The 56970-nt window shown below is 67.9% G+C and carries 50 protein-coding genes and 2 pseudogenes (1 of these 52 only partly in view); 39 read left to right on the top strand and 13 right to left on the bottom strand.

Features of this window, described 5'->3' with window-relative positions:
• The 5 genes from iolD to BKH20_RS05155 form a co-directional block, all read left to right on the top strand.
• Positions 1 to 1631: the 3' portion of a 3D-(3,5/4)-trihydroxycyclohexane-1,2-dione acylhydrolase (decyclizing) gene (iolD, locus tag BKH20_RS05175; protein WP_075390207.1), read on the top strand. Its footprint begins 277 nt before the window's first position; 1631 of the gene's 1908 nt are visible here — the last part of the coding sequence; its start codon lies beyond the left edge, outside the window; its stop codon occupies positions 1629 to 1631.
• A 357-nt stretch (positions 1632 to 1988) separates the two neighbouring features.
• Positions 1989 to 3482 (top strand): CoA-acylating methylmalonate-semialdehyde dehydrogenase, encoded by a 1494-nt coding sequence (locus BKH20_RS05170; RefSeq protein WP_075390206.1) that lies wholly within the window; start codon positions 1989 to 1991, stop codon positions 3480 to 3482.
• A gap of 205 nt (positions 3483 to 3687) precedes the next feature.
• Positions 3688 to 4965, top strand: coding sequence for an MFS transporter (locus BKH20_RS05165; RefSeq protein ID WP_075390205.1), 1278 nt, complete (start codon positions 3688 to 3690; stop codon positions 4963 to 4965).
• Between the two features lie 157 nt (positions 4966 to 5122).
• Positions 5123 to 6289 carry a zinc-binding dehydrogenase gene (locus BKH20_RS05160; RefSeq protein WP_075390204.1) on the top strand — a complete coding sequence of 389 codons (1167 nt, stop codon included), beginning with the start codon at positions 5123 to 5125 and terminating at the stop codon, positions 6287 to 6289.
• A gap of 338 nt (positions 6290 to 6627) precedes the next feature.
• A complete protein-coding gene (locus tag BKH20_RS05155; RefSeq protein ID WP_075390203.1) occupies positions 6628 to 7026 on the top strand; it encodes a nuclear transport factor 2 family protein in 399 nt (132 codons plus the stop codon).
• A 22-nt stretch (positions 7027 to 7048) separates the two neighbouring features.
• Here the strand turns inward: BKH20_RS05155 and BKH20_RS05150 are convergent, their stop codons facing one another.
• The 3 genes from BKH20_RS05150 to BKH20_RS05140 all read right to left on the bottom strand — a co-directional run bounded on the left by BKH20_RS05150 (position 7049) and on the right by BKH20_RS05140 (position 9336).
• On the bottom strand, positions 7049 to 7960 hold the full coding sequence (locus tag BKH20_RS05150; RefSeq protein ID WP_081381600.1) for a Sir2 silent information regulator family NAD-dependent deacetylase: 912 nt from the start codon (positions 7958 to 7960) through the stop codon (positions 7049 to 7051).
• Positions 7902 to 8723 (bottom strand): protein-ADP-ribose hydrolase, encoded by an 822-nt coding sequence (locus BKH20_RS05145; protein WP_075390239.1) that lies wholly within the window; start codon positions 8721 to 8723, stop codon positions 7902 to 7904. The genes BKH20_RS05150 and BKH20_RS05145 overlap by 59 nt, the downstream gene beginning before the upstream one ends.
• Positions 8724 to 9066: 343 nt before the next feature.
• Entirely contained in the window at positions 9067 to 9336 is a 270-nt protein-coding gene (locus BKH20_RS05140) for a hypothetical protein (protein WP_075390202.1), read from the bottom strand.
• A 446-nt stretch (positions 9337 to 9782) separates the two neighbouring features.
• Between BKH20_RS05140 and guaA the strand changes: the two genes are divergently transcribed.
• Together guaA and BKH20_RS05130 are read left to right on the top strand one after the other, a co-directional pair.
• Positions 9783 to 11369 (top strand): glutamine-hydrolyzing GMP synthase, encoded by a 1587-nt coding sequence (gene guaA / locus BKH20_RS05135; RefSeq protein WP_075390201.1) that lies wholly within the window; start codon positions 9783 to 9785, stop codon positions 11367 to 11369.
• Between the two features lie 739 nt (positions 11370 to 12108).
• Positions 12109 to 12975: a hypothetical protein gene (locus tag BKH20_RS05130; RefSeq protein ID WP_075390200.1), complete on the top strand. Its 867-nt coding sequence runs from the start codon at positions 12109 to 12111 to the stop codon at positions 12973 to 12975.
• 93 nt (positions 12976 to 13068) lie between these two features.
• Here the strand turns inward: BKH20_RS05130 and BKH20_RS05125 are convergent, their stop codons facing one another.
• The 3 genes from BKH20_RS05125 to BKH20_RS05115 are packed head-to-tail and all read right to left on the bottom strand — an operon-like array spanning position 13069 to position 16367.
• On the bottom strand, positions 13069 to 14253 hold the full coding sequence (locus BKH20_RS05125) for an ABC transporter permease (RefSeq protein WP_256693040.1): 1185 nt from the start codon (positions 14251 to 14253) through the stop codon (positions 13069 to 13071).
• Positions 14240 to 15382 (bottom strand): ABC transporter permease, encoded by a 1143-nt coding sequence (locus tag BKH20_RS05120; protein WP_075390199.1) that lies wholly within the window; start codon positions 15380 to 15382, stop codon positions 14240 to 14242. The genes BKH20_RS05125 and BKH20_RS05120 overlap by 14 nt, the downstream gene beginning before the upstream one ends.
• Position 15383: 1 nt before the next feature.
• A complete protein-coding gene (locus BKH20_RS05115; RefSeq protein ID WP_075390198.1) occupies positions 15384 to 16367 on the bottom strand; it encodes an ABC transporter ATP-binding protein in 984 nt (327 codons plus the stop codon).
• A gap of 202 nt (positions 16368 to 16569) precedes the next feature.
• On the opposite strand from BKH20_RS05115, the gene BKH20_RS05110 reads away from it, so the two are divergent.
• From BKH20_RS05110 to BKH20_RS05100, 3 genes are all read left to right on the top strand, one after another.
• Positions 16570 to 17706 carry a sensor histidine kinase gene (locus BKH20_RS05110; RefSeq protein ID WP_075390197.1) on the top strand — a complete coding sequence of 379 codons (1137 nt, stop codon included), beginning with the start codon at positions 16570 to 16572 and terminating at the stop codon, positions 17704 to 17706.
• On the top strand, positions 17703 to 18383 hold the full coding sequence (locus BKH20_RS05105; protein WP_075390196.1) for a response regulator transcription factor: 681 nt from the start codon (positions 17703 to 17705) through the stop codon (positions 18381 to 18383). Before BKH20_RS05110 ends, BKH20_RS05105 begins: the two co-directional genes overlap by 4 nt.
• A 300-nt stretch (positions 18384 to 18683) precedes the next feature.
• Positions 18684 to 19136 (top strand): zinc ribbon domain-containing protein, encoded by a 453-nt coding sequence (locus BKH20_RS05100; protein ID WP_075371667.1) that lies wholly within the window; start codon positions 18684 to 18686, stop codon positions 19134 to 19136.
• A 48-nt stretch (positions 19137 to 19184) separates the two neighbouring features.
• Here BKH20_RS05100 and BKH20_RS05095 read toward each other — a convergent pair whose 3' ends face one another.
• Positions 19185 to 20153, bottom strand: a complete 969-nt coding sequence (locus BKH20_RS05095) for a Fic family protein (RefSeq protein ID WP_075390195.1) — start codon at positions 20151 to 20153, stop codon at positions 19185 to 19187.
• Between the two features lie 114 nt (positions 20154 to 20267).
• Positions 20268 to 21272, bottom strand: a complete 1005-nt coding sequence (locus BKH20_RS05090; protein ID WP_075390194.1) for an alpha/beta hydrolase — start codon at positions 21270 to 21272, stop codon at positions 20268 to 20270.
• Between the two features lie 176 nt (positions 21273 to 21448).
• Here BKH20_RS05090 and BKH20_RS05085 point away from each other — a divergent pair, with 176 nt between their 5' ends.
• The 6 genes from BKH20_RS05085 to BKH20_RS05060 all read left to right on the top strand — a co-directional run bounded on the left by BKH20_RS05085 (position 21449) and on the right by BKH20_RS05060 (position 27306).
• Positions 21449 to 23962 carry a glycoside hydrolase family 3 protein gene (locus tag BKH20_RS05085; protein WP_178388550.1) on the top strand — a complete coding sequence of 838 codons (2514 nt, stop codon included), beginning with the start codon at positions 21449 to 21451 and terminating at the stop codon, positions 23960 to 23962.
• Positions 23963 to 24009: 47 nt separating this feature from the next.
• Positions 24010 to 24279: a type II toxin-antitoxin system prevent-host-death family antitoxin gene (locus BKH20_RS05080; protein ID WP_075390193.1), complete on the top strand. Its 270-nt coding sequence runs from the start codon at positions 24010 to 24012 to the stop codon at positions 24277 to 24279.
• Positions 24269 to 24586, top strand: a complete 318-nt coding sequence (locus tag BKH20_RS05075; protein WP_075390192.1) for a type II toxin-antitoxin system RelE/ParE family toxin — start codon at positions 24269 to 24271, stop codon at positions 24584 to 24586. Before BKH20_RS05080 ends, BKH20_RS05075 begins: the two co-directional genes overlap by 11 nt.
• A gap of 96 nt (positions 24587 to 24682) precedes the next feature.
• Positions 24683 to 25462, top strand: coding sequence for a carboxymuconolactone decarboxylase family protein (locus BKH20_RS05070; protein WP_075390191.1), 780 nt, complete (start codon positions 24683 to 24685; stop codon positions 25460 to 25462).
• A gap of 88 nt (positions 25463 to 25550) precedes the next feature.
• A complete protein-coding gene (locus BKH20_RS05065) occupies positions 25551 to 26333 on the top strand; it encodes an alpha/beta hydrolase family protein (RefSeq protein ID WP_075390190.1) in 783 nt (260 codons plus the stop codon).
• A gap of 97 nt (positions 26334 to 26430) precedes the next feature.
• Positions 26431 to 27306 (top strand): class I SAM-dependent methyltransferase, encoded by an 876-nt coding sequence (locus tag BKH20_RS05060; RefSeq protein ID WP_256693039.1) that lies wholly within the window; start codon positions 26431 to 26433, stop codon positions 27304 to 27306.
• On the opposite strand, the pseudogene BKH20_RS14945 reads toward BKH20_RS05060, so the two are convergent.
• Positions 27300 to 27590 (bottom strand): annotated as a pseudogene (locus BKH20_RS14945) (type II toxin-antitoxin system death-on-curing family toxin); the annotation flags it as partial. The gene BKH20_RS05060 and the pseudogene BKH20_RS14945 overlap by 7 nt on opposite strands.
• 10 nt (positions 27591 to 27600) lie before the next feature.
• On the bottom strand, positions 27601 to 27804 hold the full coding sequence (locus BKH20_RS05050) for a CopG family transcriptional regulator (protein WP_075390188.1): 204 nt from the start codon (positions 27802 to 27804) through the stop codon (positions 27601 to 27603).
• A gap of 165 nt (positions 27805 to 27969) precedes the next feature.
• Here BKH20_RS05050 and BKH20_RS05045 point away from each other — a divergent pair, with 165 nt between their 5' ends.
• From BKH20_RS05045 to BKH20_RS05025, 4 genes and pseudogenes are all read left to right on the top strand, one after another.
• Positions 27970 to 29418 carry an McrB family protein gene (locus tag BKH20_RS05045; RefSeq protein WP_075390187.1) on the top strand — a complete coding sequence of 483 codons (1449 nt, stop codon included), beginning with the start codon at positions 27970 to 27972 and terminating at the stop codon, positions 29416 to 29418.
• Complete coding sequence (locus BKH20_RS05040; protein WP_081381598.1) at positions 29415 to 30533, top strand: 5-methylcytosine restriction system specificity protein McrC; 1119 nt, start codon at positions 29415 to 29417, stop codon at positions 30531 to 30533. The genes BKH20_RS05045 and BKH20_RS05040 overlap by 4 nt, the downstream gene beginning before the upstream one ends.
• Before the next feature lie 1261 nt (positions 30534 to 31794).
• Positions 31795 to 33328 (top strand): annotated as a pseudogene (locus tag BKH20_RS05030) (alpha-amylase).
• Positions 33329 to 33438: 110 nt separating this feature from the next.
• Positions 33439 to 34032 (top strand): DJ-1 family glyoxalase III, encoded by a 594-nt coding sequence (locus BKH20_RS05025; protein WP_075390185.1) that lies wholly within the window; start codon positions 33439 to 33441, stop codon positions 34030 to 34032.
• A 166-nt stretch (positions 34033 to 34198) separates the two neighbouring features.
• Here BKH20_RS05025 and BKH20_RS05020 read toward each other — a convergent pair whose 3' ends face one another.
• Positions 34199 to 34699 (bottom strand): hypothetical protein, encoded by a 501-nt coding sequence (locus BKH20_RS05020; protein WP_075390184.1) that lies wholly within the window; start codon positions 34697 to 34699, stop codon positions 34199 to 34201.
• A 79-nt stretch (positions 34700 to 34778) separates the two neighbouring features.
• Entirely contained in the window at positions 34779 to 36833 is a 2055-nt protein-coding gene (locus tag BKH20_RS05015) for a PspC domain-containing protein (RefSeq protein ID WP_075390183.1), read from the bottom strand.
• Between the two features lie 125 nt (positions 36834 to 36958).
• Here BKH20_RS05015 and BKH20_RS05010 point away from each other — a divergent pair, with 125 nt between their 5' ends.
• The 17 genes from BKH20_RS05010 to BKH20_RS04930 all read left to right on the top strand — a co-directional run bounded on the left by BKH20_RS05010 (position 36959) and on the right by BKH20_RS04930 (position 53198).
• Positions 36959 to 38326 (top strand): PspC domain-containing protein, encoded by a 1368-nt coding sequence (locus tag BKH20_RS05010; protein WP_430793375.1) that lies wholly within the window; start codon positions 36959 to 36961, stop codon positions 38324 to 38326.
• A gap of 88 nt (positions 38327 to 38414) precedes the next feature.
• Complete coding sequence (locus tag BKH20_RS05005) at positions 38415 to 39125, top strand: response regulator (RefSeq protein ID WP_075390182.1); 711 nt, start codon at positions 38415 to 38417, stop codon at positions 39123 to 39125.
• Between the two features lie 141 nt (positions 39126 to 39266).
• A complete protein-coding gene (locus BKH20_RS05000; protein WP_075390181.1) occupies positions 39267 to 40031 on the top strand; it encodes an L-threonylcarbamoyladenylate synthase in 765 nt (254 codons plus the stop codon).
• Positions 40028 to 41278 carry an MraY family glycosyltransferase gene (locus BKH20_RS04995; protein WP_075390180.1) on the top strand — a complete coding sequence of 417 codons (1251 nt, stop codon included), beginning with the start codon at positions 40028 to 40030 and terminating at the stop codon, positions 41276 to 41278. The genes BKH20_RS05000 and BKH20_RS04995 overlap by 4 nt, the downstream gene beginning before the upstream one ends.
• Positions 41275 to 41736 carry a pseudouridine synthase gene (locus tag BKH20_RS04990; RefSeq protein ID WP_075390179.1) on the top strand — a complete coding sequence of 154 codons (462 nt, stop codon included), beginning with the start codon at positions 41275 to 41277 and terminating at the stop codon, positions 41734 to 41736. Before BKH20_RS04995 ends, BKH20_RS04990 begins: the two co-directional genes overlap by 4 nt.
• A gap of 209 nt (positions 41737 to 41945) precedes the next feature.
• A complete protein-coding gene (atpB, locus tag BKH20_RS04985) occupies positions 41946 to 42827 on the top strand; it encodes a F0F1 ATP synthase subunit A (RefSeq protein WP_178388548.1) in 882 nt (293 codons plus the stop codon).
• 79 nt (positions 42828 to 42906) lie between these two features.
• Positions 42907 to 43116 (top strand): ATP synthase F0 subunit C, encoded by a 210-nt coding sequence (atpE, locus tag BKH20_RS04980; RefSeq protein ID WP_009395854.1) that lies wholly within the window; start codon positions 42907 to 42909, stop codon positions 43114 to 43116.
• The gene (locus BKH20_RS04975) at positions 43116 to 43703 is read left to right on the top strand and encodes a F0F1 ATP synthase subunit B (protein ID WP_075390178.1); all 588 of its coding nucleotides are present in this window, start codon (positions 43116 to 43118) and stop codon (positions 43701 to 43703) included. The genes atpE and BKH20_RS04975 overlap by 1 nt, the downstream gene beginning before the upstream one ends.
• A complete protein-coding gene (atpH, locus tag BKH20_RS04970; protein WP_075390177.1) occupies positions 43700 to 44515 on the top strand; it encodes an ATP synthase F1 subunit delta in 816 nt (271 codons plus the stop codon). The genes BKH20_RS04975 and atpH overlap by 4 nt, the downstream gene beginning before the upstream one ends.
• Before the next feature lie 105 nt (positions 44516 to 44620).
• Entirely contained in the window at positions 44621 to 46252 is a 1632-nt protein-coding gene (gene atpA, locus BKH20_RS04965; RefSeq protein ID WP_075390176.1) for a F0F1 ATP synthase subunit alpha, read from the top strand.
• Position 46253: 1 nt separating this feature from the next.
• Positions 46254 to 47201 (top strand): F0F1 ATP synthase subunit gamma, encoded by a 948-nt coding sequence (locus tag BKH20_RS04960; protein ID WP_070661188.1) that lies wholly within the window; start codon positions 46254 to 46256, stop codon positions 47199 to 47201.
• Between the two features lie 92 nt (positions 47202 to 47293).
• Positions 47294 to 48730: a F0F1 ATP synthase subunit beta gene (atpD, locus tag BKH20_RS04955; protein ID WP_070661183.1), complete on the top strand. Its 1437-nt coding sequence runs from the start codon at positions 47294 to 47296 to the stop codon at positions 48728 to 48730.
• 52 nt (positions 48731 to 48782) lie between these two features.
• Complete coding sequence (locus BKH20_RS04950; RefSeq protein WP_075390175.1) at positions 48783 to 49049, top strand: F0F1 ATP synthase subunit epsilon; 267 nt, start codon at positions 48783 to 48785, stop codon at positions 49047 to 49049.
• 3 nt (positions 49050 to 49052) lie between these two features.
• A complete protein-coding gene (locus BKH20_RS04945; RefSeq protein ID WP_075390174.1) occupies positions 49053 to 49469 on the top strand; it encodes a DUF2550 family protein in 417 nt (138 codons plus the stop codon).
• Between the two features lie 421 nt (positions 49470 to 49890).
• Positions 49891 to 50586, top strand: coding sequence for an endonuclease NucS (gene nucS, locus BKH20_RS04940; RefSeq protein WP_009405946.1), 696 nt, complete (start codon positions 49891 to 49893; stop codon positions 50584 to 50586).
• A 10-nt stretch (positions 50587 to 50596) separates the two neighbouring features.
• Positions 50597 to 51853: a DNA glycosylase AlkZ-like family protein gene (locus BKH20_RS04935; protein ID WP_075390173.1), complete on the top strand. Its 1257-nt coding sequence runs from the start codon at positions 50597 to 50599 to the stop codon at positions 51851 to 51853.
• A gap of 109 nt (positions 51854 to 51962) precedes the next feature.
• Positions 51963 to 53198, top strand: a complete 1236-nt coding sequence (locus BKH20_RS04930; protein WP_178388554.1) for an N-acetylglucosamine-6-phosphate deacetylase — start codon at positions 51963 to 51965, stop codon at positions 53196 to 53198.
• A 121-nt stretch (positions 53199 to 53319) separates the two neighbouring features.
• Here BKH20_RS04930 and BKH20_RS04925 read toward each other — a convergent pair whose 3' ends face one another.
• Positions 53320 to 53844 carry a DUF664 domain-containing protein gene (locus tag BKH20_RS04925; protein WP_075390171.1) on the bottom strand — a complete coding sequence of 175 codons (525 nt, stop codon included), beginning with the start codon at positions 53842 to 53844 and terminating at the stop codon, positions 53320 to 53322.
• Positions 53845 to 54036: 192 nt separating this feature from the next.
• Between BKH20_RS04925 and BKH20_RS04920 the strand changes: the two genes are divergently transcribed.
• The gene (locus tag BKH20_RS04920) at positions 54037 to 54396 is read left to right on the top strand and encodes an SAV_915 family protein (RefSeq protein ID WP_081381597.1); all 360 of its coding nucleotides are present in this window, start codon (positions 54037 to 54039) and stop codon (positions 54394 to 54396) included.
• A 316-nt stretch (positions 54397 to 54712) separates the two neighbouring features.
• A complete protein-coding gene (locus tag BKH20_RS13960) occupies positions 54713 to 55969 on the top strand; it encodes a hypothetical protein (protein WP_143224942.1) in 1257 nt (418 codons plus the stop codon).
• Positions 55970 to 56970 lie beyond the last annotated feature (1001 nt).

Genomic DNA, 56970 nt, shown 5'->3' with positions numbered 1-56970 from the left:
ACCGCCTCCAGACCTACATGTGCACGGCCTCCATCGGCCCGGGCTCCCTCAACATGGTCACCGGGGCCGCCCTGGCCACCACCAACCGCCTGCCGGTGCTACTCTTCCCCTCTGACCAGTTCGCCACCCGCGTCCCCGACCCCGTGCTCCAGCAGCTGGAGGACCCCACCAGCCTGGATGTCTCGGTCAACGACGCCTTCCGCCCCGTCTCGCGCTTCTTCGACCGCATCAACCGGCCCGAGCAGCTCATCCCCTCGCTGCTGAACGCCATGCGCGTACTCACCGACCCCGCCGAGACCGGCGCGGTCACCATCGCCATGCCCCAGGACGTCCAGGCCGAGGTCTTCGACTGGCCCGTGGAGCTGTTCGGCAAGCGCGTTTGGCACGTGCGCCGCCCGGTGCCCGAGCCCGCCGCCCTTCAGCGCGCCGTCGCCCTCATCAAGGCCGCCAAGCGGCCCCTCATCATCGCCGGCGGCGGCACCATCTACGCCGGCGCCAGTGAGGAGCTGCGCGCCCTGGCCACCGCCACCGGCATCCCGGTGGGCGACACCCAGGCCGGCAAGGGCGCCATCAACTTCGACCACCCCAGCGCCGTGGGCGGCGTGGGCTCCACCGGCTGCGACTCCGGCAACCACATCGCCGACAAGGCCGATCTCATCATCGGCGTGGGCACCCGCTACTCCGACTTCACCACGGCCTCCAAGACCCAGTTCAAGAACCCCGACGTGAAGTTCGTGAACATCAACGTCACCCCCTTCGACGCCGCCAAGGAGAGCGCCGAGATGGTGGTGGCCGACGCCCGCGAGGCCCTGGCCGCCCTGGCTGAGGCGCTCGCGGACTACCACGTCGAGGCGGCCTACTCCGAGGAGATCACCGCGGAGAAGGAGGCCTGGCTCAAGGCCACCGAGCGCTGCTACCACCTGGACCACGGGCCCCTGCCCGCCCAGACCGAGGTCTTCGGCGCCCTCAACGAGCTCATGGGGGAGGAGGACGTGGTCATCAACGCCGCCGGCTCCATGCCCGGTGACCTCCAGGCCCTGTGGCAGGCCCGCAGCCCGCTGCAGTACCACGTGGAGTACGCCTTCTCCTGCATGGGCTACGAGGTGCCTGCCGCCATGGGCGTCAAGCTCGCCCGCCCCGAGGCCGAGGTGGTCGCCATCGTGGGCGACGGCACCTACCAGATGCTTCCCATGGAGCTGGCCACCGTGGTCCAGGAGAACATCAAGGTCATCTACGTCCTGCTGCAGAACTACGGCTTCTGCTCCATCGGTGCCCTCTCGGAGTCCCACGGCTCCCAGCGCTTCGGCACCAAGTACCGCAGGCGCGGCGAGGGCAGCCACCTGGCCGACGAGCAGGTCATTGACGGCGTCGACATCGCCGCCAACGCCCGGTCCTGGGGTCTGGACGTCCTCGAGGTCCACACCATCGCCGAGTTCAAGGAGGCCTACCGCCAGGCCGAGGCCTCCGACCGTCCCACGATGATCCACATCGAGACCGACCTCTACGGCCCCAACCCGCCCGGGTCGAGCTGGTGGGACGTGCCGGTCTCGGGTGTCTCTGAGCTGGAGTCCACGCAGCGCGCCTACGAGGAGTACCTGCGTGACCGCAAGCCTCAGCGTCACTACCTGTAAGGCCACTACCTGGAGGGATCGCAGGTAGGCCGCGGTCAACGGCGCGCTCCTGCGCCGACCGCGACGGCGGGGGTCCACGGCGAGCGGCGCCGTGGGCCCCCGCCGTGTGCGTGCTCCCCTCCGGGGCGGGCGCCCCTTGACCACGGCCCAGCGGGACGCCAGGATCACGATGTGGTCAACGTCCCCATTATGTTCTGACAAAATCGCACCGTTGGCCGTCTGGGACGTTAGGCTGGGGGCACATGCAAGGCGCTGGGCGCCCGGCCGGTCCGCCGCTGAGACCTTGGTCTGAGTCCGGCCCTACCCACCCCATAGGCGGGGCGGGTCCGCGAAACCGACAATCAGGAGTCGATAACGATGAGAACCATTGCGCACTGGGTTGACGGAAAGTACTACGAGGGAAACCCGATCGGGCGCTTCGCCGTCGAGAACCCGGGGACCGGTGAGGTCGAGGCCGAGCTGCTCCAGGCCTCCGACGCCGACCTCGACCACGCCGTCGAGGTGGCCCGCCGCGCCCAGAAGGAGTGGGCGAAGGTCTCGCTGGCCAAGCGCACCGCCATCATGTTCCGCATGCGCCAGCTGGTCCTGGACCACTCCGACGAGATGGCCAAGATGATCGTGGCCGAGCACGGCAAGAACTACTCCGACGCCATCGGTGAGATCCAGCGCGGGCGCGAGACCCTCGACTTCGCCACCGCCATCAACCTGGCCCTCAAGGGCGAGCACTCCTTCGACATCTCCACCGGCGTGGACATCCACACCCTGCGTCAGCCGGTCGGCGTCGTCGCCGGCATCTGCCCCTTCAACTTCCCGGCCATGGTGCCCATGTGGATGCACCCCATCGCCATCGCCACCGGCAACGCCTTCATCCTCAAGCCAGCCTCGGCCACGCCGTCGGCGGCACTGCTGACGGCCGAGCTCTACAAGGAGGCCGGCCTGCCTGACGGCGTCTTCAACGTCGTCTCCGGCAACCGCACCATGGTCTCCAAGGTCCTTGAGCACCCCGGCATCGACGCGATCTCCTTCGTGGGCTCCACCCCGGTGGCCCACATCGTCCAGAACACCGGCATCACCCACGGCAAGCGCGTCCAGGCCCTGGGCGGGGCGAACAACCACGCCATCGTCATGCCCGACTCCGACCTGGACTTCGCCGCCCAGCACATCTCCGCCGCCGCCTTCGGGGCCGCCGGCGAGCGCTGCATGGCCCTGCCCGTCGTCGTGGCCGTGGGCGGCTGCGGACCGGACCTCGCCCGCCGCGTCAAGGCCCACGCCGAGAAGATCAAGGTCGGCTACGGCATGGACGAGGGTGTCGAGATGGGCCCGGTCATCGACGCCAAGTCCAAGGAGTTCATCACCGGACTCATTGACGACGCCGAGGCCAAGGGCGCCGAGGTCGTCCTCGACGGCCGCACGCTGGTCATCCCCGGACACGAGAAGGGCCACTTCCTCGGCCCGACCATCGTCGACAATGTCCCCCTGGAGTCCTCGCTCTACACCGAGGAGGTCTTCGGGCCAGTGCTCGCCATCGTCCACGCCGACACCTATGAGGAGGCCATCAAGCAGGTCAATTCCTCGCCCTTCGGCAACGGCGCGGCCATCTTCACCAACGACGGCGGCGTGGCCCGTCGCTTCGAGCTCGACGTCGAGGCCGGCATGGTGGGCATCAATGTGCCGATCCCGACACCGGTGGCCTACTACTCCTTCGGCGGCTGGAAGGAGTCGCTCCTGGGCGACACCCACATCCACGGCCCCGAGGGCGTGCGGTTCTACACCCGCGCCAAGGCCGTGACCACCCGCTGGCCCTCGGAGAAGACCTACGCCGCCACCATGTCCTTCCAGCGCGAGGAGTGAGCCCGGCTGCTCCGCCACCCATCACTGCGGACGCACCATAGACCTCAAGGACGGATCCTGCAGGATGAGTCCGCGGGCCCTATGGTGCGTCCGCGCCTGGCTGGGACCTCGGGTGACGTGCCCTTCATCCGCACGTCTCACTCCGTCAGCACCACCAGCCAGGCAAGCCTCGCAGGAATTGCCGCCACACTAAGAGACTCACTCCATGAACCCGCATCCGCCGCGCAGCGCGCCACCCGCTCCGCTCCGCCTCAGCCTGTACGCCTGGGCGGCAGGTCTGTTCCTCGGCGCCCTGGAAGGGGCGCTGGCCATCGGGGTCGCCGGCGCGCGCGGCAGCGCTCTGCCCCTGGTCGGCGCTGTTGCTGCGGCGATGGTGCTGGGGACCGTCTCCGGCCGCCCTCTTACCCGGTACCTGGGGCGACAGCGAATGGGGCTGCTCATGGGCGCTCTGGCAGTGCTGGGTGCCGGGGTCGCAGCCGGGCTCGGCGGCGTCGGCCTGATCGGGGCGGGCCTGGTGGGCCTGGCGGTGGGCGGGGTGCTCGTCGTGGCGCCACTGGTCTGCCACGAGCTCTCCCTTAGGGGGCACAAGCGACTCATGCCGCAGGCCATGGCCCTCGGTCCGGCCGGGGCCGGCGTCGTGGTTCTAGCGGCCTGGTGGAGTCCTTCGCGGCTCCTCATCGCCTGGGTGGTGGTCGCCGTCGCCGCGCTGGCGTACCTGGTCTGCGCCCTGCTCCTGCCCGAGAGCCCGGTCTGGCTGGTGCGGCAGGGACGCGACGTTGAGGCCTTCGAGGCGCTGCGCCGTCTGCACGGGACCCTGGAGGCCTCCGTGGCCATCGACTGGACCCGCCTGGATGCGGAGATGATGGCCGAGCAGCAGGCCATGTCCACCGGCGAGCTGCGGGTGCCCGAGGTGCGTGCCGCCGTGCTCACTGGCGCCGTCCTCATCATCGCCCAGGAGGCGCCCCTGGGGGCGGCGGCCCTGGTCCTCGCCCCACTGCTCGCCACCGATCTCGGGCTCGCACCCGCTGCGATCGCCATAAGCGCCGTGACATGGATAGGGCTGGCACTCCTCGCCCTGGCGCTGGTGACCCGGGTCGAGCAGCTGCGATTCCTGCGGGTGGTGCTGGGAACGGTCGTCGCCGTCCTGGGGGCCACCTTCCTGGTGACCGGCATGACCCTGGGAGGCGTGGGCGGCGCCTGGACGATCATCGTCTCCCTGGCGATCCTGGTCGCCAGCCAGTCGGTGCTGGTGCTGCCGGCCTGTCAGGGGGCGATCGACCCGCGGATCCCGCCCTGGCTGGTGGAGGCGCAGCGGCGCGCCTCGGCGACCGGAGGGGTCCTGGCGCGTGCCGGAGTCCTCCTGGCCTCACTGCTCATCGTGAGCTACCTCGGGACCCGCGCCCTGTTCTGGGTGGTCTTCACGCTGTCGGTGCTCAGCGTCGCCGTCGTGCTCCTGCGCCTGCCGCGCGAGCTGAAAGTCTAGGGGAGTGCGAGCGCGGGGCGTCTCTGAGGGCAGCGTCAGCGCATCCGACTTCAGGCCTATGATTTGTCAGGACAAATATCGTATGGTGGGGGCGTGGCCTTGAGGAGGCCACTCGGCGGCCCGACGTCGTCGACACCTGACAGAGAGGCACCTGAGCATGACGAGCAATGAGGCGGTCCAGGCCTCACAGACAACCGTGTCCATCCCTGAGACCATGAAGGCCGCGGTCCTGCGGGACCACGAGGTCGGCCTGCAGATCGAGACCCTGCGCACCCCCCGGCCCAAGGCAGGCGAGGTCCTCATCAAGGTGGCCGCCTGCGGGCTGTGCCACTCCGACCTCCACGTCATCGGCGGCGCCATTGCCTTCCCTCTGCCGGCGGTGCTCGGCCACGAGGTCTCCGGCACTATCGTGGAGCTCGGCCCCGGTAACGAGCACACCGGCTTGACGGTCGGGCAGAAGGTGGCCGGCGGCTTCCTCATGCCCTGCGGCCAGTGCGACGCCTGTGCCTCGGGGCGCGACGAGCTGTGCGGCCCCTTCTTCGACCTCAACCGCCTCAAGGGTGTCCTCTACGACGGCACCACTCGCCTGGCGACCCTCGATGGCGAGCCGGTGGCCATGTACTCCATGGGTGGCCTGGCTGAGTACGCGGTGGTTCCCTCTACCGCGGTGGCCCCCGTGCCGGACACCATCGATATGGTGCCGGCGGCCATCCTGGGCTGCGCGGCCATGACCGGTTACGGGGCCGTGCGCCGCGGCGCCGACCTGCGCTACGGGGAGACCGTCGCCGTGGTCGCCACCGGCGGCGTGGGCACCAACATCGTCCAGATCGCCCGGGCTTTCGGTGCCAGCCAGGTCATTGCCATCGACGTTGATGACGACAAGCTCGCCCCCATGCTCGACTACGGGGCTACGGCTGTGGTCAACTCCGTCACCCAGGACGCCCGCGAGGAGGTCTTCCGGCTTACCGGCGGCAAGGGTGTCGACGTCTCCTTTGAGGCCCTGGGCATCCCCGCCACCTGGACCACCGCTCTGGATGTCCTGGCCGACGGTGGCCGCATGGTGCCGATCGGCCTGGGGGCCGGCGTGCAGACCGCTGGGGTGGAGATCAACCGCACCGTGCGCCGCTCGCAGTCGATCCTCGGCTCCTACGGGGCGCGCACCCGCCAGGACCTGCCGGCTGTCGTCGACCTGGCTGACAAGGGCGTCATCAACTACCGCGATATCGTCTCGCGCCGCCTGCCGCTGGAGGAGGCCGGTGCCGGCTACACCGCGCTGCGCAACCGCGAGATCCAGGGGCGCGCCGTCGTCGACATGTCGCTGTGATCCCAGCCGGTCAGTCCCGGTTGTCGGGGCTTGACCGCGCCCCCTCATCCTCGCGCCTCCTGCTCGGGCCCTGCCGGTCAGAGTGGGAGGCGCGATGCGTGATCCGAAACTGAGTCTGAGGGCGCGGCGTGTCCAAATCGGTGACAAAGGAGCCCGTGGCCCAAACGGACCGTCAACGGAACCGCGGAATCATGCGGTATCTTATTGGCGCTGTGAGCCTGGGGCCCTCCTTTGTATCCGATTTGGACATCTTGGGTGTCGCGGTGGCGCGCCGTCAACCGTAGGGGGCGTCTGACTGACTAGTGTGACCATCGCAAGGAGCGAAGGAGGAGCCCTGTATGTCCACTGAGCTGGAGCGCACTCTGGAGCGCAACAAGAAGAACGTCAAGGCCTTCTACGACCTGATGTTCAATCAGTGTCGGCCGAGGGAGGCGCTGGAGCGCTACGCCGGCGAGGAGTACCGGCAGCACAACACTCACGTGGCCGACGGCAAGGAGGCCTTCGTCGAGTACTTCGAACGGATGGCTCGCGACTACCCTGGCAAGAGCGTGGAGTTCGTGCGTGCCTTCGCCGAGGGGGACTACGTCATCCTGCACTGCCACCAGCGGTGGCCGGGGTCGGAGGACTACGCGGGCATCGACATCTTCCGCCTCGATGAGCGTGGCCGGATCGTGGAGCACTGGGACGTGCTCCAGGTGATCCCGGAGACCTCCGCCAACGACAACGGCATGTTCTGACTCCGGCGCGGGCGCCGGCGCGTCAGCTCTGCGCCAGCGCTTTCCAAGCCTCAATGCTGGCGGCGATGTCCCCCGGGACGGCGATGGAGCGCTGCTCGATCTGCTGAGGGACCTCCGGTTCCTGGTTGAGGGTGGCGAAGATGGCTGAGGTGTTGGCGTAGGTCCGCTGCCAGAAGGGGAACTTGATGAGTGAGGGCGTGTTCCACCCCACCCCGATCTCCAGGTAGAGGACCCGGTCCGACTCGTGCTCGGACAGGAACCGGCGGTATCGCTCAGCAGCGTCGTGCCAGTGCTCGTCCTCCACGAAGGTGCCGTCCACCCGCAGGTTCATCGCCGCAGGTTCCTTGCACCTGGGGCATACGGGCAACAACGATGATGGAATGCGCAGGTCCCGCTGCCGCTCCACCATCTCTCGCACGGCCGACTTGTTGGACCACGTCCCGGCGTGGCAGGGAACAGAGCACTGCCACAACCCGTAGTCGCCCTGAGTGGCGAAGACGAGCGACTCGTCGAAGCCATTGCGGGCGAAGGCGTGGTCGACGTTCGTGGTGATGACGAAGTAGTCCGTGTCCACCAAACCATTCAGGATGGCCCTCAGGTCCTGGTAGAGGGGAAGGACGGGGTTGTCGTAGCGGTTGGCCATGATGTGCCGGGACCAGTAGGCCCACCGGTGCTCCGGTGTTGGGAAGGGGTAGAACCCGGAGGAGTACATGTCTCTCAGGCCGAACTCCTCGATGAAGTCAGGGAAGAGGCGTGTGAATCGGGGGCCTGAGTAGGACAGGCCCGCTGCGGCCGACAGCCCCGATCCGGCACCGAGAACGACGGCGTCGGCCTGAGAGGCTGCGTCGGCTAGACGCCGGATCGTCGTCGGCCCCTCAGCGGTCAGGGTCGAGGAGGCCGCGGTAGATCGATTCGTCGATTGGATCGAAGACATTGAAGACCACCTTTGTCAGTGACTGGAAACGGGGGAGCAGCTCGCGGACGGTGCGGACCGCGATGGTGGCGGCCTCGGCCTTGGGATAGCCGAAGATACCGGTGGAGATGCAGCACAGCGCGATGCTGGAGGCCCCCAGGTTCTCGGCAGCGAGCAGGCAGGAACGGTAGGAGGAGGCCAGGAGCGCCTCGTGCTCCGGGGTCGGCTCCCCCTGCACGATCGGCCCGACAGTGTGGATGACGTAGGTGGCTGGCAGGTGGTAGCCGCCGGTCACGGTTGCCGTCCCGGTGGGCTCGGGACGGCCCCGAGCGGCCATGATGTCTGCGCATTCCTGGCGTAGTCCGGGGCCTGCGGCCGAGTGGATGGCGTTGTCGATGCAGGCGTGCAGCGGCTGGAAACATCCGAGGAGAGCGGAGTTCGCCGCGTTGACGATCGCGTCGGCCCGGATTGTCGTGATGTCGCCGCGCCACAGAGACAGGCGTGGATCAAGGGGTGCGCCTGGTAGATCGCCAGCGTCGAGGGTCTCCCGCTCAGCGGCCTCAGCGGACAGCAGTCGTGCCAGTGAGCAGCTCAGTTCAGGGGATAGTGGAATGGCGGGACGCATGGCGAGCAGGGCCCGCAGCGCCAGCCGGCGCCGACCAGGATCGCCGGCCGAGACGGTGTCCAGGAGCTGCTGGCCGTTGGGCTGCTCCTGAAGCAGGAGGGCCAGCGATGTATCAACGAGGGCGCTGCGCTGAGACTGCGTCAATGGACCTGGAGACATGTGATCCTCGCTGCCGGAGACGGGTGAGATACTTAGTTACTATTGGATAGTAGATATCAGACAGAAACTCAGGAAGGCGGATGTCGCGTGGTGTATGTCATGAGCGCTCGGCCGTCGCTGCGTCGACAGGCAGTGACGTGTGCCTGCGACGCTCTGGGCATGAGAAGAAGAGGGGCGCCGTCTGTGCGGTGCCCCTCGGTTTGCCATGGCTGCGCGGGCTTCCTTGGCCGCGCAGCCTCGTTATTTCTGCGCCCTTGCTGGGCTGGGTCCGGGTCCTGCGTTGCTTGTGGTGCGTGGTCCGGATCCGGTGGAGCTCCAGTGAGCTCGTTGGAATCGTCTACGCTCAGCGGGCCTCGAGGAGGTTGATGCCGGTGTAGATGCCCACGCCCATGGTGATCGCGGCCAGGACGGAGGAGGCGAACATGAGGGTCGGGATGCCGGTGACGGCGCCGACAACGGCCATGACCATGACGGCGACCATGACGGCGATCATGGCGATGGTGAAGGTGAGGCGGTTGGCGTCGGTCTGCGTGCCGGTGATCGCCTGGGTGTCGGTGGTGGAAGCGGCGGTCTCGACGGTCTGGGTGGGGCGCTCGGTGGTGGTGGCGGTCATGTGAGTGTTCCTCTCGGTGCGTGTCGAGCAGGTCCGCCTGACCGTGAGTCGTGCGTCCCTGCACGACGGTGTGCAGCCCGTGGGCTGGACGGAGGTTTCTCCGTCACGTAGAACTCTAGGAAGCCGCCACCTAATTGTCTAGACAAAGGATCGTGACGTGTGTTGCGCCGATGGATCGTGGAACACAGGGCGTCGCGGGGAGAGGGGGTGCTCTCGGAGGGGCGTGCCCGAACGCGGCGTCATTGAGGGGATTCCCCGTCCTGGTAGGGCGTTGAGAATACTAACGTCACGCTGGTTTTGATGCGGGAGCGCGACCTGTGCGGCAGGAGTGCGACATCAACCACTGGTCTAGTCATCCTGTGGTGGCGGGTAGCGCCGAGAGGTGGCGTCGTTGCCGGCCGGCAGGGCGGAAGGCGGCGGGATGCCGCCCCGGCTATTCTGTTCCGGTGAAGACCAGCCAGACTTCTTCCAGCGCCGTCGGCCCCGTCCTCGTGGTGGACTTCGGCGCCCAGTACGCCCAGCTCATCGCCCGCCGCGTGCGCGAGGCCGGTGTCTACTCCGAGATCGTGCCCCACTCCATGGATGCCGCCGCCATGCTGGACAAGCAGCCGTCGGCCATCATCCTCTCCGGTGGCCCCTCCTCGGTTTACGCCGACGGCGCCCCCTCCGTTGACCCTGCCCTGTTCGACGCCGGAGTGCCGGTCCTGGGGATCTGCTATGGATTCCAGGCCATGGCCCAGGCCCTGGGCGGAACGGTCGGACGCACTGGCACCCGCGAGTACGGGCACACTCCCGCCCGCGTGGAGGAGGGCTCCTGCCTGTTCGACGGCACCCCGGACGATCAGGTGGTGTGGATGAGTCACGGTGACGCGGTCCAGGCCGCTCCCGAGGGCTTTACCGTCACCGCCTCCACCTCCCAGACGCCGGTGGCCGCTTTCGAGAACCCGGGCCGCCGCCTCTACGGGTTGCAGTGGCACCCCGAGGTCCTCCACTCCGAGCACGGGCAGGCCGCCCTGGTCAACTTCCTGCACAAGGAGGCGGGGCTGCCGGCCACCTGGACGCCGGACAACATCATCGACGAGCAGGTGGCCCGCATCCGCGAGCAGGTGGGCGACGCCCACGTCATTTGCGGCCTGAGCGGGGGAGTGGACTCCTCCGTGGCCGCCGCCCTCGTCCACCGCGCCATCGGCGACCAGCTCACCTGCATCTTCGTCGACCACGGCCTGCTGCGCGCCGGCGAGCGCGAACAGGTCGAGCACGACTACGCCGAGGGCATGGGCATCCGCGTCATCACGGTCGACGAGACCGAGCGCTTCCTGAGCGCCCTGGCCGGCGTCACCGAGCCGGAGGCCAAGCGCAAGATCATCGGCCGGGAGTTCATCCGCTCCTTCGAGGCCGCCCAGCGCCGCGTCATCGAGGCCGTCGGGGCTGAGGGCGGCGAGATCCGCTTCCTGGTCCAGGGGACTCTCTATCCCGACGTCGTTGAGTCCGGTGGGGGAGAGGGCGCCGCCAACATCAAGAGCCACCACAACGTGGGTGGCCTGCCCGAGGACCTCGACTTCGAGCTCATCGAGCCGCTGCGCGAGCTGTTCAAGGACGAGGTGCGCGCCATCGGTCGCGAGCTGGGCGTGCCGGAGAAGATCGTCGCCCGTCAGCCCTTCCCCGGACCGGGGCTGGGCATCCGCGTCATCGGCGAGGTAACGGCCGAGAACCTGCGTGTGCTGCGGGCCGCCGACGCCATCGCCCGCGAGGAGCTCACCGCCGCCGGGCTCGACGAGGAGATCTGGCAGTGCCCGGTGGTGCTGCTGGCCGACGTGCGCTCCGTGGGGGTGCAGGGCGACGGGCGCACCTACGGTCACCCCATTGTTCTGCGGCCGGTCAGCAGCGAGGACGCCATGACGGCGGACTGGACCCGCCTGCCTTACGATGTCCTGGCGCGCATCTCCAACCGGATCACCAACTCCGTGCCGGAGGTCAACCGGGTGGTGCTCGACTGCACGAGCAAGCCCCCGGGCACCATTGAGTGGGAGTGACGGGAGAGCCAGGACGACTGGCCGTCGCCTGCTGGGCCCCGCCAGTGCAATGCGCCGGCGGGGCCCAGTTGTGCTCGTTGGTGGGCGCGAGCGGGGGTGTCTGCCGGTCCCGCTTGGCTGGCTGGGATCTGCAGATGTGCGGGGTGGCCGCGGGCAGACGGGGTACTGGGGTCGGCCCTGCTATCGAGGACTGCGATTCTCGTCGAGGACGTACGTATCCCCCAGATCGCTGGGATTCCCCCGCAGTGGTCTGGAGGAGAAGTCAGTCCTCGTAGAGAAAGTACGTCCTCGATCCGGTGAGACCTGGATGTGGGTCGGCGATTGCGTGACTACAGGAATGTTGGGTGCTTGTCTGAGTGTCGGCTGGAGCTTTGAAAAATTGTCGACAGATCGATAGTGGATTATAAGTCCTGTGTTTCGATGGAGGTTGAGTCTGGGGTGAATGATTGTTGGCGCCGACTTCTTTCGGGGTTCGCAATAGTTCTGTGATCGCGTCGTCAAGGCCGAGTGGCGATGTGCGTAAATGCCTGTCCTGGTGGGTGGTGCGATGCTGCTGATGGTCGCGACCTTATTAAGTTTCATTCGGCAGGTTAGTGGCCGTTTTGGAATGTAGTAATTCTGAATTCTGTGCTTCTGTGCATGCTGTCTGGGTGTTGCTCTGACTACGATGAGCAGTGCAGCGGGTGTCGCTGCATTCGTTTGTCTCGTTTCGACATACTGTCGAATATCAGGAGCCACAATGTCGTACCCTCCTCAGTCCACCCCTCCTCAGCAGTACCCGCCTCAAGATCAGGTTCCTGTGCCCATGCAGCAAGCACCTGCGCCGGTGAAGAAGGGGCGCAACACCGTGGGCATCGTTGCTCTGGTGATGGCGGTTGTCGGGTTCATCTTCGCCTGTATCCCTGGAGCCCTCATCGTCGGCTGGATCCTGCTGCCAATCTCCTTCATCGTCGGTTTGGTAGGCCTCTTCCGAAGGGGTGAGGCCGTTTGGCCTGCAATCACCGCGGTGATCGTCTCGGTTGTCGGAACCATCGTCGGTGTCTTCGTCTTCCTGGTGGTTGTCGGCAACGCCGTTGATGAGGCGATGTCCTCCACGAGCGCCGTCTCTGCGTCACCGGCTCCCGATGGGGCGTCGTCGAACTCAGGAGGATCGGGTGCTGCGGACTCCGCACAGGGAAAGACTCGGGAGAACCCCTACCCGCTCCGTACCGAGATCTCCAGCAAGGACTGGAAAGTGGTGATCAACTCGGTCACCTTCAACGCTAACGATGCGGTGGCCTCGGCCAACCAGTTCAACGAGCCTCCCGCTGAAGGGAAGGAATACGTTCTCATCAACTACACCGCCACCTACATCGGCAACGACCCAGCCGGAGAAACGCCCGCTTTTGTGCTGGTCGACTTCGTGACAGCGGAAGGTGTCACCATTGACGGTGCCGACTCCCTCGTCGCCGCCCCGGATGCCATCGACTCTACGACAGTGCTGTACAAGGGGGCCAGCGTCTCAGGCAACATCGTGCGCGCGGTACCGTCGGCCAACGCCCAGGACGGGGTCCTTGCGGTGACCCCCGGTCTTCTGGCCGGCAAGGTCTTCGTCGCCGTGAAGTGACGACGGCGGCGCGAACCCGCAGGGCCTGACAGTGGGGCCGGCCACCACCTGGTGACCGGCCCCAACGTCGTATGGGACGGGTGCGCCTGCGCCCTACAGGGCCGACCGGGCCCGGGCGCGCCCCACGGCCACGGCGACGGAGAAGACCGCGACGGCGAGCAGGGCGCAGATGCCGCAGTCCACCAGCAGGGGGCCAATGACGTCGGCGGACGTGGAGGTCGCGTCGTACGCCCCGGAGATCGCCTGGTCCGCCCAGTAGCCGGGCGTGAGCCTCGCGGCCCGGGCGAGCGAGTCGGGCAGCCACTCGATGGGTACCCACGCACCGCCCAGGAAGGACAGGGCCATGCCGCCGATGTTGGCCACGGCGTTGGCCGCGTGCCGGCCCAGACCGATCTGCCCCATGAGGAATCCGATGGAGACCGCCACGAGCGTGTAGCTGCCCACAGCCGCAGCGACCACCCCCAGCAGTGGAGTCGACGTCGCCACGCTGCCCAGGCCGAAGGCCGCCACTCCCAGCCCGAAGACCCACAGCCACCCGGCGAGGCCCACGACGAGGCACGCGCCCAGCAGCCCGAGGCTGCGGGAAGTGCCGCTGACCGGGGTGGCCTCGAGGCGTGCGCGCACCGCCCGGCGCCCCAGCGCCGCCATCAGTGTGGAGATCGTGACGACCGCGAAGGCCATGAGCGGGTAGAAGGAGAACTTGGCGTAGGTGACGAAGCTGTGGGACAGAGGCGTGGCGTCCGGGGTGACCCGTTTCGCGGGGGCGGAGTGGTTCATCGTCTCCTTGGCCAGGGAGACGGCCCGGGCCGGATCGTCCGTGACGGTCGAGAGGTAGTCGCTGACCTGCCCCACGTAGGAGTCGGTGCGCACGTTCATGAGCGCTCCGGACGCTGACTCGTACCCGATGACCGTGTCCATGCGGGGCGGTTCGGTGCCCTCGCGGGCCGCCTGCTGCAGCCTGTGCCCGTAACCGGCGGGAATGATGAGGATGTAGCTGATGCGGTTCTGTGCGGTGGCGTCCTGGAGCGCCCTCCTGGAGTCCTCAATCGGCTGCGCCTCGCCGACGGACTCGACGTAGTCCTTGAGCCCGCGGGAGATCGTGGAGCCGTCGCGGTCGATGACGGCCACACTTGCCGTGGCGGCCGCGACTTCATCGGAGTTGTCCTCGGACTTGGCCATCCCGGTGAACAGGCCGAACAGGCTCAGCACCACCAGGTAGATGAGGATGTACAGCCGGTGAGCGGCCACAACTCTCACACATGTCTTAAAGGTGCTCATGGGTCATCCTCCTGGCCCGGATCAGGGCGATAGTCAGGAACAGGCACGTCATGCCCAGCAGGACCGCGCAGCTGCGGGCGAAGGGCGCCAGGGAGTCGTAGTACAGGAGTCCGTAGAAGCAGCGGGCCGTCTGCCACAGGGGATTGGCCTGCGCCAGCAGCGGTGCGTGCTGCTCAATGGAGCTGGCCAGGGACTGGGCCGCGGGCCCGTACAGGCCGGTGAACAAGGACAGCAGGGTCGTGAAGCCGGAGATCATCCCGATCTCCAGGCGCGCCAGCGTCCCCAGGGCGGCGCCTACCGCACTCGCCATGAGGCTGCAGACCCCAATCGCCACGAAACACAGCAGCACATGGGGCCCGAAGTCCACGCCCACGACCGAGGCCATGAAGGCGAAAGCGACGAGCAGGCAGACGAACACGCACACCCAGGAGGCCGCGAGCGTGGCCGTCAGGACCTTCCAGCGGGGCAGACCCGCCAGGGTCTGCCGGGCGCCCACCGGTGAGACGGCCATGATTCCCTTCACGGCCACCAGGGCCACGGTCGTCCCCATGCCGCAGGCGAAGGCCAGCAGCGCGAAATAGTAGTGGGTCTGCGGCTTGACCGGGGAGGGCGTCACCGAGATCGAGCGGGTGAAGGCCTGATCGGTCTCAAGCGCGGCCAGCTTCTCAGAAGCCGCCCCCGCCTTGGCCAGGGCCACGTACTCGGCCCGCCTCTGGGTGTAGGAGTCCATGACCACTCGCAGCACCCGAGTCGTCTCGGCCTCGTTGCCCTGCTGAGTCACGTGCAGCACAGGATCGCTGCCCTCGACGGCGAGATACCCGTTGGTCTCTCCCCGCTTCGCGGCGGCCTCGGCCTGCGCGACCGTGGAGTGGGTGACCTTCGTGATGAGGTGATGATCGGCGTCGGCGGCGGAGATGCGCTCCACGACGGCGTCCAGCCCCGGAGCCGCCCGGTAGGGCTCGTCCTGGACGACGCCGAAGCTCATGGGGGTGGCCTCAAAGGCCTTGTCCAGGTTGGAGAACATGGCCATGAAGATGAGGGACAGGACGATGGGGATGCCGAGCGTCCACACGAGCAGGACCCGGTCTCGCAGGAGCCTGAGTACTTGATACAGGAAGACGGTCAACATCTCAGGCCGCCTCGTCTCGCAGGGCCCGCCCGGTGATCTCCAGGAAGACGTCGTTGAGGGTCGGGGGCTCGGAGGTCACCCGGCCGCAGGTCGCCCCCGCGGCATCCAGTGCCCTCATGACATCGGTGAGGTTGTGAGCCCCGGGGGAGCACTCGATGAGCACCTCACCGTCCTGGTAGGCGGCCGTGCGCACATGCTCCAGGCGGCGCAGGCCCTCCAGGGCATCCTCACCCAGCAGGGCGGGGTCAACGACCTCCACCCGGATGCGCTCACCGGTGCCGATCATGGCCTTGAGCTCGTCGGAGGTACCGGAGGCCACCTGCCGGCCACGGTCCACGATGATGATCTGGTCGCACAGCTGCTCCACCTCCTCCATGTAGTGGCTCGTGTAGATGATGGTGGCGCCGCGCTCGTTGAGGCGCTTGATGCCCTCGAGGATGGCGCCCCGGCTCTGCGGGTCGACGGCGACCGTGGGCTCATCGAGGAAGATGAGGTCGGGGCCGTGGGCGATGCCGCAGGCGATGTTGAGGCGGCGCAGCAGGCCGCCGGAGAGCTTCTTGGGCTTGAACTTCACGAACTTCTCCAGGCCGACGAAGGTGATCGCCTCGGCCACCAGGCGGCGCCTCTCGGCGCGGTCACGCACGTAGAGGGCGCAGAAGGCATTGACGTTCTCCGCCACCGTGAGCTCATCGAAGACGGCGACCTCCTGAGGCACCACGCCGATGCGGCGCTTGAGACCGTAGGAGGTGGGCGTCATCGGCTCACCGAAGACGTAGATCGAGCCCTTGTCGTAGGTGAGCAGCTGCAGGATGCAGCTGATCGTCGTCGTCTTGCCCGAGCCGTTGGGACCGAGCAGCCCCAGCACCTGACCACGCGGGATCGTCAGTGACAGGCCATCAACCGCGACCAGCTCCCCATAGCGTTTGACCAGGGAGTCGACCTCCACCGCCAGGCCCGCCTCGTGGTCCTCAATCTGGGTCTCCATCTCGGCTCCTTCCTTCGCTGCCTTTGCTGCGCCGGTGGTCCCCGGCTCGTGACATCCATGGTCCCGGGGCGCGGGGGCGGCCAGAAGTGCCTGGTGTCATGACTGTGGCCGGCCCCCATGACTTCTGTCATGAGAAGCCGCAACGAGTCTCTCGACGGCATTCCGAGTCCACGAGCGCCGGCCCTCGACCGATAATCAAGGGGTGAAGGTTCTGGTCGACAAAGGCGTGCTGCTGTGCTGCTGCCTCCTGCTGGCCCTGCTTGTGGGGCAGGCGAGGACAGCCGCCGTCATCTGGCTGATCGCGGCCGTGACCGTCGCCGGCCTGAGCATGAGCGCCGAGCAGCGACGGTGGGGGATCGCCGTGCCGGCCGCCTACCTCCTGGTGGGAGCTCTCTCGGCGGACTCGGTGACCGGGGCGCCGCTGGTCGTCTACGCCCTGGCCCGCCTCGGCGCGCTCGGGACACGGCGCGCGCGAATGGCGGCTGCGGCCGCCTGCATCCCCTTCGTGGTCGTCATGGCCTCCTGGGTCCAGGACACGCCCGTGCTGGCCCTGGCCCTGGTGTTCTGCGCGCTCGCGGTCCTCCTCGCGCTGCGCACCGTCCAGGAGGAGGCGGCGCGAAGGAGCCTGCACGTGGTGCGCGACGACCTGCGCGAGAAGGTCCTCACCCTGCAGGACACGAACGCCCAGCTGCTCCAGGCCCAGGACTACGAGCTGCGCGCCGCCGCCCTGGCCGAGCGCACCCGCATCGCCCGCGAGATCCACGACGGCGTCGGCCACCTTCTCACCCGCCTCCTGTTGCAGGTCAAGGCCCTCCAGGTCGTCCACCGCGACGAGCCGGGCGTCGTCGCCGACCTCACCACATTGGATGGTGGCCTCGACGAGGCCCTGGACTCCATGCGCCGCTCCGTCCACGCCCTGTCCGACGACGGCGAGGAGCTGGCCACCTCCCTCAACCTGCTGGGCTCGCGCTGCGGCATCGAGTCGGTGAGCGTGGACTGCCCCACCGACGTCGAGCCGCCAGCAGCGGTGGCGCGCTGCGTCGTCGCCGTGGTGCGCGAGGCCCTGACCAACGCCGCCCGCCACGGCGGGGCCCGTTCGGCCCGCGTGGCCGTCACCGACTACCCTGCGTTCTGGCAGGTGACGGTCGACAATGACGGCATCGTTCCCGCCGAGGGCGAGCCGGCCGTGGGCTGCCGCGTGGGCTCGGGCCTGGGGCTGCGCTCCATGACTGAGCGGGTCGAGGCCCTGGGCGGCCGGGTGCGGATCACCCCGCGGCCGCGGTTCACGGTCTTCGCCACGATCCCCAAGGACGGACAAGGCACACAAGGAGCATCATGAGGGTCCTCATTATCGACGACGACGCACTCGTCGCCCAGTCCCTGTCCACGATCCTGTCGGTTGAGGACGACGTCGAGGTCGTCGGCCTGGGCTGCTCGGGACCCGAGGCCACCGAGCGCTACCGGGAGCTGGCCCCCGACATCCTGCTCATGGACATCCAGATGCCCGGCGGGGACGGGCTCAGTGCGGCCGAGCGGATTCTGGCCGAGGACGCCGGGGCGCGCATCGTCTTCCTGACTACCTTCTCCGACGACGAGTACATCGTGCGGGCCCTCAAGATGGGGGCGCGCGGCTACCTCATCAAGCAGGACGTCGCCCAGGTCGCCCCGGCGCTGCGCTCCGTCATGGCCGGGGTATGCGTCCTGGAGGGGGAGGTGTTGGAGCGCAGCACCACCATGGGGCTGGGCGGGCGCGCCGGAGGACGGGAGCAGACCGAGGCGGGCCCGGGAACGTCCGCCAAGGACCTGCGGAGCACCACCTTCGCGGCCCTGACCGACCGCGAGTACGAGGTCGTCGAGGCCGTGGCCGAGGGACTGGACAACGCCGAGGCCGCGGCGCGGCTGTTCATGAGTGAGGGCACGGTGCGCAACCACATCAGCGCGATCCTGGCCAAGCTCGGCCTGCGCAACCGCACCCAGGTCGCGGTCATGTACTACCGCTGCGCACAGGCCGGGTGAGCCGGGTCAAGACGCGCGGTCTTGACCTGGATGAGTTCTTCGCCGTCGACGACGTGTCTCCGGCGAGTGTGCCAGTATATGTTCGCCGGTCAATAAACGCCACATGCCGGATCGAAACGGCGCCACATGCCGGACTGGATGGGCGCCACCTGGAGGATCAGAACGGTGCCGGCTACCGGTTAACGGTGTAGGAAAGCCGGTGTTCTCGGTGCAACAACCTGTTTCTCGACGTCGGAGCGGGGCTGTGGTTACCTGATGAGCGTAGCCATGCAGAGGGTCGCGGAAGAGAAAGGGACCAGCATGAGTATCGGAGAGGTCATTAGTGCAGCCCGGGAGGCTCAGGGGATGACTCAGAGTGACCTGGCGGGCAAGGTCCTTGTTACCCGCCAGGCCGTCTCGAGGTGGGAGACCGGGGTGACGACTCCGGGTGTCGATATGTGCAAGCTCCTCGCCGGCGCGCTTGACGTTCCAGTCACACGGCTTCTGGAGATGCCCCCGGAGCCGTGCTGCCAGAGCTGCGCTCTCCCCTTGGGCAAAGAGGCGGACTACGGTGCCGAGTCCGACGGTACGAAGTCGGAGGAGTACTGCACCTGGTGCTATCCGGACGGGGCCTTCACTGGAGAGGAATCGCTCGATGCCTTCATCGAGCACGCCGCCCCCTATATGGCCGAGGGGGTCGGTGTCTCTCGGGACGAGGCCATCTCTTACCTGGCTGTCGTCCTACCGACTCTCAAGCGGTGGGCTCCCCGGTGACGAGGCGGACGAGACTGCGGCGCTCCAGGTGACCCTGTCGACCGGAAGCTAAGCAGAGTCACCTTCTTCTATGACGCGCCATGTTCCTGCTCGAGCGCTCCCCTCTCTTCTCAGACGCCCCGCGCGGCGCAGGTCGGAGACAATACGTTCCGCTGTTCTGTGCGCGCACTCTAAATGGCCTGCCAGATCGGCAATGGTTGCACTCGGGTCAGCTTTGAAGAACGAGAGCGTCCGTTCCTCACGATCCTGGGCCGAAGAGTCTGATGCGTAGGGGATGAGCGTATCTCTGATAATCGTGAGCATGAAGGTGACAAAGGAATCGCTCGTCCCTGCCGTGTTGGAGCTCGCGATCGCTGCGTAGTAGTCGGCCTGGCGTCCGCGGATCACACTTTCAATCGGTAACCAGGCCAATGGGGATCGCCAGTGGGACAGCAGCAGCGTGTGCCATAGGCGCCCGGTGCGGCCGTTGCCGTCCGCGAAGGGGTGGATGAACTCGAACTCGTAGTGGAAGATGCAGGATACCAACAGAGGGTGAAGGTCGGTTGACGACATCCAGCCGAACAAGTCGCCCATGACCTCGGGGACGTACTGCGCTGGTGTCCCTGCGTGGACGAGTCTGCTCCCCTGAAAGACACCGGCGTTCCCTGAACGGTATCGTCCGGCGTCGTCGATGAGCCCGCGCATCATGACACCGTGAGCTCGCAACAGGTCATCGGCAGAATGAGGGTTGAGCTCATCCATGAGCTGATATGTGAGACGGGCGTTGTCCACCTCGAGAATCTGCTCGGCGGGACCAAGAACCCGTTTGCCGTCGAGGATTGCCGTGACCGTCTCACGTGAGAGCGTGTTCCCCTCGATCATGAGGGAGGAATGGATGGTGGTGATGCGCAGCTCGCGGTGAAGGACAGGGCTTGTGCTGAGAGGGGAGGTTGTTCCCAAAGCGCCGACGAGTTCGGCGATCTCCATGCAGAGCTCGTCGATCTCGGCGGTGCGGTTCAGCGGTGGCTCGTAGCCCATCTGTTCTCCTCTGAGATGCTCTCGGCTTGTCGAGAGACCGTGATGTTCTCGGTGTGACGACGATTACCGCCACACTTTACCGCCAGTGGCGGTAATGAGGGGGACGTGGATGGGTCAGGCGAGCTCGCCGGTGACGAGGCGGACGAGGTCTCGGCGCGCCCGGCGTCCCTCCGGGGTGGGGAACATCGGGTAGACGTGGTTGAGGTTCTCGCCGACGTGCAGCGTCGAGTCCACCCCGGCCTCCAGGAGCTTGGCGTGGAAGAGCGCATTGTCCGGCAGGAAGATCTCTCGAGTCCCCACGAAGGTCGTCACCTTCCTCAAACCCGACAGCTCGCCGTAGATGGGGGAGAGGTGCCAGTCGGTCACCGGGGTGCTGCCCGCCCAGGAACGGCCGATCTCGGCGAGGGGCTCGGGAGCCATGAGCGGGTCGGCGTCGACGTAGTCGGCGATATCCGGGTTGGTGTTGGTGATGTCGACCCACGGCGAGATGAGGGCGAGCTCGTCGGGCTGGGCGTCTCCGACCTCGGCCAGGGACAGGGCGATGACCACTGCCAGGCCCCCGCCCGCGCTGTCCCCCATGAGGACGATCCGCTTGCCCGGGTTCTCCGCCACCGTGCGCCGATAGAGCTCCAGCACCAACCGGTGCGCCTCGGACCAGGTGTGGTGGGGCGTCAGCGGGTAGAGCGGCATGACGACGTCGGCCCCCGCCCTGCGGGCGAGATGATCGACCAGGTGGGCGTGCGCCGAGTTGGCCGTTGAGATGTAGCCGCCACCGTGCAGGTAGACGATAACGGCCTTCGACGGCGTCCGCGGGCGGAGGTGGTAGACGGGCATGCCGGAGTCCTCGCGCCGCTCCAGGTCGTAGAAGAAGCGCCCCCAGGCCGGGAAGGTGATGGTGCGGGCAGGCTCGGGGCGGTCGGCTAGACGCGCGATCCGCTCGGTCATCGGAATGCGGGCCGCCAGTGTCTTGATCGGCCGGGTGCTGTACTCCGCCAGGCTCGCCGCGGCCGAGCGGCCATAGCGCCTGTGGGAGTACAGGCTGAAGGCCCCCACCGTCAGACCCACGCTGGCCGCGCCGACGGCGATCCTGCTCCCGCTGACTCTCCTGGGTGCCTTCATGATTTCCTCCACTCCACACAGCCCCGAGTGCTCTCCGACAACATCTCCGGAACCGGTGTCTGCTCCGTTATCGTAGGCGTCAGAACACCGCGATGATGGGGTGAATCCAGTTCGTTCACTCAGTGCGGAGGCCAGCACGTGGTGGAGCCGTCGGCATGACAAGAGGAGACTGCGATATGGAAACCTACGAGACCGACCATCTTGCCGCCGTCCGTGCTCTCGCCCCCGAGTGCATGGTGCTGCTGCGTTCCGACGGTGCCTTCCCCCTGGCAGAGCCGGGCGCGATCGCCCTGTTCGGCTCCGGTGCGCGACACACCATCAAGGGCGGGACCGGCAGCGGAGACGTCAACTCCCGTCACGTCACCACCATCGAGGAGGGCCTGGAGGAAGCCGGCTTCACCATCGTCACCCGGCCCTGGCTGGAGGCCTACGATCGTGTCCGAGCTCAGGCCCACGAGGACTTCGTCGCCGACATCAGGGCTGAGGCCGCCGAGCGCGGCGTCCCCGCCATCATGGTCGGCATGGGTTCGGTCATGCTCGAGCCGGAGTACACGATCCCCCTCGACGTCCCGGCCGGCACCGACCCGCACGCGGCCGTCTACGTCCTGTCCCGAACCTCCGGGGAGGGCAGTGACCGCGCCCCCGAGGCCGGTGACCTCAGGCTCACCGACACCGAGGTCCGTGACATCCTCACCCTGAACGGGCGCTTCGAGCGGTTCCTCCTCGTGCTCAACGTGGGCGGTGTCGTCGACCTCAGCCCGCTCAATGATGTTGCCAACATCCTCCTGCTCTCCCAGCTCGGCGCCTGCACCGGTGATGCCTTCACCGACGTCCTCCTGGGGCGGACCTACCCCTCCGGCAAGCTCGCCACCACCTGGGCCGCCTGGGACGAGGACGACCAGATCGGCGACTTCGGCGACCCGGACGACACCCACTACCGCGAGGGCGTCTACATCGGCTACCGCTTCTACGACTCGGTCGGCAAGGAACCGCTCCTCTCCTTCGGATTCGGCCTGGGCTACACGACCTTCGACGTCCAGACCCGCCAGGTGAGCCTCGACGGCGCCCGTGTGAGCATCGACGTCGACGTCACCAACACCGGTGAGCGCCCGGGCAAGGAGACCGTCCAGGTCTACGCCAGTGTGCCGGCCGGACGCCTCGACCAGCCCCTCCAGGCACTCGTCGGTTTCACCAAGACCGACGAGATCGCCCCCGGCGCCACGGCACGGATCACCGTCGACGTCGACCTGACCGACCTGGCCACCTACGACGAGGCCTCCCATGCCACGACCCTGGAGGCCGGGCGCTACCTGCTGCGGGCGGGAACCTCCAGCCGGCACCTCAGCCCCGTCGCCGTCGTCGAGCTCGCCCAGGACGCAACCGTGCGGCGCCTGACCGGCGACCTGGGGAAGCCCGGCTTCACCGACTGGAAGCCCGAGGCTCCGATCCTCCTCGACATCCCGGCAGGCCTGCCGGTGCTCGCCGTCGACCCGACCCACCTGCGCCTGCCGGACGTCGCCGAGCCCGCTGAGCAGTCCGCTCCGGAGGGCTTCAGTGAGGCCCTCGCCCTGGCCAGAGGGCTCTGCGACGACGAGCTCACCTACACCGTCCTGGGGGACTATCGCCGCGGCGAGGAGTCCGGCTCCGTCATCGGGGCGGCCTCCACCACCGTCATCGGTGCGGCGGGCCAGACCACCACCCGGATCCCCGGCCTGCCCAGCATCATCATGGCCGACGGGCCCGCCGGCCTGCGCCTGGCCCCCACCTACGGGGTCGACGCCGAGGGCCCCTTCTCCCTGGGCGACTCCAGCCTGCCCGCCGCCTTCCTCGAGCTCATGGACGACGCCGGACGCGAGGCCCTCGGTATCGCCGACGAGCCAGACCCCCGCGAACCCACCGAGATCCGCGAGCAGTACACCACCGCCATCCCCATTGGCACCGCGCTCGCCCAGTCCTGGAGCCCGGCACTGGTCGAGCGCCTCGGCGACGTCGTCGGGGCCGAGATGGAGCGCTTCGGCATCCACCTCTGGCTCGCCCCCGCTGTCAACCTGCACCGCAGTGTCCTGTGCGGACGCAACTTCGAGTACCTCTCCGAGGACCCGCTGCTGGCCGGACGCATCGCCGCCGCCATCACCCGCGGGGTCCAGTCCCACCCGGGGCGGGGCGTGACCATCAAGCACCTGGCCTGCAACAACCAGGAGACCAACCGCCTCAACTCCAACAGCTGGGTCAGCCCCCGAGCCCTGCGTGACCTCTACCTGCGCGCCTTCGAGATCTGCGTGCGCCAGGCCCGGCCCGCCGCCGTCATGACCTCCTACAACCTCATCAACGGCGTCCACACCTCCGAGTCGGCCCAGCTGCTCGAGATGATCCTGCGCCGGGAGTGGGGCTTCGACGGCCTGGTCATGACCGACTGGGTCGTTGACGGCATGACCCGCAGCGACATGAAGCACCCGCGTGCCACCGCGGCCGCCGCCATCAAGGCCGGCAACGAGCTCTTCATGCCCGGAGGCGAGACGGACCGGCAGGACCTCCTGGCGGCCCTGGATCGGGGGAGCGCAGGGCGCGGGGTGGGTGGCCGGACCGAGCCGGACGGCGGAGGCGCGGCTCTGACGCGGGGCGACCTCGAGAAGCAGGCCGCCCGCGTCATCCGCTCGGCCTGGAGGATAGCTACGATCTCGACATCCTGATGCTTGTGCTGTAGAATTAATCGAAGGATTCAGCAGCGGGAGGTGTGATGCCGACGATCAAGCCAGTATCAGATCTGAGGAGCTACACCGACGTTCTCAAGGATGTTGCGGAGGGCTCGCCTGTTTTCCTCACCAAGAATGGCCATGGGAGGTACGTCCTTCTCGATATGAAGGACTATGACCGCATTAAGGCGGGTCGTCGTCTCCTCCGAGAGGTCGAGGCGGGTCGGATTTCTGGTGAGGAGCAAGGGTGGGTTAGTGCTGCAGACGTGCGTGCGCACTTCGTCGCACGGCGGGATTCCGCCCATGAGCGCTGAGATCGTCTACTCCACTGATGCTCTCATTGATCTTGATGAGGCCTGGGATTTCACGGTTGAGACCTCCGGTGACCCGGACTTAGCGTTTCAGCAGGTGGATGCCCTGCTTGAGGCGGTCGAAGGGGCTCGTAGCTACCCGTTGGCCGGGAGTAGGTTAGATGTTGTTGTTGGCACGCCAACTGACAGTCGCTATGTTGTGGCTGGTCGTCTGCTGGCTGTTTACAGCATTGAAGAGCACTTCATTCGGGTGGATCGGATCTTCGATACTCGGCAGGACTGGGTCTCTGTGCTCGTCCGGCGTGGCTGAGATCCCGTGTTCTGGGAGGACTGCTGGGGCCTGTCGCTGGGGCATTGAACGTGACATGCTCAGCAGGAGCCGCCCACACATCGTAAGGAGCCCTCCATGGCGCTGACACCTCAAGCACGTGAGACCTTCACCAGGCTGTTCGGGGTGGAGCCCCAACCCCACCCCACGGACCCTGAGCTCTTCGACATCCTCCAGAACGAGATCTTCGACGAGGCCTTCTCCACAGGAGTCCTCACCGACGTCGAGCGAGAGCTGCTCACCGTCACCGTCCTGACCGCCATGCAGACCCTCCCGCAGCTCACGGCCCATGTGGGCGCGGCCCTCAACATCGGCGCCAGCCCGCTCCAGCTGCGCGAGACCATCTACCAGTGCGCCCCCTACATCGGCTTCCCCAAGACGCTCAACGCCATCGACATCGCCAATAAGGCCTTCGAGGCACGCGGCATCTCCCTGCCCCTGGAGAGTGCCGGCACCGTCGACGCCACCGACCCCAGTGCCCGCGAGCAGGCCGGCGCCGCCATCCAGGCCCCGCTGTACGGCAACGAGGTCAAGGAGGTCTTCTCCGCCCTGCCCGAGCCCTTCGACCAGTTCGTGCCCCACCTGCTGACCTCCTCGGCCTTCGGCGACTTCGCCACCCGTGGCGGCCTCGACGTCGCCCAGCGCGAGCTCATCAGCCTCGTGGCCATCGCCGCCATCGGCGCCACCACACAGTTGCGCCCGCACGTGGCCGGGGCGATCAGGGCCGGCTCCTCCCGCCAGAAGGTGGCCGCCGCCCTGGTGCAGGTCATGCCCTACATCGGCGGCCCCTACGCCCTGTCCGGCCTGGTCCTCGTGGCCCGCTACGACGAGAACGCCTCCACAGAGGCCTACCGCTGACGCTGCGCGTCCTCACCCGTTCGGCGACCCGTCTACGATGGCCGCCGGGCCGGTTCTCGTTGCCGGCCCCGCACAGCAAGGAGAACACGTGACGACGACGCAGCCCTACCTCTCACGGCAGGTCACCCTCACCGTCCAGGGGCAGAGGCTCGGGGGACTGGCCTACGTCCCGCGCACGGCGTCGTCGACCCCCGCACCCCTGGTCATCTGCTGTCACGGCATGGAGGGCTCCCACACCCGCGTCGCCCCTATGGCCCGGCGCTTCGCCGCGGCCGGGGCCGTGGCCATCTGCTTCGACTTCCGCGGGGGCGGCGGCAGCGCCAGCCAGGGCGAGACGACCGCGATGTCGGCCCTCACCGAGCTGGCCGACCTCGAGGCCGTCCTCACCGCCGCCTGCGCCTGGCCGGAGGTCGACGCCTCCCGGGTCGCCCTGTTCGGGCTGAGCCTGGGCGGAGCGGTCGCAGCGCTCGCGGCCGCCCGCCACCCGCAGCAGGTCACCGCCCTGGCCCTGTGGTACCCGGCTCTGCGGCTGGGGGAGAACCTGCGCGCCGCCTTCCGCACGCCGGTGGCCGTGCCCGAGGAGTTCGACTGGGCGGGCACCCGCCTGGGACGCGCCTACGCCATCGACGGCTGGAACCTGGAGGTCGGGGCCGAGCTGGCCACCTACCGCCGCCCCGTGCTCATCGTCCACGGGGACCAGGACCGCGCCGTGCCCATCGAGGTCTCCCGAACCGCCGTGAGCGCCCTGCCCGATGCCGAGCTCGTCACCATCCCCGGCGCCGCCCACGGCTTCGGCGACGCCAACTGGGAGGAGGCCATGCGCCGCACCATCGGCTTCCTGGCCTGGAACGGGGTCCTTGAAGAGGACTGAGAGGACTGAGCCGCGCGGCGGGCAGCGGCAGCGGGCGGCGCAGCCCGTTTTCTGACAGCGGTGGTTCCTGGGGCGCCCACATCGCAGAATTGCTGCCATGAGCGCACACGAGACGGCGGACCTGACCAGTGTCAGCAAGACGATGCTGCTGACCCTCCACGCCAAGGCGGAGCACACGCTCTGCGAGCGGCCGCGCTTCACGGATCCCACCGCCGTCGAGCTCGTCTCCCGGCTCGACTACGACTTCACGATGGCCAGGCAGGACCGGCTCATGGCCGACGGCGTCGTGCTGCGCACCCTCACGCTCGACCCGCTTGTGGCCGGGTACCTGGCCACCCACCCCGGTTGCACGGTGGTCAACATCGCCTGCGGGCTCGACACCCGCTTCCAGCGCCTCGACGACGGGCGCGTCACCTGGTACGACCTCGACCTGCCCGACGTCATCGCGCTGCGACGCCGGCTGCTCGAGGACGGTGAGCGTCACCGCACCATTGCCGCCTCCGCCCTCGACCCCGCCTGGCCCAACCAGCTGGGGGACGTGAGCCGCGACGTGCTCGTCATCATCGAGGGGCTGAGTATGTACCTCGAGCGGGAGGAGGTGCGCACGCTCCTGGACATCATTGCGGCGCGCCTGCCCGGGGCGACCGTCCTCATCGAGGTCATGCCTCGCCTGTTCCAGAAGTACGGTCGGGAGCGCTCAGTGGAGGATGCGGGGGCGCGTTACACCTACGGTTGCTCCAGCGCCGCAGAGTTCCGCCGGACGGTGGCCCCCGGCTATACGCTGCTCCACGACGTCCCCTTCACCCGCACCATTGCGCGCTACCACCCCCTGCTCGCGCCCCTGGTGCGGCTTCCGCTGGTGAGCAGACTCTCCGAGCGCATCGTGGTGCTGCGAGCGTGCCATCGAGACAATGCCTCAGTGATCTCCTTGAGTGAGAGCCTCCCAGCGGCGACGTCCATCACCAGCTGGTAGGCGTCGTCGTCGGGAGCCTCGACCCAGTGGCCGTTGATGTCCAGGAAGACCAGCGTGGTCAACCACCCCAGGGGCTTGTTGCCATCCACCAGCGGATGATTGCGGACCAGGGAATCGAGCAGCGCCGCCGCCTTCTCATCGATCGTGGCGTAAGCGTCACGTCCCCAGAGCATGGTCGCAGGTCGGTGCAGCGCCGAGTCGAGCAGGCCGAGATCCCGGACCGGTCCCACAGCGAGGTCCTCAATGAGTGACAGTGCGTCCTCGAGCGTCAGGTACTCGACCATCTCTGCCCGATCAGCGGCCGAGGTGTTCCAGGACCTCGGCGTACCGGTTGCGGATACGGGCGGAGGCGTCCGCGACTCGCTGTTCATGTCCACGGCGCGCGGCCACCTCGTGGATCGCCCGGATCGTCGCCTCCTGGCGGCTGACCCCGTCCTCCTGTGCAAGGAGCGCGAGCAGCCGCTCATCCTCTTTGCTCAAGCGCAATGTCATCGCCATGCCTCCACAGTATTAGGTGGTACCAGACTGGTATCAGGTCGGGTGTGTTCTCAGGATCGACCGGATTCCGCAGCTCACCCGGCTGGTACCGACGGGGTGAGCCGGCACTACTATTCTCCCTGGACGTGCCCGCAGCGCCGCGGGCACGGGCGATGAGGAGGAATCATGGGTGAGCCGATGACGACGTCGGATGAGGATGCTCAGACGGCCGAGGAGCAGGAACGCGGCTACTGGCTCTACGTCCCGGGTGAGGGCGCCGGGAAGTGGGAGGAGTTTCGAACGGCCGGGATCATGGCACTCAACTGGGACCGGATCGGTGACCCCACGAGCTACCCGAACGAGGAGGCCGTCATCGAGGCGCTGGAGGCCGGCTACGGGGACTGGGGAGGCAGGCCGACAGGTGCGGCGGGCATGATCCGGGACTTCACCCGCATGATGCGTCCCGGCGACGTCGTCTACGCCCGGCGCGGTCCCACCGAGATCATCGGGCGCGGCGTCGTCCGCTCGCAGTTCCGTTACGACGATGCCCGGCCCTCCTACCGCTGCGTGCGCGACGTCGAGTGGACGCATGTCGGCTCCTGGTCGCTTCAGCGAGGTGTCCGCCGAGTGACACTGCAGCGCCTCACGCAGGAGACCAGTTACAACCCGGCCCAGCTCGAGTCACTGTTCGAGGACCGGAACGACCCTGACCCGTCCACGGTCTCCGCCCCCGCCGCGAGTCCCCGGAACGCTGATGAGCCCGACGTCGCCGACGTCTACACGCGGGAGAGCTTCCTGGCGGAGGTGTTCGTCGATCCCGAGGACCTGGAGCAGATGCTCGGGCTGCTGCGACGCAAGAAGAACCTCATCCTCCAGGGTGCCCCGGGCACGGGGAAGACCTTCGCGGCCAAGCGCCTGGCCTACGCCCTCATGGGCCAGACGGATGACTCGCGGGTGGAGGTGGTGCAGTTTCACCAGTCGACCGTCTATGAGGATGTCGTCGTCGGGCTGCGCCCCACGGCCGAGGGCGGGTTCGCGGCCGCCGAGGGCGTCTTCGCCAGGTTCTGCCGGCGTGCCGCCGCCGACCCGGGACGGGACTACGTGTTCATCATCGACGAGATCAACCGGGCCAACATCTCCAAGGCCTTCGGTGAGCTGCTCATGCTTATTGAGGCCGAGCACCGTGGGGAGGCGCTGCGTCTGCCCGTGTCCGGGGAGCTGCTGTCCGTCCCCAAACGGCTCCACATCATCGGCATGATGAACACCGCCGACCGGGGCCTGGCCCTCATCGACTACGCGCTGCGGCGCCGCTTCGCCTTCTTCGAGATGAGGCCGGCCCTCGACCACCCCGGGTTCCTCAGGCGCGTCGAGGCCGTGGGCAGCGCGAGGCTGGAGGCGCTGGTCGACGTCGTGCGCCGCCTCAACCAGCGGATCGCTGAGGACGAGGCCCTCGGCCCTGGGTTCCAGATCGGTCACTCCTACCTGTGCCTGCCTCCAGGTAGCCCCGGGGGTGTGGATGCGGACGTGGCCTCGGTGGTGCGCTACGAGCTGGAGCCGCTGGTGCGCGAGTACTGGTTCGACAATCCCGCCGCGATGGACGAGAGCATTCACGAGCTGGAGAGCGTCCTGGTATGACGGAGGCCCTGCCCGGCCGGGCTTGGGACGGGGCTTCCGGCCGGCCGCATCAGCGTGGTCCCAGCACCGTCCTGCTCAAGAACGTCTACTACATGCTCGCCTACGCCTTCAAGGCGTTGGAGACCGGCGAGCATCGGCGCCTGGCGGCCGAGGACTTCGAGCACGTCCACGACATGCTCGCCGCGATCCTGGCCGGTGGGCTGGACAACCAGCGCCGACGCGGTTTCGAGCGGGACTATCAGCCCTTCAGCGAGGACCTGACGGTTGTGCGGGGGCGCATCGACCCGGCCGCCACGATGCGTCTGAGGGCGCGCCGCGGGAGCCTGGTGCACTGTGACTACGACGAGCGTACCGAGAACACCCTCATGAACCGGCTCCTCAAGACCGCCGCCCTGCGCCTGATCCTGCACAGCGACATCGCCCCAGCCCGCAGGACGCGTCTGAAGTCGACACTGCTCGTCATGGGCGACGTCGAGGTGATGAGCCCCGGGGATCTGCGGCGGCTGCACTGGGAGAAGAGCTTGCGCTTCCACCGCGGTAACCGCTCCTACCGGCTGCTCATGGGCGTGTGCCGGCTCATCCTGGACGAGCGGCTGCTCAGAGGCGCAGACGGTGCGGTCAGCCTCGCCGACTTCCTCGACCCTCAGGAGCTGAGCGCCCTGTACGAGCGATTCGTCCTGGCCTACTTCCGCCGTCACCATCCCCACCTGCGTGCTGGCGCTCCCTGGGTGAGCGGCGGTATCGAGGATGCCCCGGTCTTCCTCCCGGGGCTGCACACCGACATCGTCCTGACCGGGCCGGAGCGGACCCTCATCATCGACACCAAGTGCTACGGGCGCGTCCTCGGCTCCCGCTACGACAGGTCGATCCTGTCCCCGGCCAACCGCAACCAGATTTACAGCTACGTCATGCACGAGGCCAGCGACCCCCGGCAGGCCGGGCGCGAGGTTGCCGGGATGCTGCTCTACGCCCAGACCGCCGTCGACCCACCGATCTGCGAGACCTGGACCGAGACCGGGCACCGCTTCCACGTGCGCACCCTCGACCTGGATCGGGACTTCACCGAGATCGCCGCGCAGCTCGACGACGTCGCCGCCCTGCTCTCGCCACCCTGATCTACTCGCGAGTCGAGAGCGCGCCGTTCCGCACTGTCCACATCGTCCCTCCTTCTCCTGCCTGCGGGGACATTCTGCGCGCAGGGGTGCATTTTCTTCCGGCCGGGGACGTGCTGCGCGTAGGGGGACAGGATTCCGGTCCCCGACGGCGTCGAATGCCCCCGGCCGTCACTGCGTGTTGGAGACCAAGAGGCGCGGGACGAGCACCGACGACGCCGGTGTCCGCAAGGGCAAGGTAAAGGCCCGGAAGGTGAGCGAAGTCTTGACCGCTGTCGCTCGCCTGATCCGGGCCGTCGGTGTCCTTGCGGATGCCCTCAGTAAGTGGATCGGCTAGGCCGTTCCCTTGCGAGGGGAGTCAACCGGTAGCAGCCGGCTGGCTCCCCACCATTATGGGGCCGTCGATCCGCACTGTCCACATCGTCCTTCCTTCTTCCGTCTGCGGGGACATTCTGTGCGCGGGGATGCTGTGTTGTCTCCTCACTTCTGAGACATGTGAGTGTCATGACTTCTGAGACACTCGCTCGGACGGGAACCCGGGGGCAGGCTGCTGGTCCTGGAAGCGAGGGCGGGGCCGAAGGGATGGTGCGTGACGGGGTGTCGGTGTCCACAGCGCTGACATCAGCCCTGCATCGGCGCTGCACGCCGAAGAAGAACCGCAGTATTCCAACGATCCCCGCTGGGTGCTTCGACGGCTGGATCGTTGATGTCAGCGCTGTGGACACCGGGCAGCGCGGGAGTGAGTCCGCGGGGTTCTTGCGGCAGAGTCCGGCGCCTCCGCCACAGGTCCGCCCCCTGCCCGCTGCCTGCGCTGGGGCCCGGTGGTCAGGGTTCGACGCCGGCTCCACCCCGAGCCGGCCTACTCCACGAGGGTCGGGATCTACTGGCCACGGGTTGTACGTACTGCACGAAGGCCCCACCTACCCGCAGTACCCCCAACCCTCCTCCAGTAGCACCCCACCCTCGTGCAGTGCATCCAGACGACGCCGGGCAGCCACCACAGTCACCGGGGCAGCCCCTCTCCGACAGGCCCAAGCAACAGCCCTCCCCTCCAGCAGACCCACCCCACCGATGCCTTGAGATGCCAAGACATCCGAAACTCCCAGAAGACATGAGACAACACATGTACGCAGGGGTGCATTTTCTTCCGGCCGGGGACGTGCTGCGCGTAGGGGGGACAGCAATCCGGTCCCCGACGGCGTCGAATGCCCCGTCCGCACCGAAATGCCCCCGGCCGCGGGGGAGGACTGGCAGCATCGGAACCGTGACCGAGAACCACACCCAGCCCAGCCCCGCCAATCCGGACGACGTCGTCAACCCCCTCCTGCTCCAGGCCTTCGCCTGGGATCTGCCCGCCGATTCCACTCACTGGCGCCTCCTGGCGGACAACGCCGCCCTCCTGGCCGACTGCGGGGTGAGCTCGGTGTGGCTCCCACCCGCCTACAAGGGGCAGGCCGGCGTGGAGGATGTCGGCTACGGCGTCTACGACACCTACGACCTGGGTGAGTTCGACCAGAAGGGCACCGTCCCCACCAAGTACGGCACCAAGGAGGACTACCTCACTGCCATCGAGGCCCTGCACGCGGCCGGCATCAGCGTCGTGGCGGACATTGTCCTCAACCACCGCATGGGCGGGGACGGCACCGAGGTCGTGCGCGCCACTCCCGTCGACCCTCACGACCGCATGCGCCCCATCGGGCAGGCCGAGGAGATCACCGCCTGGACCCGCTACACCTTCCCGGGGCGCGCCGGCGCCTACTCGGACTTCACCTGGGACTGGACCTGCTTCCACGGCACCGACTGGGACGAGGCCCGCCACCAGCAGGGGGTCTGGCTCTTCGAGGGCAAGCAGTGGAACGAGAACGTCAATGACGAGCTCGGCAACTACGACTACCTCATGGGCTCCGACGTCCACGTCACCGACCCCGCCGTCAGCGCCGAGATGGACCGCTGGGGGCGTTGGTACGTGGAGACCACCGGCGTCGACGGCCTGCGCTTGGACGCGCTCAAGCACGTCGGCGCCGACTTCTTCGCCCGCTGGCTGCCCGAGCTGCGCCGCGTCACCGGCCGCGCTCTGCCGGCCGTGGGCGAGTACTGGTCCCGCGACGTCGCCGAGCTGGAGGGCTACCTGGAGACCGTTCCCTTCATGAGCCTGTTCGACGTCCCCCTCCACTTCCACCTGCACGCCGCCTCCACCTCCAACGGCGACGTCGACCTGACCCGCCTCTTCGAGGGCACCCTCGTGGCCGCCGACCCCGCGCGCGCCGTCACCTTCGTGGAGAACCACGACACCCAGCCGGGTCAGTCGCTGGCCTCCACCATCGAGTCCTGGTTCAAGCCCTCGGCCTACGCCCTCATCCTGCTGCGCGAGGCCGGAACCCCCTGCGTCTTCTGGGGCGACCTGTTCGGCACCCCCGAGACCGGCGACCTGCCGGCCGTCACCGAGCTGCCGCTGCTCATGACCATGCGTCGCGCCCTGGCCCACGGCCCCCCAGCACGACGCCCTTGACGACCCCGACGTCGTCGGCTTCGCGCGCGAGGGCGACGAGGCCCATCCCGGCTCCGGGCTCGCCGTCGTCCTGTCCGACCGCAGGGCCGCCGCCAAACGCCTCCACGTCGGGGCGGGGCACGCCGGAGAGCAGTGGATCTGCGTCCTGGGCGGGCACGATCCGGTCACCATCGGTGGCGACGGCAGCGTGGATCTGCCCGTCTCCGACGGCGGCCTGAGCATCTACGCGCCGGAGGCCGCCAAGCCGATCCTGGACAGCGCTGAGCAGCACCTCCTGCGCCAGCGCTGAGGACCGCAGGCAGAGGTGGGGAGCCGCGATTTCCTTCGCGCCCGACCTTCCGGGCGCGTAGGGTGATGGCGGCAGCCGCACTGACCTGAGCCGACCTTCCTGGAGGAGACATGCCTGCTTTCCATGCGCCCACCGACCAGAGGACCGATAAGGCCGTCGCCGTCTTCATCGCCCCCGGGCTGGAGGAGGTTGAGGCGCTGGCGACCGTGGACATCCTCTTCCGCGCCGGCATCCCCACGACGATGATCTCCGTGACCCCTGAGCGGGCCGTCGTCTCCTCCCACAACATCGTCGTCACCTGCGACCTCGCCCTGTCCGAGGCGAACCTGGACGATTACGACATGCTCGTCCTGCCCGGCGGCATCCCCGGCACCCCCAACCTCAAGGCCATCGATCCCCTCATGGCTGCGGTCACCGAGCGGGTGCGCGCCGGCCGGCCCGTGGCCGCGATCTGCGCCGCCCCCTCGATCCTGGCAGAGCTGGGTCTGCTCGAGGGACGCCAGGCGACGTCGAACCCCGGCTTCATGGGCGTGCTCGCCGAGCACGGTGCGCAAGTCAGCCAGGCCGCGGTCGTGGCCGACGGCGCCGTCATCACCTCGCGCGGAATGGGCACCGCCATCGACTTCGGCCTGGAGATCGTGCGCCACTACCTGAGCGAGGAGGCCGTCGACGACGTCAAGGCCAAGATCGTCTACCAGGGCTGATTTCCTCTCTTGCCGTTGTTTCGATCCCGGTGGGTCATCCAACGCGCTCAAGGCCCGCGAGGACGCACGTTGGGGTTCGCGAACTCACCGTGGAGGTGCAAGTCGGCGGGCCCTGAGGTGCGTCCTCGCGGCTCGATCGAGTGGGTACGGGGTGAATGTCAGCGGATCAGGGCTTCTTGCTGCTGCGGAGCCCCTTGGGGATGAGGGCGGCGATGACGAGCAGGCCACCCAGGCCCGCCAGACAGATGATGGCCGTCGTCGTGAAGTCGAAGCGCAGCCCCATTCCGGCAGCGATGAGCAGCCCGCCCACCAGGATCAGGAACGCCCCCCACAGGAGGGTGGATCCCTTGATGTTCTGGGGAGCCTGCGGCTGCTGCTCCTGGCCGGCCACCGTCCCGGCGCTCCACACCGGGCCGGGCGTCGACGACGCAGGCGCCGAGTCCGCGGACGCCGCCTCCGCACCGGCCTCCTCGGAGGCGGGCAGTGGCATGGTGACCGGCTGAGTCTCCGGTTCAACTGCTGGCTCAGCTAAGGGCTGAGTCACCGGTGGGGTCAGGGGCTGGGTGTCGCCGGCGGTCGGGAAGGGCTTCGTGGTGTCCTCGCCGGTCGTCTTGGTGCTGTTGCTGCCGGCGTCGTCGGGCGACGTCGTGGATGAGGTGCTGCTCATGGGGGTCTCCTTGGATGGGTCCGGGACGTGCCCGGGGAAGAGTTCTGATGGCTGAGGCGGTGCGCAGACGCGGGCGCGATCACCCGGCTGTCGGGCTGGCCGCGGAGGACTGCTTGGTGGGAGCCGGGGACGGTGTCGCAGCCGCCGCCCCGGAGGGGCTCGGGCTCGCACTGGGCTGCGCGGCGCCCTGCCCGGACAGGGCCTGCTGCACGCAGGCGTCATATGCGGAGCGCTCCTCGGAGGTGAGCTCGGACAGATCTTGCCAGGTGACATGCTGGCTGCGGTTGGCCTGATTCGTGCTCTCGCGGGCCGTGCGGATGCAGGCCTCGGCGTCGCCGGTGGTGATGGCTGGGTGGCTCATGCCCGGAACCGGCAGGGCGCCGTCGTGAGCATTGCTTTTCTCGTCGTACCAGACGTTGACGATCCACACGGACTCCTGGGCGTTGCCGTACCAGAAGACGGTGCCTCGCGATTCCTCCACGTCGATCCTCCCGGTGTCCACCGAGGCGTTGATCATGATCGCCGGCAGCCCGTCCTTGCCGCTGGGTGAGACCAGGGTGGACGCGATGTTCAGGCCGCCGTGGGAGCTCTTGTAGCGGGAGTCGGCATTGCCGGCCACGTCGTAGGCGCGCAGGTCCTCCTCATCGGGCTCCATCTGTTTTCCGTCAACGGTCCAGGCCCGGGAGGCCCGGGAGTCGACCGAGCCCATGTCGACGTCGGTCTTCACCGTCACTCGCTGGTTGGGGTCGGTCTTGATACGCAGGGTCCCGACGTCGAGGTGCGCGTTGATCGTGGAGAGCTTTCCGGCCTCCTCGGCCGGCATGCCGCGCAGGTCCAGGGTGAGGTCGCCGACGTCCTTACTGCGGGTGACGCTGCCGCCGCTGGCTGACGACGCCAGCTCCTTCCAGGTCACTGTGGTCGAGCCGAACGTTGCCGAATCCGTGATGACCCCGAAGGGCATGCGGGCCAGGCTCGGAGGGACGACCGAGGCGGTGGCCAGCGCGGGGATCGCAGCGACGAACAGGACCGGCCAGCCCAGCACCGTCATCCAGCCGCCGCGCCGACGACGCAGACCACTGGCGACGATGCCCGCTCCTAGGAGCGCGGCCAGGGTGCCGATGAGGAAGTACTGTCCCTGGAGCAGGCCGACGCGGTGGGTCGCCGTGGCATACCAGATACCCGCTCCGGTCAGGAACCCCAGGCCCAGGACCGCCAGCGACAGCGAGGAACCGGGGCCGGGACGGCGTGGGCGCGCCGGCTGGTACGGCGGGCGCTGTCGGTAGGAGCGGCTCTGCCAGCTCGGGGCGCCGGAGCCGGGCGCCGAGGAGTCCCAGGCCGATGCGGAGCCCGCCGCGGAGGCGAAGCCCCCGGCCTGACCCGCAGGACCGGCCTGGCTGCCCGGGTGGCTGCCCGGTGCCTGCGCGGCACCGGGCGCCGAGGCATGCCAGGGCTGGGGGCCCTGAGGCCCTCGAGTGGTTTTCCGACTCATACGCCGGTCCTGGGCGCTGCGGATGAGGAAGACGATGGCCAGGACGATCAGCCCCAGCCAGAACAGGGGCCACATGGCGGCGGCGATTCCCGTCTCATGGATGTACCAGTTGGGGATGAAACCGCTACCGAATGTCGACATACCGATGATCGTCATTCCGATGGCGCCCGCCAGGCCCGCGTTGAAACGGCCGGAGAGGGCCTCCTCCAGGTGGATGCGCCCATCGGACTCCTCGGGCAGGAGGGCCCAGGCCAGTCCGTAGAGGACCAGGCCGACACCGGCGAAGAGCGAGAGCACCACCCATGCGCAACGCACCAGGGTGGGGTCCAGGCCGAAGCGGTAGGCCACGCCACCGGCCACACCCGCGACCCAGCGCTCATTGGTGCGCATGAGGCCCGAGCCGCGCAGGGAGTCGAAGAAGCGGTGGGTGGATCCGCCCTGAGGCCCGGGCTGAGGGCCGCCGTACTGCTGGAAGGAGGGCTCGGGGCCCGGCTGCGGTCCATACTGCGGGCCGTACGGCGGACTCTGCTGGGAGTCGCGCTGGGCGCCGTCGGCGCCGTAGGAGTCAGCAGGGGCGGAGGAGCCAGAGGAATCGGTGCCGGTGGGAGAGTCACCGTCAGACGGGGAGACAGGCATGTCGTTCATGTCAACAATTCTTCGCGTCCCAGGCCTGCAGCACGATCAGGGGAACCCCTGAATGATCCCGGATTGTCCCCCGAATACCCCGGAGGACAATCAGATCGGTGACCCTGACGTGCCACGATGGTGCCATGACGACAGCTCAGCAGTGGGGCGCGCAGCCCGGGCCGACCGCCGGCGGGCCGGCATACTCCTGGAGCCCCCCGCGCCAGCTGCAGCGACGCCCCCCGCTGCGCCGCCTACCCCACCACCTGGGGCCGGCTCCGGCCGACGTGCCGGCACAGACCGCTCGCATGCGCCGCCCCGCCCGCATCGCCGGCGTCTGCGCAGGACTGAGCCTCCATCTGGGCGTCCCCGTGCGATACGTCCGTGCGGCCATGGTCGTCCTGGCCCTCGGCGGCGGCGCGGGCGCCCTGCTCTACGCCCTGCTGTGGGCGACTCTCCCCGGGGAGAACGGCCCGGCAGGTGCGGATCCCGCATCGGTGGCCTCCCGTGCCCGCCTGGCGGCCCGACTCAGCGGCGGGAAAGGCGCCGCAGAGCGCAGGGCCGACGGCGGCGCCCCCCTGGGGCTGTCGCAGACGGTCATCGACGGCGGCGCACTCCTCCTGGCGGCCCTGTTCCTGGCCTCCTGGCGCTTCGGGCTGCTGGAGCGGATCGGGGCGGTGGGAATCATCGTCGTCGTCATCGCCGGGGCGGCCCTGGCCTGGTCGCAGATGGACAACCTCGTCGGCCCGGACCGCAACCTGAGCGCTGTTGTGCGGGTCGCGGGCGGGGTGTGCCTGGCCGTCGTCGGCATCCTGGTGTGGGTGGCTGCGGACAGCACCCCCTACAAGCTCATCTCCGGACTCATCACCGGAGGGGCACTCGTGGCGGGCATCGGCGTGGTCCTGGCGCCCCTGTGGCTGCGGACCAACCGGGCCCTGGCCGACACCCGCGCCGCCGAGATCCGCGAGGCCGAGCGCGCCGACATCGCCGCCCACCTGCACGACTCCGTCCTCCAGACCCTCACCCTCATCCGTAAGCGCGCCGACGAGCCCGAGACGGTGGCCCGCCTGGCCCGCTCCCAGGAGCGCGAGCTGCGCGCCTGGCTCTACACCGACCGTCCCGCGCCGGGTACCTCCGTGGCCGACGCCTTCACCGACCTGGCCGGTGAGATCGAGGACCGCTACGGCGTGGCCGTTGACGCCGTGTGCGTCGGCGACCGGGCCCCCGACCGCGACACCGAGGTTATCGTCGCCGCCGCCCGCGAGGCCCTGTCCAACGCGGTGCGCCACGGCGCCCCACCGGTCTCCCTCTACGTGGAGGCTGGCGAGGAGGGCCTGGAGGTGTTCGTGCGCGATCACGGCCCCGGCTTCGACCTGGACACCATCGCCGAGGACCGCCACGGCGTACGCGAGTCCATCATCGCCCGCATGGAGCGCCACGGCGGCAGCGCCCGGGTGCGCCGCATGTCCACCGGCACCGAGGTGGCGCTGACCCTCCCCGTGCGAACCCCCTGAGCCGCCTATCGTTGCTCCCATCTCCTTCGGGCCCCGCTCAAGCCCCTTCATCCTTCATCACCCCCACGTCACCCCCCAGGAAGACCCCATGGCTGACACGCCCGCCGCCACCACAGACCACCAGCCGCCCGCTGAGGCGAGCACGTCCCTGAGGGTCCTGGTCGTCGACGACCACGCCCTGGTCCGCTCCGGGGTGCGCTCCGAGCTGACCTCCCACGCCCCCGACCTGGACGTCATCGCCGAGGCCGACGACGTCGAAGGCGCCATCGCCGCCGTCCACGCCCTGCGACCCGACGTCGTCCTGCTCGACGTCCACCTGCCCGGCGGCAACGGTGGGGGAGGGGCCGAGGTCGTCGCCTCCTGCCACGACGTCCCCGAGACGCGTTTCCTGGCCCTGAGCGTCTCGGACGCCAGCGACGACGTCGTCGGCGTCATCCGGGCCGGCGCCCGTGGCTACGTCACCAAGGCGATCTCCACCGAGGACCTGGCCCAGGCCGTGCGGCGCGTGGCCGCCGGGGATGCCGCCTTCTCCCCGCGCCTGGCCGGATTCGTCCTGGACGCCTTCGGTGCCGGAGCGGGCGAGGTGGCCGTGGCCGACACCGAGCTCGACCGCCTCTCGGCGCGTGAGCGGGAGGTCATGCGCCTCATCGCCCGCGGCTACACCTACAAGGAGTGCGCCTCCGAGCTGTTCATCTCGGTCAAGACCGTCGAGACCCACGTCTCGGCGGTCCTGCGCAAGCTCCAGCTGTCCAACCGCAACGAGCTCACCCGCTGGGCCGTGGCCCGTCGCATCGTGTAGAGGCGCGACATCGTCCTGGGCTCGTTCCGGGAACGAACCGGGGTCGTGCGGGTGAGCGGCGGCCCGGTCTGGTGACGGTCTGGCATCGCGTCCGGGCCCACATCGTCGCACTGTCCCGCCGCCGACCCGATCCGTGGCAGGATGCGGGACGTGAGCCACCCCCCGCAGCCCTCCGCGAGCACCGCTCATCCCCACCCCGACCCTCTCCGACCTGCCTGCGAGCACCTGCGTGCAGGCGGGCTCGTCATCCTGCCCACGGACACCGTCTACGGCATCGGGTGCAACGCCGCCGACGCCGGGGCGGTCGAGCGGCTGCTGGCCGCCAAGGGACGCGGACGCCAGATGCCCCCGCCGGTCCTCGTGGCCGACCCCGCCGACCTGACCGGGATCGTCGCCCAGGTGCCGGAGGCCGCCCGCGCCCTCATGGAGGCCTTCTGGCCGGGCGCACTGACCCTCATCCTGGAGGCCGACGAGACCCTGACCTGGGACCTGGGGGAGACCGGCGGTACCCTCGCCGTGCGTATGCCCGCCCACGAGCTCGCCCTGAACCTCCTGCGCCGCAGCGGCCCGCTGGCCGTCACCTCCGCCAACCCCACTGGCGCCCCGCCGGCCACCGACGCCGCCTCCGCCCGGGCCGCCTTCCCCGGCCGGGTTCGGGACCTCGAAGAGCTCGCGCCGGGTAGCGCTGGCTCCGCCCGGTGCGAGGACATCCTGCTGCTCGACGGCGGAGCCACCCCCGGACCGGTTCCCTCCACCATCGTCACCCTCGCCGGGGCGCACGCCCGCGCCCCCCGGATCCTGCGTCAGGGGGCTTTGGCGCAGGAGGACCTGGAACGAGTGGCCGGCCTCGCCCTGTCCGAGGGGACGGCAGGCGTAGTGCGCGACAGGACGGGGGCGGGCGCGTGAAGGTCTACCTCCTGGTCATGGCCATTGCCACCGCGACCACCTACGTGGCCGTGCCGATCATCCGGCACATCGCCCTGGTGGGTAACGCGCTGACCCCCGTGCGGGCCCGTGACGTCCACTCCACGCCCATCCCGCGCCTGGGCGGCGTGGCCATGTTCTTCGGCCTGTTCTCTGCGATCTCCGTGGCCTCTACCATCCCCTACCTCTCCGACGTCATCGACTCCAGCGCCTGGGCGGTGGTCCTGGGGGCGGGACTGGTGTGCCTGCTCGGCGTCGTCGACGACCTGTGGGAGCTGGACTGGATGACCAAGCTCGCCGGCCAGATCCTGGCCGCCGGCGTCATGGCCTGGCAGGGCGTCCAGCTCCTCACCTTCCCCGTGGCGGGGCTGACAATCGGCTCCTCGCGCCTGTCCCTCATCTCCACCGTCATCGTTGTGGTGGCCGCCATCAACGCCGTCAACTTCGTCGACGGGCTCGACGGGCTGGCGGCCGGCATCATCGGGATCGGCTCGACCGCCTTCTTCCTGTACACCTACGTCCTGACCCGCGCCACGAGCCCGGGCTCCTACAGCTCCCTGGCCGCCACCATCGTGGCCGCGCTCATCGGCGTGTGCATGGGCTTCCTGCCCCACAACTTCAACCCCGCCACCATCTTCATGGGCGACTCCGGGGCGATGCAGCTGGGGCTGGTATCGGCCGCGTCCACCATCATCGTCACCGGGCAGATCGACCCGGGCAGCTTCGACGGCTCGCGCGCCCTGCCGGCCTTCATGCCGATCCTCCTGCCGTTGGCGGTGCTCCTGCTGCCCCTGACCGACATGATCATGGCGATCGTGCGCCGCACCCGGAAGGGACTGAGCCCCACCCACCCCGACCGTATGCACATGCACCACCGGCTCCTGGCCGCTGGGCACTCCCATCGCCGCGCGGTGCTGGTGATGTACCTGTGGGCGGCGGTCGCCTCCTTCCCCGTGGCCGCCATGGCCTTCTTCCCCCTGCCCTGGGTGCTGGCGGGGCTCGCCATCTCGGTGCTGTTCGCCTTCGTCGTCACCGTCGACCTCATGCCCGGGGTGCGCCACGGCCTGCGCTCGGCGCTGCGCCGTCGCCGCGGCCGTCAGGAGCATCGGATCGTCGTCTCCCGCAACGTGTCGGGGACCGGTGAGGTGACGCGCCCGGCCGAGGGGCAGGCGCCGCACGGGACCGCCCTGCAGACGTCGCCCGGTCCCTCTGAAAGGACACACCAGTGAGCCAGACGCCCCCCGCGAACGCCCGGGCGCTGCGCGATGCCTCAGTGCGGCTGCGCCGAGTCCTCGCCGTGGCCGCCGCCGTCATGGTGGCCGGCGAGACCCTGTGGTGCCTGCTTGGCGGAGCCCGCGGCGCCGTGGCTCAGCCGCTGGGCACGCTGCTGGCCGCAGTGGGGACGACGATGCTGCTCCTGGCCGCGAGCTGGTGGTTCCTGGACCGCATGGTCCACTCCGACACGGGGGGCCTGGTGGCCTGGGTAGCAGTCGGGTACCTGGGGAAGATCGCTCTCCTGGCGGTGGGGCTCCTAGGAGGAAGAGCCCTAGGATGCGATACCAGAGTGATTGGAATCTCACTCATTGTGGCGATCCTGGTGGGCATGTTCGCCGAGGCGACCGTCCTGGCGCAGGCGCGAATCCTTGCGGTGGAGCCGAAGAAGGATGAGTCTGCGGACCGCCCCTGACTGGCGGGTGGGGCCGTGTGCAGGATGTCGTGACAGTGACGGACCGCGACAAGACGTCCGGTTTGCTTCGTCAGACCCCTGTGAGGCGTTAGCATGATTAGTGGTTAGCGGGCCTGTCAGAACGGGCCTCGAAGCGTGAGAGACATTGGGAGGATCTCCTGTCCACCAACACTGTCACCGAGAACGGCACGGTTGCAGACGATGTCGCCGTGCCGCGGACGGCTGACGTCAAGTCGTTCGTCAAACCGCTGTGGTACTGGGTGCTCCTGATCGTCCTGGTCGCTGTCATCGCACTGACCGCGGTGCCCGCCTTCACTGTCACGGGGGGCCACAAGCTTCAGCAGCCCGGTGCTGAGGACTTCTTCCCCGGGGCGATCTTCGGTGAGGGAACTCTCCTGGAGTTCAACCGGCTCACTCTCGTCCGCGTCGTTATGGGGGTTGCTCTGTGCCTGACGGTGGGCGTGGTCGCCAGCCGGATCAAGATCGTCCCCGGGCGCGGCCAGGCCCTGCTGGAGATCGTCGCCGACTTCGTGCGCAGCAATGTGGCCTTCACGCTTCTGGGCAACAAGAACGGCCGCCGTTTTGCCCCGCTGCTGGGCACCCTCTTCCTGGGCGTGCTCGCCATGAACCTCTCCGGCGTCATCCCGGGCCTCAACATCGCTGCCTCCTCGGTGGTTGCCGTGCCCATGGTGTTCGCGGCCCTGACCTACATCACCTTCATCGGTGCGGGCATCAGGGAACAGGGGGTCGGGCACTTCTTCGCCTCCCAGCTCATGCCGCCGGGCCTGCCCAAGGTGATGTACCTGCTCATCACCCCCATCGAGTTCCTCTCGAACTTCATTGTGCGGCCGGTGACGCTCACCCTGCGTCTGCTGTGCAACATGGTCTCCGGGCACATGCTGCTCGGCATGACCTTCTTCGGCACTACCAGCCTGCTTCTTCACCTCCAGGCCTCCTCGACGCTCAGCCTCCTGACCGGCGCGTCCATGATCGTGGTGACCCTGTTCGAGGTGTTCGTGGCGGTGCTGCAGGCCTACATCTTCACCATCCTCAGTGCCGTCTACATCAAGCTCTCCATCGAGGCTCACTAGACGTCACGGTGCGTCGCCTCAAGCCTCTTTCCACCGCCCCCACCTGCGCCATCCGGCGCCAGAAAGTAAGGAACCACATATGACCTCCGCTGCTCTCGCATACGTCGGCTACGGCCTGGCCACGCTCGGCCCGGGCATCGGCATCGGCATCATGGTTGGCAAGACCCAGGAGGGTACGGCCCGTCAGCCCGAGGTGGCCGGGCGCCTGTTCACCAACATGATCATCGGTGCGGGCATGGTCGAGGCCCTGGCCCTCATCGGCTTCGTTATCCCGTTCGTTGTCAAGTGATGCTTCCCCTGGCTGCCGAGGGCGGGCAGGGCGGAGGCACAGCCTTCATCCTGCCTCCGCTCTATGAGATCTTCTGGGCGGCGATCGTCCTCCTGCTCATCCTCCTGGTGGTGGGCCGCTACGCCCTGCCCCGGCTCTACGCCGTGCTGGACGAACGCGCCCAGCGCATCCAGGAGGGCCTCGACCTGGCCGACAAGGCCAAGCAGGACCAGACCGACGCCGAGAAGCGCGCCACCCGGCTCGTGGACGAGGCCCGTCGCGAGGCCGCCCGCATCCGCGACAACGCCCAGGGCGAGGCTAAGGAGATCATCGCCAAGGCCCGCACCGACGCCCAGGCGGAGGCCGCCGGCATCATCGAGGGCGCCCAGCGTCAGATCCTGGCCGAGAAGCAGGCCGCGCAGATCTCGCTGCGCACCGACGTCGGCATGCTCGCCTCCACCCTGGCCGAGCGGATCGTCGGTGAGCATCTGAGCGACACCGCCCTGTCCGAGCGGGTCATCGACCGCTTCCTCGACGAACTCGAGACCATGGAGCCGGTCGAGGGGCTCGACGCCGGCGCCTCCTCCTCTGCGGAGGCTACGCGGTGAGAACAGGAACTGCCGCCACTCGTGAGATCGTGAGCCAGGCCTGGAGCCCGGTGCTCACAGCCGCGGGCGTCGAGGGCCAGGAGCTGGGTCGCCAGATCCTCGCCCTGGCCCACCAGGTCGCCGTCCACTCGCTGTCCGGTCCACTGACCGACCCGGGCCGCGAGCCTGAGGACAAGGTGGCCCTGGCCCGCCGGCTCTTTACCGGCACCGTGGACGAGCGCGTCGTCGACCTGCTCAGCGCCATGGTCCGCGGCCGCTGGTCCAAGGCCGTCGACCTGGTCTCCGCCCTCCACGACCTGGGCATCGAGGCGATACTCGCCGGCGCCCACGCGGACGGCTCGGTGAAGCAGATCGAGCAGCAGCTCTTCGAGGTCCACGAGCAGATCGCCGACAACCGCGAGCTGCGCGAGGCCCTGACCCCATCGCGCCGTACCAGCACCGAGGCCCGGGTCCGCCTGGTCGAGGCCGTCTTCGCCCCCCACATCAGTGCTCCCGCTATGAGCCTGGTGGACTGGTGCATGCGCCACCACGCCGAGGGCGGTCCGCTGCGCAACCTGCGCCGCGTCGTCGAGTTGGCCGCCGAGATGCGCCAGCGCACCATCGTCGACGTCGTCACCGCCATTCCCATGACCTCGGCTCAGGAGGAGCGCCTGCGCACCATCCTGGAGCGCCGCCTGGGCACCAAGGTCGACCTCAACTGCGAGGTCGACTCCGCGGTCATCGGCGGAGTCCGCATCTCGACGAGGAACTACGTCATGGACCGCACCGTGAGCAGCGCCGTCGCCGAGCTGCGCACTCGCCTGGCGGGCTAGCCCGCTGATCGCACGCCGACCCACAACTTCACCACCCCACCCCGCGCCGTCGTCGCTTACGCCCAGCGCCGCCGGCCCCCAGAACGCAACCAGCAAGGAGACGAGATGGCAGAGCTGACCATCAGGCCCGAGGAGATTCGCTCGGCCCTGAACGAGTTCGCCGAGTCCTACAAGCCCGCCGAGGTCGCGGCCGAGGAGGTCGGGCACGTCGTCTTCGCCGCTGACGGCATCGCGCACGTCGAGGGCCTGCCCGGCGTCATGGCCAACGAGCTGCTCACCTTCGAGGACGGCACCGCCGGCCTGGCCATGAACCTCGAGGAGCGCAGCATCGGTGTCGTCGTCCTGGGCTCCTTCGACGGCATCGACGAGGGCCAGGTCGTGCGCCGCACCGGCGAGGTTCTCTCCGTGCCTGTGGGCGACGCCTACCTGGGCCGCGTCGTCGACCCGCTGGGCCGGCCCATCGACGGCCTGGGCGAGATCGAGGCTGAGGGACGCCGCGCCCTGGAGCTCCAGGCCCCCGGCGTCATGGCCCGAAAGTCCGTCCACGAGCCCCTCCAGACCGGGCTCAAGGCCATCGACTCGATGATCCCGATCGGCCGCGGTCAGCGCCAGCTCATCATCGGCGACCGCCAGACCGGAAAGACCGCCATCGCCCTGGACACGATCCTCAACCAGAAGAGCGCCTGGGAGTCCGGTGACCCGAACAAGCAGGTGCGTTGCATCTACGTGGCCACCGGCCAGAAGGGCTCCACCATCGCGGCCGTGCGCGCCACCCTGGAGGAGCGCGGCGCCCTGGAGTACACCACCATCGTGGCCTCCCCGGCCTCCGACCCGGCCGGCTTCAAGTACCTGTCGCCTTACACGGGCTCGGCCATCGGCCAGCACTGGATGTACCAGGGCAAGCACGTCCTCATCGTCTTCGACGACCTGTCCAAGCAGGCCGAGGCCTACCGAGCCGTCTCCCTGCTGCTTCGCCGCCCGCCGGGCCGCGAGGCCTACCCCGGTGACGTCTTCTACCTCCACTCGCGCCTGCTGGAGCGCTGCTCCAAGCTCTCCGACGACCTGGGGGCTGGCTCCATGACCGGGCTGCCGATCATCGAGACCAAGGCCAATGACGTCTCGGCCTACATCCCCACCAACGTCATCTCCATCACCGACGGGCAGATCTTCCTCCAGTCCGACCTGTTCAACGCCGACCAGCGCCCCGCCGTCGACGTCGGTATCTCCGTGTCCCGTGTGGGCGGCGCCGCTCAGGTCAAGGCCATGAAGAAGGTCGCCGGAACCCTCAAGATCACCCTGGCGCAGTACCGCTCCATGCAGGCCTTCGCCATGTTCGCCTCCGACCTGGACGCCGCCACCCGCGCCCAGCTCACCCGCGGTGAGCGTCTCATGGAGCTGCTCAAGCAGCCCCAGTACACGCCCTACCCGGTGGCCGAGCAGGTCGCCAGCGTCTGGGCCGGAACCAAGGGCTACCTCGACGACATTGACGTCTCCGACGTCCTGCCCTTCGAGGCCGCCTTCCTGGACCACCTGCGGCGCAACACCGACATCCTCGACACCATCGAGTCCACCGGGCAGCTCACCGATGAGACCGAGGAGGCCCTGGTCAAGGCCGTCGAGGCCTTCCGGCGCACCTTCCTCTCCGGCGGCCAGATGCTGGGCGCCCAGGTGGCCGAGGCCGAGGAGGAGCCCACCGCGGAGAGGACCACCGAGCAGCTCGTGGTCAAGAGGGGCTGACGTGGCAGGAAACCAGCGCGTCTACAAGCAGCGCATTCGATCGACCCAGACCCTCCAGAAGGTGTTCCGGGCGATGGAGCTCATCGCCTCGTCCCGGATCGGGCAGGCGCGCCGCAACGCGCAGGAGGCCTCGCCCTACGATCACGCCCTGAGCCAGGCGGTGGCCGCACTGGGGACCTACTCCCGCTTTGATGAGCACCCCATCACCCAGAAGCGCACCGACACCAAGCGCGTGGCGATCCTCGTGGTCACCTCCGACCGCGGCATGGCCGGCGCCTACTCGGCCACCATCCTGCGCGAGACCGGCCGCCTCATCGAGGAGTTGGTCAAGGACGGCAAGGAGCCGGTGATCTTCACCTTCGGCCGACGCGCCCATAACTACTTCAGCTTCCGGGACAGGCCGATCGAGTTCTCCTGGACCGGACAGTCGGACCGTCCCAGCGACGAGTCCATCGAGGAGGTCGCCACCGTCCTCCTGGACTACTTCCTCCAGCCGCCCGAGGCCGGTGGCGTGGCCGAGGTCCACATCGTCTTCACCCGCTACGTCTCGATGATCTCCCAGGTCCCCGAGGTGCGTCGTATGCTGCCGCTCAAGGTGGTCGACGTCGAAGGCGCCGGTGAGCTCGACGAGGCCGGCAACGAGGCCCTGGAGAAGGAGCTGGAGGCCGAGCGCGGCAGCTCCATGCCGTTGTATGAGTTCGAGCCCGGGCCCTCCGAGGTGCTTGACGCCCTCCTGACCCGCTACATGGGCTCGCGCATCCGCAACGCCCTGCTGCAGTCGGCCGCCTCCGAGCTGGCCAGCCGCCAGCAGGCCATGCACACGGCCACGGACAACGCCGAGGACCTCATCACCACCTACACCCGCCTGGCCAACGCGGCCCGCCAGGGCGACATCACCCAGGAGATCACTGAGATCGTCTCGGGTGCCGATGCCCTGGGAGCCGAATAGACCGGGCAGCCCCGACGTCGTCGAGAACCCCACACAGACTCACCTCACCGAGCAGGACCCCTCTCAGCTCTGGAAGATACGGAAGAACGCACATGGCTGACACCACCACTCCCGGGACGGGACGTATCACCCGCATCATCGGCGCCGTCGTCGACGTCGAGTTCCCGCCTGATGCGATCCCGGCGATGTACAACGCCCTCAAGGTGACCGTCCAGGCCACCAGCGCCGGCGAGGAGCCCCACGAGATCACCCTGGAGGTCGCCCAGCACCTGGGTGACAACATCGTGCGCACGATCTCCCTCAAGCCCACCGACGGCCTCGTGCGCGGCTCGCAGGTGCGCGACACCGGAGCGCCGATCTCTGTGCCCGTGGGCGACGTGACCAAGGGCCACGTCTTCAACGTCACCGGCGACGTTCTCAACCTCGCCCCTGGCGAGCAGCTGGAGATCACCGAGCGCTGGCCCATCCACCGCCAGCCCCCGGCCTTCGACCAGCTCGAGTCCAAGGAGCAGATGTTCGAGACCGGCATCAAGGTCATCGACCTGCTCACCCCCTACGTGCAGGGCGGTAAGATCGGCCTGTTCGGGGGCGCCGGCGTGGGCAAGACCGTCCTCATCCAGGAGATGATCCAGCGCGTGGCCCAGAACCACGGTGGTGTCTCCGTGTTCGCCGGCGTGGGGGAGCGCACCCGTGAGGGCAACGACCTCATCGTCGAGATGGGCGAGGCCGGCGTGTTCGACAAGACCGCCCTGGTCTTCGGCCAGATGGACGAGCCGCCGGGCACGCGTCTGCGCGTGGCCCTGTCCGCCCTGACGATGGCCGAGTACTTCCGCGACGTCCAGCACCAGGACGTGCTGCTGTTCATCGACAACATCTTCCGCTTCACCCAGGCCGGCTCCGAGGTCTCCACGCTGCTGGGCCGCATGCCCTCGGCCGTGGGCTACCAGCCCAACCTGGCCGACGAGATGGGCCAGCTCCAGGAGCGCATCACCTCCGCCGGCGGCCACTCCATCACCTCCCTGCAGGCGATCTACGTGCCCGCCGACGACTACACCGACCCGGCGCCGGCGACGACCTTCGCCCACCTGGACGCCACCACCGAGCTCAGCCGTGAGATCGCCTCGCGGGGCATCTACCCGGCCGTGGACCCGCTGACCTCCACCTCGCGCCTGCTGGCCCCCGGTTACGTGGGCCAGGAGCACTACGACGTCGCCACCCGCGTGAAGTCCATCCTCCAGAAGAACAAGGAGCTTCAGGACATCATCGCGATCCTCGGTGTCGACGAGCTCGGCGAGGAGGACAAGGTGACGGTGGCCCGCGCCCGCCGTATCGAGCAGTTCCTGTCCCAGAACACCTACATGGCGGAGAAGTTCACCGGCGTGGCCGGCTCCACCGTGCCGCTGTCGGAGACCATCGAGGCGTTCCGCCGCATCTGCGACGGTGACTACGACCACCTGCCCGAGCAGGCCTTCTTCAACATCGGTGGCATTGAGGACCTGGAGCGTCGCGCCGCCGAGCTCAAGGCCTGAGTCGTTAGGATCCGGGAAGAGCCGGGCGCAGGAAGCAGAAAAGGAGGGGGACATGGCCTTACACGTTGAGGTGGTCTCGCCGGCGGGCGAGGCCTGGACCGGTGAGGCGACGCAGGTCTCCGTGCCCCTGATCAACGGGGAGCTGGGGGTCCTACCCGGCCGCCAACCCCTCGTGGCGGTCCTGGGGTCCGGTCCGGTGCGACTGAGTCCCGTCGACGGCGAGATGCGCAGGATCGAGGTGTCCGGCGGCTTCTGCTCCGTGGACCACGACGTCATCACGATCGCCGCCGACCACGTGAAGCAGGGCGCGGAGGCCTGAGCCATGGGGCAGCACGTGTGGATGGTCGTGGCGATTGCCGTCACCGCCCTCGTGCTGCTGGCAGGCGGGTTCCTGGTGCGTCTGCGCTACCTGGCCGGGCAGGTCGGCTCCTTCGAGTGCGCCATGCGCCCCACCGGGGGGCAGCACTGGATGAGCGGGGTGGCCTCCTTCCAGCTCGACTCCCTGGAGTGGTACCGGCTCGTGTCCCTGTCCATGCGGCCCACACGGGTGTGGAGGCGCCTGGACCTGGAGCTCTCCACCGCCCGGCGCCGCCGGGAGCAGGGACGCGTCGTCGAGGTGCACTGCGTGGATGCCACCCGCAGCCCCGAGGGCTTCGACCTGGCCATGATGGAGGAGTCCCACTCGGCGCTGGTCGCCTGGGTGGAGTCCGCCGCCCCCGAGCAGCCCCGGCTCTTTTGAGACCCGACGTCGGGGCCCGGCGATAACCCGATGACCCGGCGGATGAGGCCGGCCGATGAGCCCGGCGGCCGGATCCGCTGGGGCGGGGCCTTCGGGGCGGAGATGCAGCCCCCTGGCCGGATAGGCGACGTACCTTTCGCCCGAGGACTGCGTTCTCCCCCAGGCTACTGGGGTCCCCTCCCAGTCATCTGTAGGACATCGCAGTCCTCGGTCGAGAAGTACGTTCTCGACGACGGTGCACGGTGCCGCCATCGCCTGACTCTGCGTCCCCGGGCCCCGGGTCACGCCTGAGAAACAGGTCCTGATCTGGTGCGGGCACCGTGCTTGAGTAGGGGAGGGGCGACGGGCGGGTGACACGATGCTCAGGCCTGCCGGCCCCGGCGTCGCGCCGCCCTGGGCCCAGCCCCGCTAGGGTGGACGGGTGCGCCTCGTTATTGCCTCCTGCTCCGTCGACTACTCCGGCCGCCTGGACGCCCACCTGCCCCGGGCCACCCGCGTGCTCATGCTCAAGGCTGACGGCTCGGTCCTCATCCACTCCGACGGCGGCTCCTACAAGCCCCTGAACTGGATGAGCGCCCCGGCCCGCCTGGCCGTCACCGAGCCGGACGAGGAGGCCGCCGCCGACGGCGTGCGCGAGGTCTGGGAGGTCAGCGCCACCAAGACCGACGACCGCCTCGTCATCCGCCTCTTCGAGACCATCTCCGACGTCAGCCACGAGCTGGGCGTGGACCCCGGGCTCACCAAGGACGGCGTCGAAGCCCACCTCCAGGAGCTCCTGGCTGAGCAGATCGAGGTCCTGGGCGCCGGCTACCGCCTGGTGCGCCGCGAGTTCCCCACCGCCATCGGCCCGGTCGACATCATGGCCAAGGACGCCGAGGGCCGCTCCGTGGCCGTGGAGATCAAGCGCGTCGGTGGGATCGACGGCGTCGAACAGCTCACCCGCTACCTCGAGCTCCTCGACCGCGACCCGCTGCTGACCCCCGTCCAGGGCGTCTTCGCCGCCCAGACCATCAAGCCGCAGGCCCGCGTCCTGGCCGAGGACCGCGGCATCCGCTGCGTCACCCTCGACTACGACGCCATGCGCGGCATGGACGACCCGAGCTCCCGTCTGTTCTGAGGAGACAGTCGTGCCCGCCGCCCGCGCCTCCTCCGCGCCGCTGCCGACCGAGGTGAGCCTGGCTCGCATCATCTCCCAGGGCCTCGTCCCGGCCACCGCCGCGCCCGACGTCGTCGCGGCAGTGTCCCGCCAGCTCGCCATCCAGGGCCAGCAGGTCTCCGCCGTCCCGCACGCCCTGCTCGTGCGCGCCCCGGCCGCCACTCCGGCCGACGTTGAGGCCGCCTTCGCGCGAGGCGACCTGGTTCGCTCCTGGCCCATGCGCGGCACCGTCCACATCACCACCGCCGCCGACCACCACTGGCTGCGGGCCGCCCTCATGCACCGCACCGACACCTGGGTGCGGAACATCGAGAAGGCTTACGGCGTCGATACCGCCCTGTGCGAGCGCGCCGCCGAGGTGGCCCTCGGTCTCATCGAGGATCAGGGCCCGCTGACGCGCTCGGTGCTGCTGGCGGCCTGGCAGGAGGCCGGTCTCATGGAGGCCTTCCGCGGCGAGGACGTCTCGGCCTACCGGCGCCGTCACCTCCTGGTGCGCCTCCAGCGCGAGGGGATCCTCGTCCAGGGGCCGCGTTCCGGCAACGAGCACCTCGTCATGGACGCGCGTTCCCTGCCCGACGCCGACTCCGGGCCCGCCGGAGCAGGCGTCGCCCACGGCGGGACCGGCCACCGCGCCGCCTGCGCGCACATCGCCTACCGCTACGCGACCGGCCACGGCCCGGTCTGCGCCGAGGACCTGGCCCGCTGGACCACACTGCCCAAGACGCAGGCCGCCCGCGCCCTGGAGGACGCCGTCGAGCTGGGGCAGGAGCCGGCCCCGGCCGCGCCTGAGGGCACTGGTGAGCCGGTCGGGAGCCGTGTCCCGCTCGTGCGCGCGGTCGCCGAGGGCGGGGTGCGCGGAGGCCTGCGCCCGCTCGGCCCCGGCGAGTCGGCCCCGAAGACCGGCCTGCTCTACATGCGCGCCGACCTGCCCGACCTGCTGTCCGCCCACCGCGGCGCCGCGCAGGCCACACACTTCCTGGGCTCCTTCGACGAGCTGCACGTGGGCTACAAGGACCGATCCTGCCTCACCGACGACGACGGCGAACGCCTCATCTGCCCGGCGAGCAACGGCATGTTCCGTCCGATCCTGGTCGACCGCGGCCGACTCGTCGCCGTGAGGCCGGTCGGCGAGGGCCTGCTGTGGAAGGGCGGGGCGGCGCCGTCGGCCCGCGTGGAGCGCGACGTCAACCGGGCCGTGTCCCGCATGGAGCGGCGCCTGGCCGGGTGAATGGAGCGGAGCCGGAACCCGCCCGTGCAGTGTGGGGGAGGAGACGCCTCGAAGGAGGTTGTCTGATGTCTGGAGTGGTGACAGAATCCGACTCATGAGCAACGAAGCCATGCACGTCCGCGCACTGCGGGGGCGCGTCGTCACCCCCGACCACATCATCGATGACGGGGCGGTCGTCCTGTCGGGATCCCACATCGCGTGGGTCGGGCCCGCTGACCAGGCCACCCAGGCCGGCTTCGGGGGCGCCGTCGAACAGGCTCAGGCCGCACCGGAGGGCGGCTACCTCCTGCCGGGACTGGTGGACGTCCACTGCCACGGCGGGGGCGGTGAGTCCTTCCCCAACGCCGAGACCGCCGAGCAGGCGATGGTCTCCGTGCTCGAGCACCGCCGCTTCGGCACCACCTCGCTCGTGGCCTCCTGTGTGACGGCCGCCCCCGAGGTCCTGCGCGCACGCACCCGGGTGCTGGCGGGGCTGTGCGAGGACGGAGAGCTCGCCGGCATCCACTTCGAGGGGCCCTTCGTCTCGGTGGAGCGCTGCGGCGCCCAGGACCCCACCTACATCATCGACCCCGACGCCGCCCTGACCCGCGAGCTCATCGAGCTCGGCGGTGGACACGTCGTCACCATGACGATCGCCCCGGAGAAGCCCGGCATCACCGGCGACGACGGCGTCAACGCGGCCCTCATCGAGGGCGGGGCGCTGCCCTCCTTCGGGCACACCGACTCCGAGGCGGCCCCCGTGCGTGCCGCCCTGGCTGACGCCGCCGCCCGCATCGCCGAGCGCCTCGAGGCCGGCAAGCCGGTCCGCTCCCCGCGCTCGACCGCCACCCACCTGTTCAACGGCATGCGCCCCATGCACCACCGCACGCCCGGGCCCGTGCCCGAGTTCCTGGCGGCCGCCCAGCGCGGCGAGTGCGTCCTGGAGATGATCGGCGACGGCGTGCACCTCAGCCCCGCCATCGTCCTGGACATGTTTGAGACCCTGGGGCGTGACAACGTCGTCCTGGTCACCGACGCCATGGCGGCGGCCGGCATGGCCGACGGCGACTACGTGCTCGGCTCCCAGCCGGTCACCGTGGCCGACGGCGTCGCCCGCCTCACCGAGGGTGGCGCGATCGCCGGGGGGACCGCCCACCTCATCGACGTCGTGCGCACCACCTGGCAGGGGGGAGTCGACCTGGTCGACGCCGTCTACGCCGCCAGCGTCCAGGGCGCCCAGATCCTCGGCGACTCGTCCGTGGGGGCGCTGCGGGCGGGCCTGTGGGCCGACGTCGTCGTCACCGACGCGGAGCTGCGGCCCGTCACCGTGCTGCGCCGCGGCGAGGCGGTGGAGCACGCCGCCTGATCCTCCCGCACCGCCGGCCCACGCGGGCTCCAGCAGACTCTTGTCATGTGGGAGCCGTTCGCCCCGACCTGAACCGCCAGGTCGGGGCGAACGCGTGGTGCGGGGCCGGTGGGCTGCGGACCTAGCCGGGCAGGCCCAGGAGGCGGCGGGTGTAGACGGCCTGGCCGGAGTGCTGGGCGGCGTCGTCAATGACCGAGGCCAGGCGCACGGCCCGCGTGACTGGCGGGTCCCAGGAGTCGTCGACGATGTCATCGAGCGACTCCGGGGTGAGGGTGCGCAGGTAGGTGGTGGCTAGGGCGTAGGCGTCGTCGAGGTAGGAGAAGAGAAGGCCGAGGTCGCCGACGACGACCTGGGCGGCCTGCTCAGGCGTGTGGTGCCAGTCCTCGGTGTCGTCGGGCAGGGGCAGGGCGAAGCGCTCGCGGTGGCCACCGGTGACCCAGACGGGCTCGACGCCCACAAGAGGCGCGACCTGAATGTCGAGCTCGCGAGCCGTGTGCCAGGCCAGCCAAGTCAGAGAGTCGATGCGGGGCGCGAGCTCTGGGGTGGGCCGGGTGTTGGCCTGCTCGAGCGTGACACCGTCGAAGGCGCGGTCGAAGCGCTCGCGGGACCGGGACAGGACGTCGATGAGCATCTCAAGAGTCGCCATAAGGTCAGGTTACGTGGCGGGTCTGAACGCATCGGGAAAACCGCGCACCGGGCACTGTCTCGCCTGCACCAGTTCCAGTAAGAGGTGAGCCGCAACGACACCGCGCCGGCGCGCGGTATGAGAGTGACTCGGTTCACCGACCACCTGTTGAGAATTGCAGTTTCGCGTCAGTGATCTCGATAGCATCGTTGCATGAGATCTGAACGCGATTTCATGTTGCTGACTCCTCCGGAGCCGGCGGAGGGGGCTCCGCCCCTGGATGATGATGACTCTCTTGGGCCGGATCCGGAACATCCCTTCGTTCCGCCTGCTCTGTACCTGCCTTCAACAGGTGTGCCCAACGCGCGAGGTCCGGAGATTGAGCTGAGACGCTTGAAGGATGGACGTATGGCCTTGTTGGCCTATACGGCTGTCGACCGTCTGGTGAAGTGTATGGGACCGAATCAACCGTGGATGCTGTTCCTCACAGACAACCTTGGTGATCTTGCTGAGGGCCAGCCCTTCGACGTCTTGATGTTAGACCAGCGCGTGCCACAAGAACTCTGGCGTTGAGATAGGAGTAGCCCGATGGGACAAAGGAGACAGTTAAAAATTGATCAGAAAAGCGTCGACGACATCAAAAAAACGTTCTATCGAGTTCAAGATGCGTTGGAGTCAGAGAAAAACACAGAGCTGTCGAGCGTCGACGGCGGAGATGGTACCGACTATATCGTTAGTATGATAACTAAGTTAGCTAACGATGCGTGCACGTTGGCTCTCGCCTCTAAGCTGGGAGGGGATAAGTTAGGTATTGCTCAGGCCAAATTGACGGAAACTGATGAGAGTGTTGCGCAAACATTCCTTAACATGAAAAAGGAGGTACATTAAAATGAGTGACTCAAGTAATGTATGTACCGTAAATGATTCTATCATTGATGTTACGATACCTGGAAGTGTGAACTCTGTGAGGTCGGCAGCGTCATGGCTGCACCGACTGCGCGATGACTTCTATGACGCTGAAATCGATATGAGGAATAATGGGCTATTCGCAGGTAACTGGTTAGATGGTGAACTATCTGACGCCCTAGTCCTTTATTCAGGAGATTTAGAGAGGGGGTGCGATGACGCATATCAACGAGCGAAAAAGGCAGTTGATATTATTCGCACTTTTGCTGATGAGTTGTCCTCAAGAAAAGAGGACATGAGTGGTCACCTAGAGACAGCAAGAAATGACGGCCTCGCGGTAGAAGGGAATATTATACACTATCCTGCTGCGGTATCTGCTCCCGGAAAATATCCGAAGGGGGGTACGTCTGATGAGAAAAGCGCATGGAATAGTGCCGACGATAAGTATAATGACTACCTTCAGAAAGTGAGGGACTTTGAAAAAGTGCGAGGGCGAGTTGAGTATACTTTTAAGCAGTTATCGGATTGGATAGCAAATAATCTTGCTCCCACCAAAACGGATGTAGTAAAAGATACCGTAACGGCGATGTTCAGGAGTCTTTTAGTTAAAGAGGTCGGTGTAGGCTATGAATATACGATAAGTAATGTGTATAAGTCTCGCATCGATGCTCTAAATAACGCAGCTAAAGAGTTGGCCTCTACTCGGGCTCAAATTAAATCTGAGAATCCTCGGGTGGCGGCAGGAGGGGAGCCGAGTGACGAGGCTGTAGCCAGAAATAAAGCACGATCTGGTACGGCTAAAGAGTTGGAGGATGCGGCAAGTTCTGCTGGAAAAAGCGCAAAAAAACTCATCTTCAGGGGAAATGCAATACTGACTCTCGGTTCTGCGGCGTACGAACTTTCGCAAGGGGCCGACCCTGGCAATCTGCTCGTAACGACAGCGACTGGGTTGGCTATCGATGCTGGAGTTGCAGCGTTGGTTGCCGCAGGAGTGATAACTGCGCCCGGTTGGGGAACTGCAGTTTTGGTTGGTGCCGCAACAGTAGCTGTATCGACGGGTGTTGGGTACGTATATGATCACGCGCTTTCTAAGCGTACTCGCGAAACAATTAATCGTAAACTGGATAACGCTGGCACTGCTTTGATGGAGACCGGAGAAGATATCGCTAATACTGCGCAAGACTTATGGGAAGACGCTTCGTCCACGGTGTCTCATGGGTGGAAGTGGATGACAAGCTAGACGCGTGTGTGAACGTCGCACTGAGGTCAGTATCGGCGTGATGCGCTGAGTGAAATTGTGCCCGGATAGCGGTGTGTGCATTCTGCGTGCATTGTCTTGATCTGGGTGGGCGGATTGTGGAAAGATCAGTGATCGAAGTCATAGGCCCTGGTCTATGTGTTGTCAAAGTTCCGTGGTCGATATTATGTATATGACGTTTGACCAAGTTCTCGACTGTGAGCGCGGAGATCGAGTGTGGGCTCGTGAAGTCAGTCTGTGTTTCTATGGCAGCGTTCTCTCGTTAATTCAATCACTGTATCTGTGGCACCTTTCTCTGTGGCCTATTCTCATCGTGTTCGTGACGTTTTGTGTTATGCTACTGGCACAAAATGTCGTGAACGGTTCTGTATTAGAAGATTCCGGTGAGCCTCATCGACAGTGGGTGAGAGCGTCGCCTGAGGGGGTCGACTTCGTTCCGTCGTCAATGCCAGCAGTATTTGAGTGGGCTTGCCATGCCGCGCTTTTTTTGAGTGCCGTATCTGCAATTTGTGTCGGTCAGTATGTCGAAGTTCCTCGCGGACCATACTCCAATGGATTGCTTCTCGGTGTGGCCACAGTTTTCCTCGTGTTAGTGTCGCTCAGTGGGGTGCCTCGATCAACTCCTGGAAGTGCTGCATGGAGGCTCACTCCCGAGGGCCTACTTATCTCCCCATGCAGTCAGTACAGAGCGTTCGTCGACTGGTCTAAGAAACCTCAGGTAGAGGGGCGGGCTGTTTTCAACCTCCAGGAGTGTGTCGTTGTTAAGGACTCGTGGGGAAGTCGCTACTATCTTCCAATCTCGGGGCTGCCGATGAGCTACGTGCAGTTTCGGCGGCTGCTGAGTTTTTACTCAACGCACCCTAAACTGCGCCAGGAAATCGCGTCGAGTAAGGGGGTTGGGCGCGTTTGCTCTCTGCTGGATAGCTGAGGGAAGGGCTGCGACCTGGATGTCGAGCTTGCGAGCCGTGTGCAGGCCAACCAGG

It is taken from the genome of Actinomyces oris, assembly GCF_001937445.1.
GTDB lineage: Bacteria > Actinomycetota > Actinomycetes > Actinomycetales > Actinomycetaceae > Actinomyces > Actinomyces acetigenes.
This window is presented reverse-complemented; position numbering and strand designations above follow the sequence as displayed.

What these genes read in the sequence shown, in the direction of transcription:
- BKH20_RS05170 (WP_075390206.1), top strand. Translation starts at nt 1,989, where the DNA reads ATGAGAACCATTGCGCACTGGGTTGACGGAAAGTACTACGAGGGAAAC.
- BKH20_RS05165 (WP_075390205.1), top strand. Translation starts at nt 3,688, where the DNA reads ATGAACCCGCATCCGCCGCGCAGCGCGCCACCCGCTCCGCTCCGCCTC.
- BKH20_RS05160 (WP_075390204.1), top strand. Translation starts at nt 5,123, where the DNA reads ATGACGAGCAATGAGGCGGTCCAGGCCTCACAGACAACCGTGTCCATC.
- BKH20_RS05155 (WP_075390203.1), top strand. Translation starts at nt 6,628, where the DNA reads ATGTCCACTGAGCTGGAGCGCACTCTGGAGCGCAACAAGAAGAACGTC.
- BKH20_RS05150 (WP_081381600.1), bottom strand. Translation starts at nt 7,960, where the DNA reads ATGTCTTCGATCCAATCGACGAATCGATCTACCGCGGCCTCCTCGACC.
- BKH20_RS05145 (WP_075390239.1), bottom strand. Translation starts at nt 8,723, where the DNA reads ATGTCTCCAGGTCCATTGACGCAGTCTCAGCGCAGCGCCCTCGTTGAT.
- BKH20_RS05140 (WP_075390202.1), bottom strand. Translation starts at nt 9,336, where the DNA reads ATGACCGCCACCACCACCGAGCGCCCCACCCAGACCGTCGAGACCGCC.
- BKH20_RS05130 (WP_075390200.1), top strand. Translation starts at nt 12,109, where the DNA reads ATGTCGTACCCTCCTCAGTCCACCCCTCCTCAGCAGTACCCGCCTCAA.
- BKH20_RS05125 (WP_256693040.1), bottom strand. Translation starts at nt 14,253, where the DNA reads ATGAGCACCTTTAAGACATGTGTGAGAGTTGTGGCCGCTCACCGGCTG.
- BKH20_RS05120 (WP_075390199.1), bottom strand. Translation starts at nt 15,382, where the DNA reads ATGTTGACCGTCTTCCTGTATCAAGTACTCAGGCTCCTGCGAGACCGG.
- BKH20_RS05115 (WP_075390198.1), bottom strand. Translation starts at nt 16,367, where the DNA reads ATGGAGACCCAGATTGAGGACCACGAGGCGGGCCTGGCGGTGGAGGTC.
- BKH20_RS05105 (WP_075390196.1), top strand. Translation starts at nt 17,703, where the DNA reads ATGAGGGTCCTCATTATCGACGACGACGCACTCGTCGCCCAGTCCCTG.
- BKH20_RS05100 (WP_075371667.1), top strand. Translation starts at nt 18,684, where the DNA reads ATGAGTATCGGAGAGGTCATTAGTGCAGCCCGGGAGGCTCAGGGGATG.
- BKH20_RS05095 (WP_075390195.1), bottom strand. Translation starts at nt 20,153, where the DNA reads ATGGGCTACGAGCCACCGCTGAACCGCACCGCCGAGATCGACGAGCTC.
- BKH20_RS05090 (WP_075390194.1), bottom strand. Translation starts at nt 21,272, where the DNA reads ATGAAGGCACCCAGGAGAGTCAGCGGGAGCAGGATCGCCGTCGGCGCG.
- BKH20_RS05085 (WP_178388550.1), top strand. Translation starts at nt 21,449, where the DNA reads ATGGAAACCTACGAGACCGACCATCTTGCCGCCGTCCGTGCTCTCGCC.
- BKH20_RS05080 (WP_075390193.1), top strand. Translation starts at nt 24,010, where the DNA reads ATGCCGACGATCAAGCCAGTATCAGATCTGAGGAGCTACACCGACGTT.
- BKH20_RS05075 (WP_075390192.1), top strand. Translation starts at nt 24,269, where the DNA reads ATGAGCGCTGAGATCGTCTACTCCACTGATGCTCTCATTGATCTTGAT.
- BKH20_RS05070 (WP_075390191.1), top strand. Translation starts at nt 24,683, where the DNA reads ATGGCGCTGACACCTCAAGCACGTGAGACCTTCACCAGGCTGTTCGGG.
- BKH20_RS05060 (WP_256693039.1), top strand. Translation starts at nt 26,431, where the DNA reads ATGAGCGCACACGAGACGGCGGACCTGACCAGTGTCAGCAAGACGATG.
- BKH20_RS05050 (WP_075390188.1), bottom strand. Translation starts at nt 27,804, where the DNA reads ATGGCGATGACATTGCGCTTGAGCAAAGAGGATGAGCGGCTGCTCGCG.
- BKH20_RS05045 (WP_075390187.1), top strand. Translation starts at nt 27,970, where the DNA reads ATGGGTGAGCCGATGACGACGTCGGATGAGGATGCTCAGACGGCCGAG.
- BKH20_RS05040 (WP_081381598.1), top strand. Translation starts at nt 29,415, where the DNA reads ATGACGGAGGCCCTGCCCGGCCGGGCTTGGGACGGGGCTTCCGGCCGG.
- BKH20_RS05025 (WP_075390185.1), top strand. Translation starts at nt 33,439, where the DNA reads ATGCCTGCTTTCCATGCGCCCACCGACCAGAGGACCGATAAGGCCGTC.
- BKH20_RS05020 (WP_075390184.1), bottom strand. Translation starts at nt 34,699, where the DNA reads ATGAGCAGCACCTCATCCACGACGTCGCCCGACGACGCCGGCAGCAAC.
- BKH20_RS05015 (WP_075390183.1), bottom strand. Translation starts at nt 36,833, where the DNA reads ATGAACGACATGCCTGTCTCCCCGTCTGACGGTGACTCTCCCACCGGC.
- BKH20_RS05010 (WP_430793375.1), top strand. Translation starts at nt 36,959, where the DNA reads ATGACGACAGCTCAGCAGTGGGGCGCGCAGCCCGGGCCGACCGCCGGC.
- BKH20_RS05005 (WP_075390182.1), top strand. Translation starts at nt 38,415, where the DNA reads ATGGCTGACACGCCCGCCGCCACCACAGACCACCAGCCGCCCGCTGAG.
- BKH20_RS05000 (WP_075390181.1), top strand. Translation starts at nt 39,267, where the DNA reads ATGCGGGACGTGAGCCACCCCCCGCAGCCCTCCGCGAGCACCGCTCAT.
- atpE (WP_009395854.1), top strand. Translation starts at nt 42,907, where the DNA reads ATGACCTCCGCTGCTCTCGCATACGTCGGCTACGGCCTGGCCACGCTC.
- BKH20_RS04975 (WP_075390178.1), top strand. Translation starts at nt 43,116, where the DNA reads ATGCTTCCCCTGGCTGCCGAGGGCGGGCAGGGCGGAGGCACAGCCTTC.
- atpA (WP_075390176.1), top strand. Translation starts at nt 44,621, where the DNA reads ATGGCAGAGCTGACCATCAGGCCCGAGGAGATTCGCTCGGCCCTGAAC.
- atpD (WP_070661183.1), top strand. Translation starts at nt 47,294, where the DNA reads ATGGCTGACACCACCACTCCCGGGACGGGACGTATCACCCGCATCATC.
- BKH20_RS04950 (WP_075390175.1), top strand. Translation starts at nt 48,783, where the DNA reads ATGGCCTTACACGTTGAGGTGGTCTCGCCGGCGGGCGAGGCCTGGACC.
- BKH20_RS04945 (WP_075390174.1), top strand. Translation starts at nt 49,053, where the DNA reads ATGGGGCAGCACGTGTGGATGGTCGTGGCGATTGCCGTCACCGCCCTC.
- BKH20_RS04930 (WP_178388554.1), top strand. Translation starts at nt 51,963, where the DNA reads ATGCACGTCCGCGCACTGCGGGGGCGCGTCGTCACCCCCGACCACATC.
- BKH20_RS04925 (WP_075390171.1), bottom strand. Translation starts at nt 53,844, where the DNA reads ATGGCGACTCTTGAGATGCTCATCGACGTCCTGTCCCGGTCCCGCGAG.
- BKH20_RS04920 (WP_081381597.1), top strand. Translation starts at nt 54,037, where the DNA reads ATGAGATCTGAACGCGATTTCATGTTGCTGACTCCTCCGGAGCCGGCG.
- BKH20_RS13960 (WP_143224942.1), top strand. Translation starts at nt 54,713, where the DNA reads ATGAGTGACTCAAGTAATGTATGTACCGTAAATGATTCTATCATTGAT.